The sequence below is a fragment of the Streptomyces populi genome, assembly GCF_002911015.1.
In the GTDB taxonomy this organism is placed as follows: Bacteria; Actinomycetota; Actinomycetes; order Streptomycetales; family Streptomycetaceae; genus Streptomyces; species Streptomyces populi.
In genome coordinates this window covers 1-49,977 of sequence record NZ_KZ626900.1, presented here as the reverse complement: position 1 = coordinate 49,977, position 49,977 = coordinate 1, and the positions used below count along the sequence as shown (strand labels likewise).

The 49,977-nt window shown below is 71.8% G+C and carries 42 protein-coding genes and 1 pseudogene; 15 read left to right on the top strand and 28 right to left on the bottom strand.

What is annotated here, in order from left to right; all coding sequences use genetic code 11:
- Positions 1-319: 319 nt before the first annotated feature.
- From CW362_RS27040 to CW362_RS27030, 3 genes and pseudogenes are all read left to right on the top strand, one after another.
- On the top strand, positions 320-664 hold the full coding sequence (locus tag CW362_RS27040) for a hypothetical protein (protein WP_162684244.1): 345 nt from the start codon (positions 320-322) through the stop codon (positions 662-664).
- A gap of 106 nt (positions 665-770) precedes the next feature.
- Positions 771-866: pseudogene (locus CW362_RS27035) on the top strand (IS5/IS1182 family transposase); the annotation flags it as partial.
- Positions 867-1,058: 192 nt separating this feature from the next.
- Positions 1,059-2,729, top strand: coding sequence for an alkaline phosphatase D family protein (locus CW362_RS27030; protein WP_103552157.1), 1,671 nt, complete (start codon positions 1,059-1,061; stop codon positions 2,727-2,729).
- A 9-nt stretch (positions 2,730-2,738) separates the two neighbouring features.
- Here the strand turns inward: CW362_RS27030 and CW362_RS27025 are convergent, their stop codons facing one another.
- Positions 2,739-3,308 (bottom strand): dienelactone hydrolase family protein, encoded by a 570-nt coding sequence (locus CW362_RS27025; protein WP_103552161.1) that lies wholly within the window; start codon positions 3,306-3,308, stop codon positions 2,739-2,741.
- Positions 3,309-3,407: 99 nt separating this feature from the next.
- On the opposite strand from CW362_RS27025, the gene CW362_RS27020 reads away from it, so the two are divergent.
- Complete coding sequence (locus CW362_RS27020) at positions 3,408-4,547, top strand: mechanosensitive ion channel family protein (protein WP_103552156.1); 1,140 nt, start codon at positions 3,408-3,410, stop codon at positions 4,545-4,547.
- Between the two features lie 226 nt (positions 4,548-4,773).
- On the opposite strand, the gene CW362_RS27015 is transcribed toward CW362_RS27020, so the two are convergent.
- The 5 genes from CW362_RS27015 to CW362_RS45510 all read right to left on the bottom strand — a co-directional run bounded on the left by CW362_RS27015 (position 4,774) and on the right by CW362_RS45510 (position 9,260).
- A complete protein-coding gene (locus tag CW362_RS27015; RefSeq protein WP_103552155.1) occupies positions 4,774-6,360 on the bottom strand; it encodes a Na+/H+ antiporter in 1,587 nt (528 codons plus the stop codon).
- 80 nt (positions 6,361-6,440) lie between these two features.
- Complete coding sequence (locus tag CW362_RS27010) at positions 6,441-6,944, bottom strand: GNAT family N-acetyltransferase (protein ID WP_103552154.1); 504 nt, start codon at positions 6,942-6,944, stop codon at positions 6,441-6,443.
- Positions 6,941-7,885, bottom strand: a complete 945-nt coding sequence (locus CW362_RS27005; protein WP_103552153.1) for an RluA family pseudouridine synthase — start codon at positions 7,883-7,885, stop codon at positions 6,941-6,943. Before CW362_RS27005 ends, CW362_RS27010 begins: the two co-directional genes overlap by 4 nt.
- A gap of 143 nt (positions 7,886-8,028) precedes the next feature.
- Entirely contained in the window at positions 8,029-8,652 is a 624-nt protein-coding gene (gene lspA, locus CW362_RS27000; RefSeq protein ID WP_103552152.1) for a signal peptidase II, read from the bottom strand.
- Between the two features lie 125 nt (positions 8,653-8,777).
- Positions 8,778-9,260: a TraR/DksA family transcriptional regulator gene (locus CW362_RS45510; protein ID WP_338069081.1), complete on the bottom strand. Its 483-nt coding sequence runs from the start codon at positions 9,258-9,260 to the stop codon at positions 8,778-8,780.
- Between the two features lie 4 nt (positions 9,261-9,264).
- Here CW362_RS45510 and CW362_RS45505 point away from each other — a divergent pair, with 4 nt between their 5' ends.
- Positions 9,265-9,723, top strand: a complete 459-nt coding sequence (locus CW362_RS45505; RefSeq protein WP_338069080.1) for a hypothetical protein — start codon at positions 9,265-9,267, stop codon at positions 9,721-9,723.
- Between the two features lie 494 nt (positions 9,724-10,217).
- On the top strand, positions 10,218-13,361 hold the full coding sequence (gene ileS, locus CW362_RS26990) for an isoleucine--tRNA ligase (protein ID WP_206301063.1): 3,144 nt from the start codon (positions 10,218-10,220) through the stop codon (positions 13,359-13,361).
- A 547-nt stretch (positions 13,362-13,908) separates the two neighbouring features.
- On the opposite strand, the gene CW362_RS26985 is transcribed toward ileS, so the two are convergent.
- From CW362_RS26985 to rsmH, 16 genes are all read right to left on the bottom strand, one after another.
- On the bottom strand, positions 13,909-15,231 hold the full coding sequence (locus tag CW362_RS26985; protein WP_103552150.1) for a DivIVA domain-containing protein: 1,323 nt from the start codon (positions 15,229-15,231) through the stop codon (positions 13,909-13,911).
- Positions 15,232-15,286: 55 nt separating this feature from the next.
- A complete protein-coding gene (locus CW362_RS26980) occupies positions 15,287-15,574 on the bottom strand; it encodes a YggT family protein (protein ID WP_103552149.1) in 288 nt (95 codons plus the stop codon).
- A 53-nt stretch (positions 15,575-15,627) separates the two neighbouring features.
- Positions 15,628-16,269, bottom strand: coding sequence for a cell division protein SepF (sepF, locus tag CW362_RS26975; RefSeq protein ID WP_103552159.1), 642 nt, complete (start codon positions 16,267-16,269; stop codon positions 15,628-15,630).
- Positions 16,270-16,398: 129 nt separating this feature from the next.
- Positions 16,399-17,118, bottom strand: coding sequence for a YggS family pyridoxal phosphate-dependent enzyme (locus CW362_RS26970; protein WP_103552148.1), 720 nt, complete (start codon positions 17,116-17,118; stop codon positions 16,399-16,401).
- Positions 17,119-17,124: 6 nt separating this feature from the next.
- Entirely contained in the window at positions 17,125-17,862 is a 738-nt protein-coding gene (gene pgeF, locus CW362_RS26965; protein ID WP_103552147.1) for a peptidoglycan editing factor PgeF, read from the bottom strand.
- Positions 17,859-19,052, bottom strand: a complete 1,194-nt coding sequence (ftsZ, locus tag CW362_RS26960) for a cell division protein FtsZ (protein ID WP_103552146.1) — start codon at positions 19,050-19,052, stop codon at positions 17,859-17,861. Before ftsZ ends, pgeF begins: the two co-directional genes overlap by 4 nt.
- Before the next feature lie 275 nt (positions 19,053-19,327).
- Positions 19,328-20,113 (bottom strand): cell division protein FtsQ/DivIB, encoded by a 786-nt coding sequence (locus CW362_RS26950; RefSeq protein WP_103552144.1) that lies wholly within the window; start codon positions 20,111-20,113, stop codon positions 19,328-19,330.
- A gap of 25 nt (positions 20,114-20,138) precedes the next feature.
- Positions 20,139-21,230 carry an undecaprenyldiphospho-muramoylpentapeptide beta-N-acetylglucosaminyltransferase gene (gene murG, locus CW362_RS26945; RefSeq protein ID WP_103552143.1) on the bottom strand — a complete coding sequence of 364 codons (1,092 nt, stop codon included), beginning with the start codon at positions 21,228-21,230 and terminating at the stop codon, positions 20,139-20,141.
- A gap of 6 nt (positions 21,231-21,236) precedes the next feature.
- Positions 21,237-22,595: a putative lipid II flippase FtsW gene (ftsW, locus tag CW362_RS26940; protein ID WP_103552142.1), complete on the bottom strand. Its 1,359-nt coding sequence runs from the start codon at positions 22,593-22,595 to the stop codon at positions 21,237-21,239.
- Between the two features lie 68 nt (positions 22,596-22,663).
- Positions 22,664-24,091: a UDP-N-acetylmuramoyl-L-alanine--D-glutamate ligase gene (murD, locus tag CW362_RS26935; protein ID WP_103552141.1), complete on the bottom strand. Its 1,428-nt coding sequence runs from the start codon at positions 24,089-24,091 to the stop codon at positions 22,664-22,666.
- Positions 24,073-25,143 carry a phospho-N-acetylmuramoyl-pentapeptide-transferase gene (gene mraY, locus CW362_RS26930; RefSeq protein WP_103552140.1) on the bottom strand — a complete coding sequence of 357 codons (1,071 nt, stop codon included), beginning with the start codon at positions 25,141-25,143 and terminating at the stop codon, positions 24,073-24,075. The genes murD and mraY overlap by 19 nt, the downstream gene beginning before the upstream one ends.
- Complete coding sequence (locus tag CW362_RS26925) at positions 25,143-26,549, bottom strand: UDP-N-acetylmuramoyl-tripeptide--D-alanyl-D-alanine ligase (protein ID WP_103552139.1); 1,407 nt, start codon at positions 26,547-26,549, stop codon at positions 25,143-25,145. Before CW362_RS26925 ends, mraY begins: the two co-directional genes overlap by 1 nt.
- A gap of 4 nt (positions 26,550-26,553) precedes the next feature.
- Complete coding sequence (locus tag CW362_RS26920; RefSeq protein ID WP_103552138.1) at positions 26,554-28,074, bottom strand: UDP-N-acetylmuramoyl-L-alanyl-D-glutamate--2,6-diaminopimelate ligase; 1,521 nt, start codon at positions 28,072-28,074, stop codon at positions 26,554-26,556.
- A 204-nt stretch (positions 28,075-28,278) separates the two neighbouring features.
- The gene (locus tag CW362_RS26915) at positions 28,279-30,231 is read right to left on the bottom strand and encodes a peptidoglycan D,D-transpeptidase FtsI family protein (RefSeq protein ID WP_276313700.1); all 1,953 of its coding nucleotides are present in this window, start codon (positions 30,229-30,231) and stop codon (positions 28,279-28,281) included.
- Positions 30,232-30,236: 5 nt separating this feature from the next.
- Positions 30,237-30,719, bottom strand: a complete 483-nt coding sequence (gene ftsL, locus CW362_RS26910) for a cell division protein FtsL (RefSeq protein WP_103552136.1) — start codon at positions 30,717-30,719, stop codon at positions 30,237-30,239.
- A gap of 216 nt (positions 30,720-30,935) precedes the next feature.
- A complete protein-coding gene (gene rsmH, locus CW362_RS26905; protein WP_103552135.1) occupies positions 30,936-31,943 on the bottom strand; it encodes a 16S rRNA (cytosine(1402)-N(4))-methyltransferase RsmH in 1,008 nt (335 codons plus the stop codon).
- Positions 31,944-32,367: 424 nt separating this feature from the next.
- On the opposite strand from rsmH, the gene CW362_RS26900 reads away from it, so the two are divergent.
- The 4 genes from CW362_RS26900 to CW362_RS26885 all read left to right on the top strand — a co-directional run bounded on the left by CW362_RS26900 (position 32,368) and on the right by CW362_RS26885 (position 37,958).
- Positions 32,368-32,916 (top strand): beta-class carbonic anhydrase, encoded by a 549-nt coding sequence (locus CW362_RS26900; protein WP_103552134.1) that lies wholly within the window; start codon positions 32,368-32,370, stop codon positions 32,914-32,916.
- A gap of 262 nt (positions 32,917-33,178) precedes the next feature.
- On the top strand, positions 33,179-34,213 hold the full coding sequence (locus tag CW362_RS26895; protein ID WP_103552133.1) for an AAA family ATPase: 1,035 nt from the start codon (positions 33,179-33,181) through the stop codon (positions 34,211-34,213).
- Positions 34,213-35,574 carry a DUF58 domain-containing protein gene (locus CW362_RS26890; RefSeq protein WP_103552132.1) on the top strand — a complete coding sequence of 454 codons (1,362 nt, stop codon included), beginning with the start codon at positions 34,213-34,215 and terminating at the stop codon, positions 35,572-35,574. Before CW362_RS26895 ends, CW362_RS26890 begins: the two co-directional genes overlap by 1 nt.
- Positions 35,571-37,958 carry a transglutaminase TgpA family protein gene (locus tag CW362_RS26885; protein WP_103552131.1) on the top strand — a complete coding sequence of 796 codons (2,388 nt, stop codon included), beginning with the start codon at positions 35,571-35,573 and terminating at the stop codon, positions 37,956-37,958. The genes CW362_RS26890 and CW362_RS26885 overlap by 4 nt, the downstream gene beginning before the upstream one ends.
- Before the next feature lie 326 nt (positions 37,959-38,284).
- On the opposite strand, the gene CW362_RS26880 is transcribed toward CW362_RS26885, so the two are convergent.
- The 3 genes from CW362_RS26880 to CW362_RS26870 all read right to left on the bottom strand — a co-directional run bounded on the left by CW362_RS26880 (position 38,285) and on the right by CW362_RS26870 (position 40,481).
- Positions 38,285-38,683, bottom strand: coding sequence for a DUF3040 domain-containing protein (locus CW362_RS26880; RefSeq protein WP_103552130.1), 399 nt, complete (start codon positions 38,681-38,683; stop codon positions 38,285-38,287).
- 273 nt (positions 38,684-38,956) lie between these two features.
- A complete protein-coding gene (locus CW362_RS26875; RefSeq protein ID WP_103552129.1) occupies positions 38,957-39,727 on the bottom strand; it encodes a class I SAM-dependent methyltransferase in 771 nt (256 codons plus the stop codon).
- A gap of 199 nt (positions 39,728-39,926) precedes the next feature.
- Entirely contained in the window at positions 39,927-40,481 is a 555-nt protein-coding gene (locus CW362_RS26870; protein ID WP_103552128.1) for an SAV_6107 family HEPN domain-containing protein, read from the bottom strand.
- Positions 40,482-40,656: 175 nt separating this feature from the next.
- Here CW362_RS26870 and CW362_RS26865 point away from each other — a divergent pair, with 175 nt between their 5' ends.
- From CW362_RS26865 to CW362_RS26845, 5 genes are all read left to right on the top strand, one after another.
- Entirely contained in the window at positions 40,657-41,556 is a 900-nt protein-coding gene (locus tag CW362_RS26865) for an ATP-binding cassette domain-containing protein (RefSeq protein WP_103552127.1), read from the top strand.
- Positions 41,543-43,627, top strand: a complete 2,085-nt coding sequence (locus CW362_RS26860; protein WP_103552126.1) for a YhgE/Pip family protein — start codon at positions 41,543-41,545, stop codon at positions 43,625-43,627. Before CW362_RS26865 ends, CW362_RS26860 begins: the two co-directional genes overlap by 14 nt.
- Positions 43,628-43,662: 35 nt before the next feature.
- A complete protein-coding gene (locus CW362_RS26855) occupies positions 43,663-44,292 on the top strand; it encodes a TetR/AcrR family transcriptional regulator (RefSeq protein ID WP_103552125.1) in 630 nt (209 codons plus the stop codon).
- A gap of 413 nt (positions 44,293-44,705) precedes the next feature.
- Positions 44,706-45,347: a DUF4126 domain-containing protein gene (locus tag CW362_RS26850; RefSeq protein ID WP_103552124.1), complete on the top strand. Its 642-nt coding sequence runs from the start codon at positions 44,706-44,708 to the stop codon at positions 45,345-45,347.
- A 35-nt stretch (positions 45,348-45,382) separates the two neighbouring features.
- Entirely contained in the window at positions 45,383-46,933 is a 1,551-nt protein-coding gene (locus CW362_RS26845; protein ID WP_103552123.1) for a phytoene desaturase family protein, read from the top strand.
- 133 nt (positions 46,934-47,066) lie between these two features.
- Here CW362_RS26845 and CW362_RS26840 read toward each other — a convergent pair whose 3' ends face one another.
- From CW362_RS26840 to thiE, 3 genes are all read right to left on the bottom strand, one after another.
- Positions 47,067-48,074 (bottom strand): SCO2102 family sporulation regulator, encoded by a 1,008-nt coding sequence (locus CW362_RS26840; protein ID WP_103552122.1) that lies wholly within the window; start codon positions 48,072-48,074, stop codon positions 47,067-47,069.
- Positions 48,075-48,130: 56 nt separating this feature from the next.
- A complete protein-coding gene (gene metF / locus CW362_RS26835; protein ID WP_103552121.1) occupies positions 48,131-49,054 on the bottom strand; it encodes a methylenetetrahydrofolate reductase [NAD(P)H] in 924 nt (307 codons plus the stop codon).
- A gap of 127 nt (positions 49,055-49,181) precedes the next feature.
- A complete protein-coding gene (gene thiE / locus CW362_RS26830; protein ID WP_103552120.1) occupies positions 49,182-49,841 on the bottom strand; it encodes a thiamine phosphate synthase in 660 nt (219 codons plus the stop codon).
- Between the last annotated feature and the right edge of the window lie 136 nt (positions 49,842-49,977).

Below are 49,977 nucleotides of genomic sequence, written 5' to 3'. Positions count from 1 at the left end.
GAACGACGAGAACGGCTTCGCCGCGCAGTCGGTGGAGTTCGCCCGCTCCTGCGGTGCCCGCGCCCGCTTCGACCACCAGATCTTCGTCGACTTCTTCCGCACCTCTTTCACAACGGCCGGATCCCGGGCTCCGACCGTCCCGGCCGTCCGCCCCGGGACGACGAAGTCGCTCCCCCGGCGGAAATCGCGACGCGGAAATCGCGCTCCCGCCAGGAAACATTTCGGCCAGATGTTTTCCAGAAACCCTGTGGTGGGCTCCATCGGCAGCCGATTGAATCAAGGTTCGCAAGACGATCTTGGTAAGAGAACGGGGATGCACATGGGATTCCACAAGAAGCTGGCGGGGGTACTGGGGGCGACCGCGCTGGCCGTGAGCGGCGTCGCGGCGAACGTGGCGACCGCGGGCACGGCGGCTGCCGCAGCCTGCGATCACGTGTCGGCGAGCAACATATCCAACGGGGTCGTCGTGGTCGTGGGCGGCGCGACGGCGTACAAGGAGCCCGCGTCGGACTGTACGGCGGTGATGAGCATGGCGCCGGGCCACAACCTGAACGCCTGGTGCTTCACCGTCAACAGCCACGGCAACCAGTGGGTCCGCGTGAACGAGGGATGGATCTACAACGGACACCTGGCTCTCAAGTCGGGCACGGTGAAGCACTGCTGACCGGCGTCCGGGTCGGCTGACATCGGCCGGTCCCGCGATCGTTCGAAACGCCCCCTCGGGATTCCTTCAACGGGTCCGAGAGGGCGCTTCGTCGTAATGGGGCCGGCGCATCGCCCGCAAAGGCATCGAGTCCGGCGAGCGGCCGGGCCGCCGCAGGTGGGTGATGGAGCGGACGATCTCGCGGCTGTCCGGCCACCGTCGGCCCCCCGGCCACGAGCCCCGTACGCCGTAGGGCGACTCTCATGACGCTGGTCAGTGCGCCATCGACCGTCCGGAACGGCACCTCGCGCAAGCTCCGCGTCGACCTGAAATTCTCAGGAACCCGAACCGAACAATGGGCACACTTGGGAGTTCACGCGCGCGCATGACGTACCGATCAGTAATCTGATGCGCCGTGACCAGTCGATACAGAGCCTCCACACCGTCCGAGGGTGTCCATTCCCTCTCCCCCCGCCGCCGTTCGGTCGTCAAGGCCGCGGCGGCGACCGCTGTCCTGGCCGGCCCCCTGGCCGCCGCCCTGCCCGCGCGGGCCGCCACGGGTACGCCGGCCTTCCTGCACGGCGTCGCCTCCGGTGACCCGCTGCCCGACGGCATCCTGTTGTGGACCCGGGTGACCCCGGTCCCGGAGGCGATACCGGGCTCCGGCCTCGGCCCGGACACCGAGGTCGGCTGGGTCGTCGCCCAGGACAAGGCGTTCACCAGCATCGTCGCCAAGGGCTCCACCACCGCCACGGCCGCCTCCGACCACACCGTCAAGGCGGACATCCGCGGTCTGGAACCCGCCACCGACTACTGGTTCCGCTTTTCCGCGGGCGGCACCGACTCCCCCGTCGCCCGCACCCGCACCACCCCGGCCGCCGACGCCTCCGTGGCCGGTCTGCGCTTCGGCGTGGTCTCCTGCGCCAACTGGGAGGCCGGCTACTTCTCGGCGTACCGCCACCTCGCGGCGCGCAACGACCTCGACGCCTGGCTGCACCTCGGCGACTACATCTACGAGTACAAGTCCGGCGAGTACGCGGCCCGCGGCACGGTCGTACGGCCGCACGCCCCCGCCAACGAGATCCTCACCCTCGCCGACTACCGCACCCGGCACGGCCGTTACAAGACCGACCCCGACCTCCAGGCCCTGCACCACAAGGCGCCGGTCGTCGCGATCTGGGACGACCACGAGTTCGCCGACAACTCCTGGTCAGGCGGCGCGACCAATCACACCGAGGGTGCCGAGGGGGCCTGGTCGGACCGTCAGGCGGCCGCGAAGCAGGCCTACTTCGAGTGGATGCCGGTCCGCCCGGCCATCGCGGGCACCACCTACCGCAGGCTGCGCTTCGGCAAGCTCGCCGACCTCGCGCTGCTCGACCTGCGCTCCTTCCGCTCCCAGCAGGCGTCCACCGCCAGCGGATCGGTCGACGACCCCAACCGCACGATCACCGGCCGCGCCCAGCTCGACTGGCTGAAGTCCGGGCTCAAGGCCTCGGACACCACCTGGCGTCTGGTCGGCAACTCGGTGATGATCTCGCCGTTCGCGGTGGGCTCCCTCTCCGCCGACCTGCTCAAGCCGCTCGCCAAGCTCCTCGGGCTGCCGCAGGAGGGCATCGCCGTCAACACCGACCAGTGGGACGGCTACACCGACGACCGCCGCGAACTGCTCGCGCACCTGCGCTCCAACGCCATCCGCAACACGGTCTTCCTGACCGGCGACATCCACATGGCCTGGGCCAACGACGTGCCGGTGGACGCCGGTACGTACCCGCTGTCCGCCTCCGCCGCCACGGAGTTCGTGGTCACCTCGATGACCTCCGACAACCTCGACGACATCGTCAAGGTCCCCGAGGGCGTCGTCTCGGCGGTCGCCTCCCCGGTCATCCGCGCGGCCAACCGCCATGTCCACTGGGTCGACACCGACCGCCACGGCTACGGCGTCCTGGACATCACCGCCGACCGCGCGCAGATGGACTACTACGTGACCTCCGACCGCACGGACCCGAACGCGACCTCGTCCTGGGCCCGTTCGTACCGCACGCGCAGCGGCACGCAGACGGTGGAGCGGACGTACGACCCGGTGTAGGTCCCGGGGCTACAGCGTGTCGAGGAAGCCGAGTGCCACCTTCCATGTGGCCTCGGCCGCCTCGGCGTCGTAGTCGGGAAGGTCCGGGTCGGTGTAGACGTGCCCCGCGCCCGGGTACCGGTAGATCTCCACGTCGGCTCCGGTCCTCTGCATCTGGAGATACCAGGCGCTCAGCCAGTCGTCCGTCTCGAACTGGTCGGGCTCGGCGACGTGCAGCTGGACCGGCAGTTCGTCCACCGACGCGCTCTCCGCGATGTCCGACGTGCCGTGCAGCAGGAGCAGTCCGCGGGCCTTCTCGTCGCCGAGGGCCAGGGTCTGCCCGATCGAGGCGCCGAGGGAGAAGCCCGCGTAGACCAGGCCTCGCTCGGAGTAGGGCGCGGCGGCGAGGACCGCCCGCTTGAGCAGCTCGTCCTTGCCGATCCCGTCACTGAAGGCCATGCCCTCCTCGACGGTCTCGAAGGTGTGCCCCTCGAAGAGGTCGGGGGTCCACACCTCGTGTCCCGCGGCCCGCAGCCGGTCCGCCGCCGCGCGCACCGCCGGCCGGAGACCGTAGGTCGAGTGAAAGAGCATGATGTTCATGGACTCCATGGTGCCAGCCCGGGAGCGGGTTCCTGGGATACCCCGTTCCGTCCCGAGAACACATGTTCATGACGTCGATGGCCGGTTAGCTTCTCAGGCATGGAGAACGTACTGCGCCCGGTGATCGTCGTCGGTGGCTCGGTCGTGCTCACCCTGCTCATCGGATGGTCCGTGGACCGTCTGTTGCGCCGGGCTGCCGACCGGCACAGCGAGACCTCCCTGTGGGGCCTGCTCCGCCGCGGCCGTGTCCCCTTCCAGCTGGTCCTGTTCGCGGCCCTGCTCAGAGGCTCCTACGACCAGGCGAAGCTACTGGTCGATCATCGGATCGGCATCGGCCGGACACTCACCCTGATCCTCATCGGCGCGGCCGCCTGGCTGGTGGTGGGCATCGCCACGGCGGTCGTCGAGACCTCGTACAACCGCTACGCGCACGCGCACCGCGATCCGGCCCGGATCCGCCGGGTCCGCACCCAGGTCACGCTGATCCAGCGGGTGGTCACCGCGGTCGTCGGCGTCGTCGCGGCCGCCGCGATGCTGCTCACCTTCCCCGCGATGCGCGCGGCCGGCGCCTCGCTGCTGGCCTCGGCAGGGATCCTCGGCATCGTCGCCGGTGTCGCCGCCCAGTCCACCCTCTCGAACCTGTTCGCCGGACTACAGATCGCCTTCGGCGACATGGTCCGGCTCGGCGACACCGTGGTGGTCGACGGCGAGTGGGGCACCGTCGAGGAGATCACCCTGACGTTCCTGACGGTGCGGACGTGGGACGAGCGCCGGATCACCATGCCGGTCTCGTACTTCACCTCCAAGCCGTTCGAGAACTGGTCGCGCGGCACGCCCCAGATGACCGGCATCGTCTTCCTGCACCTCGACCACTCCGCCCCGGTGGAGGCGATGCGCGGGAAGCTGCGCGACATCCTGCGCGAGTGCCCGGCCTGGGACGGCCGCGACTACGGCCTCGCCGTCACCGACTCGACGCCCAACACCATGCAGGTGCGCGCCCTGGTCACCGCGAAGGACGCGGACGACATCTGGACGGTACGGGTCACGGTCCGCGAGCAGATGATCCGCTGGCTGGCCGAACAGCACCCCTACGCGCTGCCCCGCGTCAACACCGCCGAGGCGGTGCCGCTCCCCGGGCAGGGTCCGCGCGCGGGCCGTCCGGAGCCGGACGCGGTGGCGGCCCGCCCCCACGCCCGCCACACCCACGAACCACCCCGCACGGGCCCGGGCCGCGGCTGAGCCCCGCGTCGAGGCCCCGGGCGGGCCGGAGCCGGCCGGTCGCCGGGACCCGGCCGGCCCCGGCCCGCCGTGCCCCGGGGCCTGTCCAGCCGCCCCTGGGCACGGCGGGGCGCGGGTGAGGCCCGGGCGACGCGCCCGGCGCAGGCGACGGAGGCGAGGCGGCGTGCCCGGCTCCGGGCACAGGGACGCCGGCGCGCACCGGTGCCGGTGGAAGCGCCGACGGGCGTCAGCGGAGGCTGCGGACGTCCAGGTGCCTGAGGACGCGGTCCACGATCTCCGGGTCGGCCCCGGGCTCGCTGCGCGCGGACAGCACCTCGTGCCGGGCCGCGCTCAGCATCTCCCCCTGGATCCGCCGCATCCGCTTCATCCGCCGGACCCGCTGCACATGCGCCTCGCGCCGTTCCTCGTCCCCCATGTCGGGGCTGATCCGCACCCCGATCTCGAAGGCCCGGCGCAGCAGCTGCTCGGACACCTCCTCCGGCAGCTCCTCCACCTCCTCGATCTCCCTGAGCCTGCGCCTCGCGGCCTTGGCGGCCCGTACCGCGAGTTCCTTCTCGAAGGCCTTCTCGACGTCCTCGTCGGCCCGCACCCCGAGCTTCCTGACCAGCCACGGCAGGGTGAGCCCCTGGAGTACGAGGGTCGCCATGATCACCCCGAAGGCGATGAACACGATCTCGTCCCGGTCGGGGAACGGCGACCCGTCGTCCATCTCCAGCGGGATCGCGAGCGCCAGGGCGACGGAGGCCACCCCGCGCATCCCCGCCCACCACATGACGACGGTCTCCCGCCACGAGGTCGGGATCTCCTCGTCGTAGTCCCGCTTGGCGTGCAGCCGCTTGGTCAGCCAGGTGGCGGGCAGCAGCCAGGCCAGGCGTACGAACACGACCACCACCACGATCGTGGCGGCCCAGCCGAGCATCTCGCCCCATCGTCCCGACGCCGTGCGGATCGCGTTGTGCAGTTCGAGGCCGATGAGCCCGAAGGCGACGCCGGTGACGAGCGTGTCCACGACCTCCCAGACGGTCGCCCCGGCGAGCCGGGTCATGACGTCGTCGGCGTCGATGGCGTACTCCGCGAGGAAGAGCGCGGTGACGAGGACGGCGAGCACACCCGATCCGTGCAGTTCCTCGGCGAGCACGTACGAGACGTACGGCACGAGCAGGGTCAGCCCGACCTGGAGGGAGGCCTCGCCGACCAGCGTCATCAGCTTGTTCGCGGCCCATCCGAGGGCCAGCCCGACGACGAGCGCGACCACGGCGGAGAGCACGAAGTCGAGCCCGGCCTTCCAGGGCGAGAACGTCCCGCTGACCGCGGCGGCGATCGCGACGTGGTACAGCACGATCGCCGTCACGTCGTTGAAGAGCCCCTCCCCCTCCAGGATCGACACCAGGCGGCGCGGCAGCCCGAGCTGCCCCGCGACGGCGGTCGCGGCGACCGGGTCGGGAGGTGCCACGAGGGCGCCCAGCGCGAAGGCCGCGGCGAGCGGCAGGCCCGGCACGATCGAGCTCGCGACGCACGCGACGGCCAGTGTGGTGACGAACACCAGGGCCACCGCGAGCAGGAAGATCGGGCGTCTGTTCGCGGCGAACTGTCTCCACGAGGTGCGGCGCACCGCGGCGTACAGCAGCGGCGGCAGCAGCGCGGGCAGGATCAGTTCCGGCGGGATGTCCACGTTCGGGACGAAGTCCAGCACGGCCAGCACCATGCCGAGCAGGGTCATGAGAACCGGCGAGGGGAGCCCCCACCGTTCTCCGACCGGGACGCTGACCACGGCCCCGAGCAGCAGCACGAACAGCAGGGCCAACTGATCCACGGTCAGCGCTCCGGCGGGGTCTAGACGATCAAAGGCGAACCAGACCCCAAGCCTGCCACGCGGTCACGGCGATCCCGGGCTCACAGCGCCTTGCGCATCGCGCGGTGCGGCATTCCCGCGTCCGCGAACTCCGGACCGTAGGCCACGTATCCGAGCCGCTCGTAGAACCCCAGCGCGTGGGTCTGCGCGTGCAGGTCCACGGCGGCCAGTCCCCGCGCGCGGGCGGCGGCCTCGATGGCCCGCACGAGCGCGGCGCCGACGCCGAGCCCCCGTGCCTCGCGGGTCACGGCGAGCCGCCCGAGCGAGCCGACGGCCGGATCGCCGCCGACCTTCGCCGCGGCCGCCTCGCCCTGGAGCAGACGCCCGGTGCCGAGCGGTACGCCGTCCTCGGTGACCGCCAGCACGTGCAGGGCTCCGGGGTCGTAGGCGTCGTACTCGATGTCCTCGGGCACGCCCTGCTCGCCGACGAAGACGTCCTTGCGCACCGCGAAGCAGGCCTCACGGTCTCCGGCGTGCTCGGCGACCCGCACCTCGTAGGCACCCGCCGGGGAGACGCCAGCCGCCCCGTCCGGACCGCCGCTCACGCCCAGCTCTCCTCACGGACCTTGTCCAGCGCCCGCTGGAGGTCCTCGGGGTAGTCGGTCTCGAACTCCACCCAGCGGCCGTCCGCGGGGTGCTCGAAGCCGAGCCGCACCGCGTGCAGCCACTGGCGCTTGATGCCGAGGCGCTTGGCGAGCGTGGGGTCCGCGCCGTAGGTCAGGTCGCCGACGCAGGGGTGGCGGTGGGCGGACATGTGGACGCGGATCTGGTGGGTGCGCCCGGTCTCCAGCTTGATGTCGAGCAGGGAGGCGGCGCGGAACGCCTCGATCAGGTCGTAGTGCGTGACCGAGGGCTTGCCCTCGGCCGTGACCGCCCACTTGTAGTCGTGGTTCGGATGGCGTCCGATGGGCGCGTCGATGGTGCCGCTGGTCGGGTCCGGGTGGCCCTGCACGAGCGCGTGGTAGCGCTTGTCGACCGTGCGCTCCTTGAACTGGCGCTTGAGCGACGTGTACGCGTACTCCGACTTGGCGACCGTCATCAGGCCCGAGGTGCCCACGTCCAGGCGGTGGACGATGCCCTGGCGCTCCGCGGCGCCGGAGGTCGAGATGCGGTACCCGGCGGCCGCGAGACCGCCGATGACGGTCGGACCGGACCAGCCGGGGCTGGGGTGCGCGGCCACGCCGACGGGCTTGACGATCACGAGCACGTCGTCGTCGTCGTGGACGATCTCCATGCCCTCGACGGGCTCGGCGACGATCTGCACGGGCGCGGGGGCTCCGGGCATCTCGACCTCGAGCCAGGAGCCGCCGCGCACGCGCTCGGACTTGCCGACCACCGAGCCGTCGACCGTGACCTTCCCCGCCGCGGCGAGTTCCGCGGCCTTGGTACGGGAGAAGCCCAGCATGCGGGAGATGGCGGCGTCGACGCGCTCGCCCTCCAGGCCGTCGGGCACGGGCAGGGTACGGATCTCGGGAATCGTGCTCACCCGTCGAGTATGCCGGACCGCTCGGACACCACCGGACCACCGTCCGAACGCCAGTACCCGGCCGGGGCCGCCCCGAGGCGCCGCACCGGCCGCCGTACGGGCCTCGGGACGGTCCGCACGGCGGGCGCCGGGCGGGCCCGGTGTCAGTCCTTGTGGACCGTGCCGTCCGGGTCCAGGCCCCGGAAGGACAGCAGTACGATCAGGATGCCGCCGCAGACGATCGCCGAGTCGGCGAGGTTGAAGACGGCGAAGTGCTTGGGTGCGATGAAGTCCACGACCGCGCCCTCGAAGACGCCGGGCGAGCGGAAGACCCGGTCGGTCAGGTTGCCGAGCGCGCCGCCCAGCAGCAGGCCCAGCGCGATGGCCCACGGCACGCTGTAGAGCTTGCGGGCGAGCCGGGCGATGACGACGATCACCGCCGCCGCGATCACCGTGAAGATCACCGTGAACGCCTGCCCGAAGCCGAAGGCGGCACCCGCGTTGCGGATCGCCTCGAGCCTCAGCCAGTCCCCGGCGATGTCGATCGGGTCGTGGTGCTCCAGCTTCGCCACCACGACCATCTTGCTGACGAGATCGAGGGCGTACGCCAGTACGGCCACCGTGAAGAGCACGGCGATCCTGCGCTTGCCCCGGGGCCGCTCGGCCGGGGCCGGCGCGTCGGCCCCGGACCGGTCGCCGGACACCGCGTTCCCGCCGGACTGTTCCGGTTCGGCCCCCGCCGCTCCTGGAATCTCCGGCGTACCGATGATGCGCTCCGCCTCTGCCACGTGAGTGAGTCCCTCGACCTAGGTTCCTGACTGAGGACGAGAGTACGGCACACGCTCACGGGCCAGGCTGTTCAGGAGCGCTCACGGCCGCGAGGCGGCGGCGCTCCCCCGCGGGGCCCGGGAGCTCAGTGCCTGCGTTCCTGCTTCTGCTTGCACTCGACGCACAGGGTGGCGCGCGGGAAGGCCTGCATACGGGCCTTCCCGATGGCGTTGCCGCAGTTCTCGCAGAGCCCGTAGGTGCCCGCGTCGAGACGCTCCAGGGCGCGCTCGGTCTGTTCCAGCATTTCGCGCGCGTTCGAGTTGAGCGCCATCTCGTGCTCGCGTGTGATGTTTTTCGTACCGGTGTCCGCCTGATCGTCGCCCGCGCCGTCACCGGAGTCCCGCATCAGGCCCGCGAGGGCCTCCTCCGAGGAGGAGATCTCGGCGCGCAGCCGCAGCACCTCCGACTGGAGCTCCGCGCGGGCCGCCCCGGCCTCCTCCGGTGTCCAGGGGGCCTCCCCCGGCCGCACCGCGAGCTCGCCGGGCTCCACCGCGGCGATCCTCGCCTTCGGCACCCCGGTGGCCTTCTTCGCGGCCGCGGCCGCGCCACGGGTCTTCTTCGCAACCACCGTCGTGGCTCCCGTCGTCTCCGCGGCCTCGGCCGCGCCCTGGGCCGCCGAGGCGGCCGCCTTCCTGGCCGTACCGGTGCTCTTCCTCGCCGTGCCCGTGCTCTTCCTCGCCGCGGAGCCCGCGGATTTCCCGGCCCCGGGCTTCCCCGCCGCCGTGGCCGCCTTCTTCGCGCCGGTCTTCCCGGCGGCCGTCTTCCTGCCCGCGGCCTTCGAGGACGCGGTCCTGGAGGACGCCGCTTCCGTCCCGGCCGTCCTCTCGGACGCCGTCGTCCCGGAGGCCGCCCGCGCGTTCTTCTTCCCACCCGCGTCCCTGGCCGCCGCACTCGTGGATCTGCCCGACGCCGACTGCTGTACGGCGGTCTTCTTCGCCACCATGGCCGCGGCCCCTTCACATATTGTGATCTTGCTCGCGAATCGTGCTGGGACGATAAATCGACTTCCGACCCGCGGCAACGGGGCCTGACCACGATTCGCCCGCCCCGCGAGCCCCGCGCGGCGAGTCTGCCTGCGTTGTGCCCAGCTCCCCGCCGGGTAATCCGCCGGGTCCCGCGTCCCGGGATCCGGACGCGTGCGCCTCGCCATTCGGGTCACCGGGCGGGCCGCGGCGGCACCCCGGGAAAACCGGTCGGCCGCCGTCTCCGGGGCGCCGTACACTGGGCGCAGCGAGAAGCGTGGATGGGGACGAGTAGCGGCGTACGCGGCCAGGAGCGACCCGGGGACGGTGGAAGCCCGGGGGCGAGCGCGACGTGAAGATCACCCCGGAGCCGTCGGCAGAACGCCCCCTGGGGCCAGTAGACCCGGCATCGCGACCCCAATGAGGGGGCTCACCGGCGCGAACGGCGCATCGGGGGGCCAAGGAGGGTGGTACCGCGGGAGCGCGCCGCACACGGCGTCCGTAGCAACACGGCTCTCGTCCCTCCGACGGAAGGCAGAAAGTCCGTTGGAGGAAGCTCGCCGATGACAGCGCCGACGTACCGCCAGGTGCCCGCCCAGGTCGACCTGCCCGCCCTCGAGCACGCCGTGCTCGACTTCTGGCGTGAGCAGAAGATCTTCGCCAAGAGCCTCGAGCAGTCCGAGGGCCGGCCGGAGTGGGTGTTCTACGAGGGCCCGCCCACCGCCAACGGCATGCCGGGCGCCCACCACATCGAAGCGCGCGTCTTCAAGGACGTCTTCCCGCGCTTCCGGACCATGCGCGGCTACCACGTGGCCCGCAAGGCCGGCTGGGACTGCCACGGCCTCCCGGTGGAGCTGGCGGTCGAGAAGGAGCTCGGCTTCACCGGCAAGCAGGACATCGAGGCGTTCGGCATCGCCGAGTTCAACGACCGGTGCCGCGAGTCCGTGACCCGCCACACCGACGCGTTCACCGAGCTGACCAACCGCATGGGCTACTGGGTCGACCTCGAGGACGCCTACCGCACCATGGACCCCGAGTACATCGAATCCGTGTGGTGGTCGCTCAAGGAGATCTTCAACAAGGGCCTGCTGGTCCAGGACTACCGCGTGGCGCCCTGGTGCCCGCGCGACGAGACGGGCCTGTCGGACCACGAGCTGGCCCAGGGCTACGAGACGATCGTCGACCCCTCCGTGTACGTCCGTTTCCCGCTCACCTCCGGTCCGCTGGCCGGCCGCGCCTCGCTCCTGGTGTGGACGACCACGCCGTGGACGCTGGTGTCCAACACCGCGGTCGCCGCCCACCCGGGCGTCACCTACGTCGTCGTGACGAACGGCGAGGAGCGGCTCGTCGTCGCGCAGCCGCTCGTGGAGAAGGCGCTCGGCGAGGGCTGGGAGACCACGGGCGAGTCCTTCACGGGTGCCGAGATGGAGCGCTGGACGTACCAGCGCCCGTTCGAGCTCGTCGAGTTCCCCGAGCCCGCCCACTTCGTGGTCAACGCCGAGTACGTGACGACCGAGGACGGTACGGGCCTGGTCCACCAGTCCCCCGCCTTCGGTGAGGACGACCTCAAGGTCTGCCGCTCGTACGGCCTGCCGGTCGTGAACCCGATCCGCCCGAACGGCACCTTCGAGGAGAGCGTTCCCCTCGTGGGCGGTGTCTTCTTCAAGAAGGCGGACGAACAGCTCACCGAGGACCTCCAGAACCGCGGCCTGCTCTTCAAGCACGTGCCGTACGAGCACAGTTACCCGCACTGCTGGCGCTGCCACACCGCGCTCCTGTACTACGCGCAGCCCTCCTGGTACATCCGCACCACGGCCGTCAAGGACCGTCTGCTGGAGGAGAACGAGGGCACCAACTGGTTCCCGGAGTCGGTCAAGCACGGCCGCTTCGGCGACTGGCTGAACAACAACATCGACTGGGCGCTCTCGCGCAGCCGCTACTGGGGCACCCCGCTGCCGCTGTGGACCTGCGAGGAGGGCCACCTCACCTGTGTCGGCTCGCGCGCGGAGCTGTCCGAGCTGACCGGCACCGACCAGTCGGAGCTCGACCCGCACCGCCCGTACATCGACGCGGTGACCTTCCCGTGCCCCGAGGGCGGCTGCGGTCTGACGGCGACCCGGGTGCCCGAGGTCATCGACGCCTGGTACGACTCGGGCTCGATGCCGTTCGCGCAGTGGGGCTACCCGTACAAGAACAAGGAGATCTTCGAGAGCCGCTACCCGGCCCAGTTCATCTCCGAGGCCATCGACCAGACGCGCGGCTGGTTCTACACGCTGATGGCCGTCGGCACCCTGGTCTTCGACAAGTCCTCGTACGAGAACGTCGTGTGCCTCGGCCACATCCTCGCCGAGGACGGCCGCAAGATGTCCAAGCACCTGGGCAACATCCTGCAGCCGATCCCGCTGATGGACCAGCACGGCGCCGACGCGGTGCGCTGGTTCATGGCGGCCGGCGGCTCCCCGTGGGCGGCCCGGCGCGTGGGCCACGGCACCATCCAGGAGGTCGTCCGCAAGACGCTCCTCACCTACTGGAACACCGTCGCCTTCCAGGCGCTGTACGCCCGCACCAGCGACTGGGCGCCCAGCGCGGCCGACCCGGCCCCGGCGGACCGCCCCGTCCTCGACCGCTGGCTGCTCTCCGAACTCCACGCGCTCACCGACCAGGTGACGCAGGCTCTGGAGGCCTACGACACCCAGCGCGCCGGAAAGCTCCTGTCGGCCTTCGTCGACGACCTCTCCAACTGGTACGTGCGCCGCTCCCGCCGCCGCTTCTGGCAGGGCGACAAGGCCGCGTTGCGCACGCTGCACGAGGTCGTGGAGACCGTCACGCGGCTGATGGCCCCGCTGACCCCGTTCATCACCGAGCGGGTCTGGCAGGACCTGGTCGTCCCGGTCTCCCCGGACGCCCCCGAGTCCGTGCACCTGTCGACCTGGCCCGAGGCGGACCTGTCCGCCATCGACCCGGAGCTGTCGCGCCAGATGGTGCTGGTGCGCCGTCTCGTCGAGCTCGGCCGGGCCACGCGCGCGGAGTCCGGCGTCAAGACCCGTCAGCCGCTGTCGCGCGCGCTGATCGCGGCGAACGGCTTCGCGACGCTCGACCCCGAGCTGCACGCGCAGATCACCGAGGAACTGAACGTGAGTTCCCTCGCATCGCTCTCCGAGGTCGGCGGTTCACTGGTCGACACCACCGCGAAGGCGAACTTCCGCGCGCTGGGCAAGCGCTTCGGCAAGGGCGTCCAGGATGTGGCGAAGGCCATCGCCCGGGCCGACGCCGCCGCCCTGTCCCTCGCCCTGCGCGAGGGCACCGCGTCGGTCGAGGTCGGCGGCGAGAAGGTGACCCTGGCCCCGGACGAGGTCATCATCACGGAGACCCCCCGCGAGGGCTGGTCGGTGGCCTCCGACTCCGGCGCGACGGTCGCGCTCGACCTGGAGATCACCGAGGAGCTGCGGCAGGCGGGCCTCGCCCGTGACGCGATCCGGCTGATCCAGGAGGCCCGCAAGAACAGCGGCCTCGACGTCGCCGACCGCATCGCGCTCCGCTGGACCTCCACGGACCCGGCGGTCGTCGCGGCGCTCGGCGAGCACGCCGGTCTCATCGCCGACGAGGTCCTCGCCACGGACTTCGCCCAGGAAGAGGCCGACGGCACGTACGGCGAGCCGTTCTCCGACGAGGGCCTGTCCCTGGTGTTCCGCCTCCGCAAGGCGTGACGAGGGACTCCCACCCGCGCTGAAGGCCCGGGGCCGCCAGGAGATCCTGGCGGCCCCGGGCCTTCGCCCGTCCCGCCACCCCTGCCCTTCCCGTCCCGCACCGCGGCCTGGCGTGGCCTGGCTCCCCGACCGTGCCGGCCGGCCCTGCCCGGCGGAGCCGCTCGGACTCCGCCGTGGTTCCGCCCGCCGCTTCTCGCCCCCTCCGCCCCCGCCCTTCCCGTCCCGGGGTCCGGGGCCCCGGACCCCGCGCCTCGAACGCCGGAGGGGCCGAGGACCGCCCCGCACCCGCCAAGCGGGCCGGAGGGCTGTGGCTCTCCCGGCCGGGAAGGGACCGCGGCTTTCCGCGCACCGTCGCAGCGCTCGGCGCCACAGGCCGGCCGTACGGGGCGTCCGGGTGCGCGGACCGAGAGAAAGGCCCGCGTGCCCGTGCCGACGTCTTCTGGACCCCGTACAGGCCCTTGGCGCGCGCGCAAAAGGGCGGGGCCCCCGGATCTCTCCGGGGGCCCCGCCCTGAATGCTGCCGACGCCTATGGCGTGCGGGCCGCCGTCAGTTGTCGTCCTCGTCGATGAGGAACCCGCGCATCGGCGAGGGCGCCTGCTGCATCGGCGACGGGCCCTGGGGCCGCACCGGAGCCATCGGCTGGGTCATCGCGGGCGACATCTGCTGCTGACCGCCGTAGGACGGTCCCGCCTGCGACGGCGCGCCCATGCCCGGGTTGCCGCCGTAGGACGGCGCACCGGCTCCCGCGGGAGCCATCGAGGGCGCGGAGGCCGCCGGCAGGGAGGCCGCGGCCGGGGTGCGCGGCGGGGCGAGCGAGTCGTCCGCCTGCGTCTCCAGCTGGCGCAGCTGCGACTCCAGGTAGGACTTCAGACGCGTGCGGTACTCGCGCTCGAAGCCGCGCAGGTCCTCGACCTTGCGCTCCAGCGTGGCGCGGGCGGACTCCAGGGAGCCCATCGCGACGCGGTGCTTCTCCTGCGCGTCCCGCTCCAGGGCGTCCGCCTTGGCACGGGCGTCCCGCTCCAGACCCTCGGCGCGGCTACGGGCCTCACCGACGATCTTGTTGGCCTCGGAGCGCGCCTCGGCGATGGCCTGGTCGGCGGTCTGCTGAGCCAGCGAGAGGACACGGGCGGCGCTGTCGCCACCGGGGCCCTGCTGCGGCATCTGCTGACCGGGGCCGCCCATGGGGCCACCCATCGGACCGCCCATGGGACCGCCCATCGGGCCACCCATCGGACCACCCATGGGGCCACCCATCGGGCCGCCCATCTGCTGCATCTGACCGGGACCCTGACCCATCGGGCCACCCTGACCCATCGGACCCTGACCCATCGGGCCACCCTGACCCATCGGACCCTGACCCATCGGGCCACCCTGACCCATCGGGCCCTGACCCATGGGACCGCCCTGACCCATCGGGCCACCCTGACCCATCGGACCCTGGCCGCCCATCGGGCCACCCTGACCCATGGGACCACCCTGACCCTGCTGACCACCCTGGCCGCTGGGGCCCGCGGGCAGCGCGGGAGCACCACTCGGCAGCTGAGGCGGGCCGCCCATGGGGCCGCCCATGCCCTGCGGCGGGCCTGATATCCCGGCGGGCACAGGAGCGCCGGGCCCTCGCATACCCTGCGGCGGGCCCTGCTGGTCCTGCTCGGGCGGTTTACGCATACCCTGCTGCTGCTGGTTCTGCGCGGCAGCGCGCGTGGCGGCGGCCAGCTTGGCGCGCAGGTCCTCGTTCTCGCGGAGCAGGCGAGTCAGTTCGGCTTCGACCTCGTCGAGGAAGGCATCGACCTCGTCCTCGTCATAGCCTTCTCGGAGGCGGACGGTCGTGAACTGCTTGTTCCGCACGTCCTCGGGGGTCAACGGCATCTCTTCACCTCAACGTAGTCGTCGGCATTCGGCAAGACCGTATCGTTCACATCGCTCACATCATGTTCTGCGTAAGTCTGATCAAGATGAAGACGATGATCATCAGCACGAAGAAGGACAGGTCAAGCGCCACGCCCCCGAGACGCAGCGGCGGAATGAACCGCCGCAGAAGCTTGAGCGGTGGATCGGTGACAGTGTAGGTGGCCTCCAGAACGACCACCATCGCCTTGCCGGGTTGCCATGAGCGGGCGAACTGGAAGACGTAGTCCATGACCAGCCGGAAGAACAGCACGATGAGGAAGCACGTCAGCGCGATGTAGAAGACCTGCCCGACCACGCTCATGATCCGCGCTTCCCTCTCCCCTGTTTTCCATACGATGTTCCCGGTCCTGCGTCTCAGCTCTGGTTGAAGAACCCGCCCTCTGCGATGCGGGCCTTGTCCTCCGCCGTGACATCGACGTTAGCAGGCGACAACAGGAACACCTTCTGCGTCACCCGCTCGATGCTGCCGTGGAGACCGAACACCAAACCGGCGGCGAAGTCGACAAGTCGCTTCGCGTCAGTGTCGTCCATCTCCGTCAGGTTCATGATCACCGGGGTGCCCTCACGGAAGTGTTCCCCGATGGTACGGGCCTCGTTGTAGGTCCGGGGGTGCAGCGTGGTGATCCGGTACGGCTCTCGTTCCGACACGACCTTGGGCATGATCACCGGGGCGTTCTTCTCCAGGCTCTGACGTTCTTGTGTGATGGACGCCACGGGGGCGATGCGTGCCGGACGCCCGGACTCCACGGCGAGCGAGGCGGAATGCGGCACCGGATCGCGCGGCGCCGAGGGCTGCACCACTCGTACCGGTTCGTCCCTTTGGGACGAGTGCGCCTGATGTGACTGGTGCGGCGGTTCGTGCCGCCGCCGGTCTCGCTCGGGCTCCGGGTCGAGCTCGGGCTCGAAGTCGTCGTCGGGGTCGAATCCTCTGCCGTCGTACCCATCGTCCTCCACGAGGCCGAGGTAGACCGCCATCTTGCGCATCGCGCCGGCCATGCTCTGAGTCCTCCGCTCTGTGGTGGATCGGCTGACGAATTGCCAAGTGCCTGCGATCCACGAGGTCGTTATGCCCGCATTTGGCGGTAATGACCATATTTTCTGCTGTGGTCCGACTTCTTGGCGACGTTACCGGAGGCCGGTTCGGACTCCGAGTACCGCAGTACCGACGCGTACATGTGTCGCTCCGGCCGCCACGGCCTGTTCGAGATCCGAGCTCATCCCTGCCGAGACCATGTTCGCAGCCGGATGGGCCCGGCGCACGACAGTCGACAAATCCATCAGCCGCTCGAAGGCGTCCTGTTGACGCCCCGCGTATTCGCCGGCGAGCGGGGCGACGGTCATCAGTCCGTCGAGCCGCAGCCCCGGGGACTCCGCGACCAGGTCGGCCAACTCCTCGACCCCGCCGACCCCCACGCCTCCCCGGTCGCCGCGGCCACCCTCCTGCGCGTCCAGCGCGACCTGGACGAGGCATCCCACCTCGCGCCCCGCCCGCACCGCCTCCTTCGAGAGGGCCGCGACGAGCCGGGAGCGGTCCACGGACTGCACGAAATCCGCGTAATCGACCACGGAGCGCACCTTATTGGTCTGCAATTGACCGACAAAATGCCACGACAAGGGCAGATCCGAGCACTCCGCGGCCTTGGGCGCGGCGTCCTGGTCCCGGTTCTCGGCCACATGACGCACACCGAGCCCCGACAGGATCCGCACATCGCTCGCGGGGTAGGTCTTGGTGACCACGATCAGGGTCACCTCTTCACGTTCGCGCCCGGCGGCCTTGCACGCCGCCGCGATGCGCTCTTCCACTTTCGCCAGGTTCGCGGCGAGTTGAGCCTTACGTTCCGTCATGTCCCATCAGTCCAGCCAGACATAACCCGCGAGCCGCCCGGTGGTGCGGTCCCGCCGGTACGAGAAGTGGTCCCCGGATTCGAGCGTGCACACCGGCGACCGCTCCCGGTCGCGCACTCCGAGCCGCTCGAGCTGCGCGTGCACCCCGGCGGTCACGTCGACCGCGGGCGTCCCCCACGCCGTCTCGGCGTACGCCGCGGGCTCCACGGCGGCGACCTCGGCGCGCATCGCGTCCGGCACCTCGTAGCACCGTCCGCAGACGGCGGGGCCGGTGCGGGCGACGATCCGGGCCGGATCGGCGCCGAGTTCCACCATGGCCCGCACGGCCGCGGGAACCACGCCGGCGACCATGCCGGGCCGTCCCGCGTGCGCGGCGGCCGCCACCCCGGCGACCGGGTCGGCCAGCAGGACGGGCGTGCAGTCGGCGGTGAGGACGGCGAGCGCGAGTCCCCGCCGTGCCGTGACGACCGCGTCGACCGCGGGGATCTCCGAGACACCCCAGGGTTCCTCCACGACCGCCACGTCCGGCCCGTGCACCTGGTTCATCCAGACGACCCGCCCGGGATCGATCCCGAGCGCCTCGGCGGCCAGTTCCCGGTTGGCGCGTACGGCGTCGGGGGCGTCGCCGACCGCTCCGCCGAGGTTGAGCTCCTCGTACGGAACGGCGCTCACCCCGCCCCACCTGTCGGTGAAGGCGAAGTGGGCGCCGCCCACGGTGCTCTCCGCGGAGCGCTGTCCTATCACTTCAGGAAGTCCGGCACGTCCAGTTCCTCGGCCGCGCTGTCCGAGTAGGAGCGGGACGGCGGAACCGGCGGGGACACCGGCAGCTCGCTGACCGGCTCCGGAGCAGGCTCCGGGGCCGGCTCCTTGGGCGTGACGCTGCCGAGCGTCCCGAAGGACGGGCGGCTCTCGGCGGGACGGGACGGAGCGGGCTCCTCGCGCCGGGCCGTGGCCGAGCCGAGGACGTTCTCCCGCTTGGCCGGCGGCTGCCCGCCGTCGAAGCCGGCGGCGATGACGGTGACCCGGACCTCGTCGCCGAGGGCGTCGTCGATGACCGCGCCGAAGATGATGTTGGCCTCGGGGTGCGCCGCCTCGCTGACCAGCTGGGCCGCCTCGTTGATCTCGAACAGGCCGAGGTCGGAGCCGCCGGAGATGGAGAGCAGGACACCGCGGGCGCCGTCGATGGACGCCTCCAGCAGCGGCGAGGAGATGGCCATCTCGGCCGCCGCCACCGCGCGGTCGTCGCCGCGGGCGGAGCCGATGCCCATGAGCGCCGAACCGGCCTCGGACATGACGGACTTGACGTCGGCGAAGTCGAGGTTGATCAGACCGGGCGTGGTGATCAGGTCGGTGATGCCCTGGACACCGGAGAGCAGGACCTGGTCGGCCGACTTGAAGGCGTCGAGGACGGAGACCTGGCGGTCCGAGATGGACAGCAGCCGGTCGTTCGGGATGACGATGAGGGTGTCGACCTCTTCGCGGAGCTCCGCGATGCCGTCCTCGGCCTGGTTGGCGCGACGCCGGCCCTCGAAGGTGAACGGGCGGGTGACCACGCCGATGGTGAGGGCGCCCAGCGAGCGGGCGATGTTGGCCACGACGGGCGCGCCGCCGGTGCCGGTGCCGCCGCCCTCCCCGGCCGTCACGAAGACCATGTCGGCCCCCTTGAGGACCTCCTCGATCTCCTCGCGGTGGTCCTCGGCGGCCTTGCGGCCGACTGCCGGGTTCGCTCCGGCCCCGAGGCCGCGCGTGAGTTCCCGGCCGACGTCGAGCTTGACGTCGGCGTCGCTCATCAACAGCGCCTGCGCGTCGGTGTTGATGGCGATGAACTCGACGCCCTTGAGACCGACCTCGATCATCCGGTTGATGGCATTGACACCACCGCCGCCGACACCGATGACTTTGATGACTGCGAGGTAGTTCTGCGGTGCTGCCACGTCGAAGGCCTCTCGCCTCGAGTTACGTGTCGCCGCCTCGCACGCTCGCGATCCGACGACTGATGCCGAACGGGACGGTCCGAACACCGACCCGAACCCTAACGCTGAAGTTTAGGGTTACCAGTGTGTCTGTTCCTTGGACTCTTCCGAACAGGACACTAAGTCGACAAGCGGCGCGCGTTCAACGAACACGCCGAACCTCCCGTTTTTCTTTTCACCCTATGTGATCAGGCACAGCACTGCCCAACCAGGGTGCTGGCCTGCACCGATGCAAGTCAACTGCCTGACGAGGCGGGGGCTGTGGGGGCACTCACGTCGAAGTGCCGGGCCCCGGGATCGGCTTTCATGAGAGCAAGGAGCGTCCTGGCCTTCGCCCGGCCCCTCTCGGCGCTGCCCCACTCGACGGTCCGGCCACCCCGCAGTTCCAGCGAGACGGCGTCGTAGGAACGGACCTTGACGGTACGGGTGTCACGGGCGACTTCGTCCGGGATGTCCCCGGCGATCCGCACCGCCTCGCGCACCAGGCGGTCGGCGGGGAAGCGGCTCGGCGCGGCACGCCCGGACAGCGCCAACTCCAGTACGGGCACGCCCTTCGGGGCGTCGGGAACGGTGGCGAACCGGACGCCCCCGGCGTCCACTTCGGTGAACTTCGCACCCTTTTCTACCAGCAGGACCGGAGTCCGTTCGGTCACTTCCAGACCGATCGCGTGCGGCCAGGAGCGGACGACCTCGACCGAGTCGATCCGGGGCAACTCCCTGAGCAGCCGCGCCTCGATCGCGTCCGTGTCGACGGAGATCAGCGGGGACCCGACCGGCACACCGGCCGCCTCCCGCACCTGCGCGGCGGTCAGCACCCGCACCCCGGAGACCGGCACGTCCTCCGTGCGCAGCCAGGGGGAGCCGTAGAGGATCCACACCGCGGCGGCCCCGGCCAACACCACGGCGGACAAAAGGATGATGAGCCTACGAAAGCGGCGGAGCCGCCCGACGAGGGGCGGCCGGGGCGGGCCGGACTCCAGCTTCTGCCGTTCACCGCGCTCGGCGGTCGTCGGTCCGGCCACGCTCCCTGCCTTCCCTCATGCGGTCCTAGTGGTGGCGCGAGGCGATCGCCTCGTACACCATGCCGACGAGCAGGTCGTCGGCGTCCCGGCGGCCGAACTCACCGGCCGCACGCGACATCTCGTACAGCCTGTGCGGGTCGGCGAGCACGGGCAGCACGTTCTGCTGCACCCACTGCGGGGTGAGTTCCGCGTCGTCGACCAGCAGTCCGCCGCCGGCCTTGACCACCGGCTGGGCGTTCAGCCGCTGTTCGCCGTTGCCGATGGGCAGCGGGACGTAGGCGGCGGGCAGTCCGACGGCGGAGAGTTCGGCGACGGTCATCGCGCCGGCGCGGCAGAGCATCATGTCGGCCGCGGCGTACGCGAGATCCATCCGGTCCACGTACGGTACCGGGATGTACGGGGGCATCCCCGGCATCTGGTGCACCTGCGGCAGTTCGTTCTTCGGACCGACCGCGTGCAGGATCTGGATCCCGGCCTGCTGGAGGTACGGAGCCGCCTGCTGGACCACCTCGTTGAGGCGGCGGGCGCCCTGCGAGCCGCCCGACACGAGGAGCGTCGGCAGGTTCGGGTCGAGCCCGAACGCGGCGCGCGCCTCGGGCCGTACGGCGGCCCGGTCGAGGGTGGCGATGGAGCGGCGCAGCGGGATGCCGATGTAACGCGCCCCGCGGAGCTTGCTGTCGGGCGTGGAGACGGCGACCTGGGCCGCGTACCGCGAGCCGATCTTGTTGGCCAGTCCGGGCCGGGCGTTGGCCTCGTGGATGACGATCGGCACACCGAGGCGCTTGGCCGCCAGATAGCCGGGCAGGGCCACGTAGCCGCCGAAGCCGACGACCGCGTCCGCCTTGGTCCGTTCCAGGATCTGCTCGACGGCCTTGATCGTGCCGCGCAGCCGTCCGGGGACGGTGATCAGCTCCGGGGTGGGCTTGCGCGGCAGCGGCACGGCCGGGATGAGCGCGAGTTCGTACCCGCGCTCGGGTACGAGCCGGGTCTCGAGTCCCCGCTCCGTGCCCAGGGCCGTGATCCCCACGGTCGGGTCCTGCCTGCGCAGGGCATCCGCGAGGGCGAGCGCGGGCTCGATGTGGCCGGCGGTCCCCCCGCCGGCGAGTACGACATGCACCGAAATTCACCGCTCTCCGGACGAACGCGCCGCAGAGGCACGCCGTCGCATCGTGTTCCATCTCCGGGGCCCCGCGGCCCTTGCGGACTCTCTCACCGCACCCCTCTTTCTGCCAAAGCGGGGGTGCCGCATCGCGAGAGCCGCCCGCGCAGCGGGATCTTCACGCGCGAAGGCGATCAGCAGCCCGATGGCGAACATGGTCGGCAGCAGGGCGGACCCTCCGTAGGAGAACAGCGGGAGCGGGACACCGGCGATCGGCAGCAGACCGAGCACCGCACCGATGTTGATCACGGCCTGGGCCGTGATCCAGGTGGTCACGCCTCCCGCGGCATACCTCACGAAGGGGTCCTCCGTGCGTCCGGCCACGCGGATACCCGCATAGCCTAGAGCCGCGAAGAGGGCGAGCACCGACAGCGTCCCCGCGAGGCCCAGTTCCTCCCCAGTGATGGCGAAGATGAAGTCGGTGTGCGCTTCGGGCAGTTGGCCCCATTTCTCCACGCTGGCACCGAGGCCGGAACCGAAGAGTCCGCCGGAGGCGAGGGCGTAGATGCCGTGCACGGCCTGCCAGCAGGTGTCGTTCGGCCCCGGCTCCGTCGCGCCGATGCAGGCCAGTCTGGACATCCGGTTGGGGCTCGTCTTGATGAGGACGAAGCCGATCGCCAGGGCGACGGACAGCACGCCCACGAACAGCCGGGTGGGCGCTCCGGCCAGCCACAGCAGCCCGAACAGGATGGCCGTGAGGATGATCGCGGTGCCCATGTCGCCGCCGAGCATGATCAGGCCGAGCAGCATGAAGGCGGCGGGCACGAGCGGGACCAGCATGTGCTTCCACTGGGTCAGCAGCCGCCGCTCCTGCTTGCGGGCGAGCAGATCGGCTCCCCAGAGCACGAGCGCGAGCTTGCCGAACTCGCTGGGCTGGATCTGGAAGGAGCCGCCCAGCGAGATCCAGTTCTGGTTGCCGTTGACCGAGAGCCCTATCCCGGGCACCTGCACCAGGACCATCATGAAGACGGCGCCCGCCAGGATCGGGTAGGCCAGGGCCCGGTGCAGTTTCACCGGCATCCGCGAGGCGGCGAACAGCAGCGCACCGCCGATCAGCGCGGCCAGGAACTGCTTGCGGAAGAAGTACGACCCGGGCAACGACAGCTGGAGCGCCGTGATCTGCGAGGCCGAGTAGACCATCACGAGCCCCAGCACGGTGATCAGCAGGCTGCCGCCGAGGATCAGGTAGTACGCGGTCAGCGGCCGGTCCCAGGCCTTGCGGGCGCGCAGGTACAGACGGCGTACGGGATGGTCGCGCGGCGCCCGTGCGGCGGGTCGGCCGGCCTTCCGCACGGGCGGGCGGCCGGTCCTGCTAGTCGGCATCGGAGTCTCCGGGCCACAACGATGTCACGCGTCCGTCCCTCCCAGGTCCGCCCGGCCAGGCAACCGGGTCAGGCGCCGAGTTCGCGGACCGCCTCCGCGAACGCGTCACCGCGCTTGTTGTAGTTGGCGAACATGTCCATGGACGCACAGGCCGGGGCCAACAGCACCGTGTCCCCGGGCTCGGCGAGCCTCCTGGCCTCCTGGACAGCCGCGAGCATCGCCCCAGTGTCGGTCCGGTCGAGGTCGACGACCGGTACCTCCGGGGCGTGTCGCGCCAGGGCTTCACGGATCAGCGCGCGGTCCGCGCCGATCAGGACGACGCCCCGCAGCCGCTTCGCGGACCGGGCGACCAGTTCGTCGAAGGTCGCGCCCTTGGCGAGCCCGCCGGCGATCCACACGATCGACTCGTAGGCCGCCAAGGAGGCTTCCGCGGCATGCGTGTTGGTGGCCTTGGAGTCGTCGACGTAGGCGACCTCGTCCACGTCGGCGACGTGCGCGATGCGGTGCGCGTCCGGGGTGAAGTCCCGCAGTCCGTCCCGCACGGCCCTCGGAGGCACCCCGAAGGCGCGTGCGAGGGCCGCCGCGGCGAGGGCGTTGGCGATGTTGTGCGGGGCGGGCGGAGTGACGTCGGAGACCTCCGCCAGCTCCTGGGCGTTCTTCTGCCGGTTCTCGACGAAGGCGCGGTCGACCAGGATGCCGTCCACGACGCCGAGTTGGGAGGGCCCCGGGGCGCCGAGGGTGAAGCCGACGGCGCGGCAGCCCTCCTCGACGTCCGCGGCGCGCACCAGGTCCTCGGTGGCCCTGTCCGCCACGTTGTAGACGCAGGCGACCCGATTGCCCTCGTAGATACGCCCCTTGTCGGCGGCGTACGCCTCCATGGAGCCGTGCCAGTCCAGGTGGTCGGGCGCGAGGTTCAGCACGGCCCCGGAGTGGGCGCGCAGCGAGGGCGCCCAGTGGAGCTGGTAGCTGGAGAGTTCGACCGCGAGGACGTCGTACTCCTCCTCGCCGAGGACGGCGTCGAGGAGGGAGACGCCGATGTTCCCGACCGCCGCCGTGCGCAGGCCCGCCGCCTTCAGGATGGAGGCGAGCATCTGGACGGTGGTGGTCTTGCCGTTGGTGCCGGTGACCGCGAGCCAGGGGGCCGGCTTCCGGCCGTCCAGTTCCCGCAGCCGCCAGGCGAGTTCGACGTCGCCCCAGACCGGGACGCCCGCCGCGGCGGCCGCGGTGAACAGCGGCTTGTCCGGCTGCCAGCCGGGCGCGGTCACGATGAGCTCGGTGCCCTCCGGCAGGGTCGCGCCGTCACCGAGGCGCACGGTGACGCCGAGTGTCTCCAGCTCCGCGGCTTGCGCCCGGGCCCGTTCGTCATCGCCGTCGTTGACGACGGTGACGATCGCGCCGAGGCCGTGCAGGACCTTGGCCGCCGGGATCCCGGAGACGCCGAGGCCGGCGACGGTGACGTGCTTTCCCTGCCAGTCGGTCACTTCTTGGCTGCCCATCCTGCGTAGAAGAGGCCGAGTCCGACGATCACGCAGATGCCCTGGATGATCCAGAAACGGACCACCACGAGGACCTCGGACCAGCCTTTGAGTTCGAAGTGGTGCTGGAGCGGTGCCATCCGGAAGACGCGCTTCCCGGTGAGCCGGAACGAGCCGACCTGGATGACGACCGACATGGTGATGAGGACGAACAGGCCGCCCATGATGGCCACCAGCAGCTCGGTGCGGGAGAGGATGGCCAGGCCGGTGAGGACACCGCCGAGGGCGAGCGAACCGGTGTCGCCCATGAAGATCTTGGCGGGTGACGTGTTCCACCACAGGAAGCCCAGGCAGGCGCCCATCAGCGCGGAGGCCACCACGGCCAGGTCGAGCGGGTCACGCACCTCGTAGCAGGCGCCCGGGTTGGTCAGGGTCGTCGCGTTGGCGCAGGACTCCTGGAACTGCCAGACGCCGATGAACGTGTAGGCGCCGAAGACGAGCACGGAGGCGCCGGTGGCGAGACCGTCCAGACCGTCGGTGAGGTTCACACCGTTCGACATCGCGAGGATCATGAACAGCGCCCAGAGCACGAACAGCACCGGGCCGATCTTCCAGCCGAAGTCGGTGATGAACGACAGCTTGTCCGAGGCCGGGGTGTTGCCGCGGTTGTCGGGGAACATCAGGGCCAGCACCGCGAAGCCGATGCCGACGATCAGCTGCCCGGCCATCTTCGCCTTGGCCCGCAGACCGAGCGAACGCCGCTTGACGATCTTGATGTAGTCGTCGAGGAAGCCGACCAGGCCCATGCCGAACATCAGGCCGAGGACCAGCAGACCCGAGTAGGTCGGCGCGTAACCGGTGATGAGCTTGCTCAGGAAGTACGCGGCGATCGTCGCCAGGATGAAGGCGATACCGCCCATGGTCGGCGTACCGCGCTTGCTGGCGTGCTCGCGCGGGCCGTCGTCGCGGATGTACTGGCCGTAGCCCTTGCGGGCCAGCAGCTTGATCAGCAGCGGAGTGCCGGCCAGGGTCAGGAACAGACCGAGGACTCCCGCGAACAGGATCTGCTTCATCATCGGGCGGAAACCTCACCCTCGGTACCGTCGGCGAGCAGCGCGAGCGCCACCCGTTCCAGCCCGACGGACCTGGACGCCTTCACGAGCACGACGTCCCCTGGGCGCAGCTCGCTGCGCAACAGGTCGACAGCCGCCTGTGCGTCGGACACGTGCACCGACTCCTCACCCCACGAACCCTCGTTATATGCGCCCAGTTGCAGCCAGGACGCTTCCCTGCCCCCGACCGCGACGAGCTTGCCGACATTGAGCCGGACGGCAAGCCGTCCGACCGCGTCGTGCTCGGCGAGCGCCTCGTCCCCGAGCTCGGCCATCTGACCGAGCACCGCCCACGTACGACGTCCCTTGCCCATCGCCGCGAGCGCGCGCAGGGCGGCTCGCATGGACTCGGGGTTCGCGTTGTAGGCGTCGTTGACGACCGTCACGCCGTCCGGACGCTCGGTGACCTCCATCCGCCAGCGGGAGAGGGAGCCCGCCTCGGAGAGCGCGCGGGCGATCTCGTCTGCGGACATGCCCAGCTCATGGGCGACGGCGGCCGCGGCGAGCGCGTTCGACACGTGGTGCTCACCGTACAGGCGCATGGTCACATCACTGCACCCGGAGGGTGTGCGAAGGCTGAAGGAAGGCTGTCCGCTCTCCGTGAGCCGGACGTTCTCGGCCCGTACGTCCGCTTCGTCGGACTCTCCGAAGAGGATCACGCGCGCCTTCGTGCGCGACGCCATGGCGCGTACGAGGGGATCGTCCGCGTTGAGGATCGCGGCGCCGTCCTCGGGGAGGCTCTCGACGAGCTCGCCCTTTGCTTGCGCGATCTGCTCGCGGCCGCCGAACTCGCCGATGTGGGCGGTGCCGACGTTGAGGACCAGACCGATCCTCGGCGGGGTGAGCTCCGTCAGGTAGCGGATGTGGCCGATGCCCCGGGCGCCCATCTCCAGCACGAGGAACTTCGTCTCCTCGGTGGCGCTGAGCGCGGTGAGCGGCAGTCCGATCTCGTTGTTGAGGGAGCCGGGCGTGAAGACGGTCGGCGCCTTGCTCCGCAGGACCTGGGCGATCAGGTCCTTGGTGCTGGTCTTGCCCGCGGATCCGGTGAGGGCCACGAGGGTCGCGCCGAGCCGTTCGACGACGTGGCGGGCGAGGGCGCCGAGGGCCGTCTGCACGTCGTCGACGACGATGGCGGGCACGCCGACGGGGCGGGACGCCAGGACGGCGGCCGCGCCGGCCTCGATCACCGCCTCGGCGTAGTCGTGGCCGTCCACGCGTTCGCCGACGAAGGCGACGAAGAGGCTGCCGGACTCCACCTCACGGGAGTCCCTGACGACCGGTCCGGTGACCTGGAGCTCCGGATCCGGTATGTCGTACGTCTGCCCGCCGACGACTGCTGCGATCTCGGCGAGGGAGAGGGCGATCACAAGTTCATCCCTGGGTCTGCTGGATAGCTTCGCGAAGTACCTGGCGGTCGTCGAAGGGACGCACCACCCCGGCGATGTCCTGGCCCTGCTCGTGTCCCTTGCCGGCGATCAGCACGGTGTCCCCCGGCTTTGCGCGCGCGACGGCCGAGGCGATGGCGGCGGCCCGGTCCTCGAAGACCTGGACCTCGCCGCGCTCGTGGGCCGGCACCTCGGCGGCTCCCGCGAGCATCGTGGCGAGGATCGCCAGCGGGTCCTCGGAGCGGGGGTTGTCGGAGGTGAGGACGGCGGTGTCGGCGAGCCGGGCCACGGCCGCGCCCATCGGTTTCCGCTTGGTCCTGTCCCGGTCGCCGCCGCAGCCGAGCACCACGTGCAGTCTGCCCTCGGTCACCTTGCGCAGGGCGCGCAGGACCGATTCGACGGCGTCCGTCTTGTGGGCGTAGTCGACGACGGCGAGGTACGGCTGGCCCTCGTCCACGCGCTCCAGCCGGCCCGGGACCCCCGGGACGGCGGCGATGCCGTCCGCGGCGGTCTGCGCGTCGATCCCGGCGGCCGTGAGGGCGACGATCGCGGCGAGGGTGTTCGCCACGTTGAAGGGACCCGCGAGCGGCGAGCGGGCGCTGACCCGCTCGCCCTTGGGGCCGACCGCGGTGAACGTGGAGTCCATCGGACCGACTTCGACCTCCTCGGCGCGCCAGTCGGCGTCCGGGTGGCCCTCGGCGGAGAAGGTGACGACCGGGACGGTGGCCTCCCCGGCGAGCCTGCGGCCGTACTCGTCGTCGAGGTTGACGACGCCGAGCCGGCTGCGCCGGGCCGTGAACAGCTGGGCCTTGGCCTGGAAGTAGTCCTCCATGCCCGTGTGGAACTCCATGTGTTCCGGGCTGAGGTTGTTGAAGACGGCCACGTCGAAGACACAGCCGTCGACGCGGCCGAGGACCAGCGCGTGGCTGGAGACCTCCATCGCGACCGAGTCGACGCCGCGCTCGCGCATGACGGCGAACAGGGCCTGGAGGTCGGTGGCCTCGGGCGTGGTGCGCTCCGACTTGATGCGCTCGTCGCCGATGCGCATCTCGACGGTGCCGATCAGGCCGGTGGAGCGGACCGTCTTCAGGCCGCCCTCGACGAGGTAGGCCGTCGTGGTCTTGCCGGAGGTGCCCGTGATGCCGATCTGGAGGAGATCGCGTCCCGGGTGGCCGTAGATGGTGGCCGCCAGCTCGCCCATCGATCCGCGCGGGTCCTCGACGACGAGGACCGGCAGACCGGTGGCCGCGGCGCGCTCGGCGCCGGTCGGGTCGGTGAGCACGGCGGCGGCGCCGAGGCCGGCGGCCTGGGTCACGAAGTCGGCGCCGTGCAGACGGGCACCGGGCAGGGCGGCGTACACGTCGCCGGGGCGCACCGCCCGGGAGTCATGGGTGATACCCGTGATCCCGACGTCGCTCTCCGGCTTCTCGGCACCCAGCTGATCGGCCAGCTCCGCGACGGGGGTGGCGGAGACGTGAACCGGACGCGGCGGCCCCGGATATGTCACAGGAGCGCCCTTCTGGGTGGTTTGGGACTGATCAGCTTGTGGCACGGCGGTGAGCGTACCGGGCTCACCCCCGCCTGGGCGAAGCGAGGGCGCGGACGGGGTGTGCGGGGCGGGCTGGTTCCCGGGGTCCGGGGTGATCGATGTCACGAGTGGTTCCTGGTCCGTTGTGCGGGGGTGCTGATCACAGGGTGCGGTCGGGGGCGGTCACGGCGTGAAGTCGACGGGCAGCCGGGCCGCCTTGGCTCCGGTGGGCGGGACCTGAAGGGTCTTGAGGGCGAACTCCATCACCTGCTTGAACACGGGCCCGCAGATCTGGCCGCCGAAGTAGAGGCCCTTCGTGGCGTTCTGGATCGCGCAGTAGACGGTGATCCGGGGCTTGTCCGCCGGGGCGAAACCGGCGAAGGAGGAGGTGTAGCCGTGGTACTTGCCGGTGGCCGGATCCACGCGGTTGGCCGTACCCGTCTTGCCCGCGACCCGGTATCCGGGGATGCGCGCCTTGATGCCGGTGCCCTGCTTGTCGTCCACCACGGACTCCAGCATCTGTGCGAGCGACTTCGCCGTCCTCTCGCTCACGACCCGGTTCTTCTTCGGCGCGGGCGCGGGGGTGAAGCGGCCGTCGGGCCCCTTCGTGCCGCGCACCAGGGTCGGCTCGATGCGCACACCGCCGTTGGCGATCGTCGAGTAGACGGAGGCCGCCTGCATCGCGTTGATCGACATGCCCTGGCCGAAAGGGATCGTGTACTGCTGCGAGGTCGACCACTTGCCGGCGGGCGCGAGGATGCCCGCCGTCTCGCCGGGGAATCCGAGCCCGGTGGGGCTGCCGATGCCGAACTTGCGCAGATACGAGTAGAGGACCTGGTTGGCCTGTTTCTGGGTCTTGCCGAGCTGGCCGGTCGCCAGGATGGTGCCGATGTTGCTGGACATGGCGAGCACGCCGTTGAGCGTGAGGTTCCAGGTCTTGTGGTCGACGTCGTCCTGGAAGAGCCGGTCGCCGCGGTGCAGCCGGTTGGGCACGACGACGTGGGTCCCGGGCGTCGCCACGTTCTCCTGGAGGACGGCGGCCATCGACATCACCTTGGCGGTGGAGCCGGGCTCGTAGGCGTCCTGGAGGGCCGCGTTGCCCATGGCCGCGGAGTCGGCCCGGGTGAGGTCGTTGGGGTCGAAGCCGGGCGCGTTGGCCATGGCGAGGACCTGGCCGGTCCTGGTGTCCTGCACTATCACGTAGCCGCGGTCCGCCCTGGACTTCTTCACCTGCTGGGTGATGGCGTCCTGCGCGGCCCACTGGATGTCCCGGTCGATGGTGAGCTCGACGTCGGAACCGGCCACGGCCGGTGTCTCGGTGGAGCCCACGGTCGGCACCTGGCGGCCCCCGGACTGGGCGTAGCGGATCTTGCCGTCCTTGCCGGTGAGCTCCTTGTCCAGCTGCTGCTCGATGCCGCCGCCGCCCTTGCCTTCGGCGTTGACCCAGCCCAGTATCCCGGCGGCGAGATCGCCGTTCGGGTACACGCGCTTGCTGGCCGGGACCGCGAGGACGCCCGCGAGGACGTTGGCCGTGCCCTTGTCGGTCTCGGCCTTGGTCCCGAGCGTGCTCTTCAGGTCCTTGATCTGCTGCCAGACCTGGGGGGTGCGGCGGTGCGCGAGCAGCGTGTAGCGGGTGTTCTTCGTCCGCAGCTTCCTGGCGACGGTGTCCACGTCCTGGTCGATGATCGGGCCGAGGAGGGCCGCGGCCTGTTCGGGGGCGTCCCCCACCCCGGTGGCCTCGCGCGTGAACATCGTCGGGTCCGCGGTGATGTCGTACGCGTCCACGCTCGTCGCCAGCTCGACGCCGTCGCGGTCGGTGATCCCGCCGCGCTCGGCGGCCAGGGTGCGCCCGACGTACCGGTTCTGTTCGGCCTTGGCGGCGTAGGTGCTCGCGTCGACGGCCTGCACCTGGAGCAGCCGCACCACGAACGCGATCATCACCAGTGTCAGCGCGAGGCTGACCATGCGCAGCCGCGGGCGGGGGCTGCCGAGCCGGATGACGCGCGGACCGTCGGAGCGGGCCGCGGCCGGGCGGCGCACGGGGCGGCCGCCCGGGCCCGGACGGCTCCGTCCGGCGGGGCGCGCGGGCCGGGCGGGGCCGGGCACCCGGCGGCGCGGCGGTTGCCTGTCGGACACTTCCGTCACCTGCCGGGGATCGTGGAGGGCTGTGCGGACGACTGCCGCGACGAGGCGGACGGTGACCCGGGCCGGGCCGGGGCGAGGACCTCGGGCGGGGGGACCACCGGGGACCGCGCGGCGGAGCCGGCGGCCCCGGGAACGCCCTTGACCGTGCCGTCGGGGCCGAGGAAGGCCGGGTCGCCGCCGGGGACCATGCCGAGTTCGCGGGCACGGCGCTGGAGCGCGTCGGGGGCGGAGTAGGCGTCCACGTCCCGCTGGAGGGCCTGTTCCTCGTCGGTGAGGCTCTTGGTGTCCTTCTGGAGGTCGTCGAGGCGGAACGCGCCTTCGCTGAGCGCCGAGTTCAGCACGAGGAGCCCGATGAGGCCGCCGCCGAGGAGGAGGACGACCAGGAGGACGAAGGGGGTGCGGGCGGCCTGCCCGGCCCCGGCCGGGAGGAGCCGCGCGAGCCGGGCGGCCCGCCCCTTGAGTTCGGGTCTGCCGCTCACGCGCCCTCCCTGTGGCTCTGGTGTGCCGGCTTCACGGCCGCTCCATGGGTCCGGTTCCCCATACTCACGAGACCACCGCGGGTTCGGTTCCCGGACCCGCCGGACCACGAGGGTCCCGGACGCCCGGCCCCCGCCGTCCGGCGGGTCCGGGGAGCGGGCCCACGGTGCCGCGCGAGTCCGGGTTCCCGCCTCACGGCCTCTCCTTCTCCCCGCGCCTCACTCGGCGGACTCCTCGCGGATGCGCTCCGCCCCCCGCAGCCGGGCGGGGGCCGCTCGCCGGTTCTCGGCGACCTCTTCCTCGGTGGGAAGTTCGGCACCGCGGGTGAGGAGCTTGAGCCGGGGCTGGTAGCGCTCGGGGACGACCGGCAGTCCGGGCGGCGCGGTGTTGGCGGCACCGGCCGCGAACACCTGCTTGACCAGCCGGTCCTCCAGCGAGTGGTACGACAGGACGGCGATGCGGCCGCCGACGGCGAGCGCCTTCACGGCCGCGGGGATCGCCCTCTCCAGGACGCTCAGTTCGCCGTTGACCTCGATGCGCAGCGCCTGGAAGGTGCGCTTGGCGGGATTGCCGCCGGTGCGCTTGGCCGCCTGGGGCAGCGCGTCCCGGATCAGCTCGACGAGCCGCGCGCTGTTGGTGAAGGGCTCCTTCTCGCGCTCGCGCACGACCGCGGAGACGATCCGCTTGGCCTGCTTCTCCTCGCCGTAGGCCCGCAGGATCCGGACCAGTTCGCCCGGCGGGTAGGTGTTGAGCACCTCGGCGGCGCTCACGCCGGTCGTCTGGTCCATGCGCATGTCGAGCGGGGCGTCCTGCGCGTACGCGAAGCCCCGGTCCGCCTCGTCGAGTTGCATGGAGGAGACACCGAGGTCGAACAGGACGCCCTGGACGCGGGGGACGTCCAGACGGTCGAGCACGTCGGGGAGTTCGTCGTAGACGGCGTGCACCAGGGCGGCACGGTCGCCGTAGGGGGCGAGCCGCTCTCCGGAGAGGCGCAGCGCCTCCTTGTCGCGGTCCAGGGCGACGAGCCGCACTCCGGGGAACCGGGTGAGCAGTGCCTCGCTGTGACCGCCGAGCCCGAGCGTGCAGTCGACGACCACGGCTCCCGGCTCGGCGAGGGCCGGGGCCAGCATGTCCAGGCACCGCTCGAGCATGACCGGGACGTGACGGCTCTGCCCCTCCGGTCGCCCGCCGTCAGCCTCGTCGGGAAGCGCTTCGCGCCCTTTCATTCCGGGCCCTCTCAGGTCCGGCGCGGCCATACGCACTGCCGGGTCCCCACCCGCTCGGGAAGGGGAGGCCGCCGGCGCCGGATGAGTGGCGTCGGCCGACCGGGAGCGGGAGGAGGCCGAGCCGTACGTACGCGCCGCGCACGCGGGGAGAGCCCGGAAAGTCGCCGGGTCTCCAGGGAAAACAGTCGAGCGGGGAGAGCCTCGCCTCCCGCTTCGCGCCACTTTAGTCCACGGTGTCTCGCGGTCAATCAACCGGCTTGCGCGTCGTGGACGGCACCCGGACCGAAGCCGCGGATCCGGAAGAGTCACCCGAACGGGCAAGTCGTCACCGCCCGTGTGGATTACCTCACAACAAGCTTCGATGACGTTCTTTGTCCACTCTCACAACAGGCTCGGCCCTCACGTGACCAGTAACGTCATAGGTATGACGACTTCCGCATCTGTTCCCACCGGGCCCGAAGACGCCATAGACGCAGGGCACTCGGTCACCGACCGCCTCGTCGAGGCGAACGGGAAATACGCCTCCGCCTTCACCGACCCGGGGATGGACGCCCGCCCCGTACAGCGGGTCGCCGTGGTCGCGTGCATGGACGCCCGCCTCGACCTGCACGCCGCGCTCGGCCTGAAACTCGGCGACTGCCACACCATCCGCAACGCGGGCGGCGTGGTCACCGACGACGTGATCCGTTCCCTCACCATCAGCCAGCGGGCCCTCGGCACCCGCAGCGTGGCCCTCATCCACCACACCGGCTGCGGCCTCGAGTCCCTCACCGAGGAGTTCCGGCACGACCTGGAGATGGAGGTCGGCCAGCGCCCCGCGTGGGCGGTCGAGGCCTTCCGGGACGTCGACCAGGACGTACGGCAGTCGATGCAGCGCGTGCGCACCTCGCCGTTCCTGGTGCACACCGACGACGTGCGCGGCTTCGTCTTCGACGTCACGACCGGTCTGCTGCGGGAGATCGACCCCTCCTGACCTGCCCCGTCGGCCTCCCGGTCGCCGGCCCTCCGCAGCTCGTGGGACCCTCTTCTCCACAAAAACCCCGGCCGCCAGGTGCCCAAAGAGCCGTAAGAACTGACATATCGCGGCCACTTGTCCACAGGCGGATGACACGAACCGGTAACGGCAACAAGAATGCGGGTGTGGCGTCACGCGGAACCTTTCGCGCGTGGTGCCCGTGTTTCGGGGTGGGCCGGTCCGCACAGGGCGTCGGCCCGAACGGGCCGAGGAGGGCCGGGTGACGACCTATGACGATCGAGCGAGCCTCACTGATCTGACCGCCACTGCGGAGCGTGTCCGCAGTTCGGTGGAAGGAGTGATCGAAGGCAAGCCTGAGGTCGTACGGCTTTCGCTGACCGTGCTGCTCGCCGAGGGACATCTTCTGATCGAGGATGTCCCCGGCGTCGGCAAGACCATGCTCGCCAAGGCGCTGGCGCGCTCCATCGACTGCTCGGTGCGGCGCATCCAGTTCACGCCCGACCTGCTGCCCTCGGACATCACGGGCGTGTCCATCTGGGACCAGCAGCGCCGGGACTTCGAGTTCAAGCCGGGTGCGATCTTCGCGCAGATCGTGATCGGCGACGAGATCAACCGCGCCTCGCCCAAGACGCAGTCCGCGCTCCTGGAGTCGCTGGAGGAGCGGCAGGTCACCATCGACGGACAGACCTACGAGCTGCCCAGCCCGTTCATGGTGGTGGCCACCCAGAACCCGGTCGAGATGGAGGGCACCTACCCGCTGCCGGAGGCCCAGCGCGACCGCTTCATGGCCCGTGTCTCCATCGGCTACCCCAGCGCGGAGGCCGAACTGCAGATGCTGGACGTCCACGGCAGCGTGAACCCGCTGGACGACCTCCAGCCGGTCGCCCACGCGCACGACATCGTGAAGCTGATCGACGCGGTCCGCACGGTCTACGTCGCCGACGCGATACGCCGCTACGCGGTGGACCTGGTGGCGGCCACGCGCACCCACCCCGACCTCAGACTCGGCGCATCGCCGCGCGCCACACTGCATCTGCTGCGCGCGGCGAAGGCGGCCGCCGCTCTCGGCGGCCGGGACTACGCGCTGCCGGACGACGTGCAGGCGCTCGCCGTCGCGGTCCTGGCCCACCGCCTGCTGCCCACGGCCCAGGCGCAGTTGAACCGGCGCACGGCCGAGCAGGTCGTCGAGGAGATCCTGCAGCGCACCCCGGTGCCGGCCGGTCACCAGCAGTCCGGTCTCTCGACGGGCCGGGGCGCGCCCGCCTACGACCAGCAGCCGCCCCGGAGGCTGTGATGGCGCAGGCGAGCACGGGGCACGCCGCCGAGGACAAGGGCGGGCTGCGCACCGCGCTCGCCGGCCTCACCACACGCGGCCGCTCGTTCCTGGCCGCCGGAGTGGCCGCCGCGATCTGCGCGTACGTCCTGGGGCAGAGCGAACTGCTCCGGGTCGGCCTGCTCCTCGCGGTGCTGCCGCTGATCTGCGCGACCGTGCTGTACCGCACCCGCTACCGGGTGGCGGGCAGCCGCAGGCTCTCCCCCGGACGCGTGCCCGCCGGTTCCGAGGCCCGCGTGCATCTGCGCATGGACAACGTCTCGCGGCTGCCCACCGGTCTGCTGATGCTCCAGGACAAGGTGCCGTACGTCCTCGGCCCTCGCCCCCGTTTCGTGCTGGACCGGGTGGAGGCGGGCGGCCGTCGCGAGGTGTCCTACCGCGTGCGCTCGGACCTGCGCGGCCGCTACCCGCTGGGCCCGCTCCAGCTGCGGCTGACCGACCCGTTCGGCATGTGCGAGCTGACCCGCTCCTTCTCGGCGTACGACACCCTGACCGTCATCCCGCGCGTGGAGGCGCTGCCGCCGGTGCGGCTGACCGGCGAGGCGAAGGGGTACGGCGACGGGCGGCAGCGCACCCTCGCCCTGGCCGGCGAGGACGACATCAGTCCGCGCGGGTACCGCTACGGCGACGACCTGCGCCGCGTGCACTGGCGGCTGACCGCCCGCTACGGCGAGCTGATGGTCCGCCGCGAGGAACAGCCCCAGCGCTCCCGCTGCACCGTGCTGCTGGACACCCGGGGCGCCGCCTTCCAGGGCGCGGGTCCCGACTCGGCCTTCGAATGGGCCGTCTCGGGAACGGCGTCCACGCTGGTGCACATGCTCGAACGGGGCTTCTCGGTGCGCCTCCTGACGGACACCGGCAGCTCGGTGCCCGGCGAGGGCGCCGACGGGTTCGCGGGCTCCGGCCAGGAGTCGGCGGACGCCGCCGGGATGATGATGGACACGCTCGCCGTCGTCGACCACTCGGACGGCACGGGCCTCTCCCGGGCGTACGAGGTGGTGCGCGGCGGCAACGAAGGACTGCTGATCGCCTTCCTCGGCGATCTCGACGAGGAGCAGGCGACCGTGCTCGGCAAGATGCGCCGGCGCAGCGGCGGGGCCGTGGCGTTCGTGCTGGACAGTGACTCCTGGGTGCGGGAACCCACCGATGTGCCCGGCCCGTCGGACAGGGGCGCGGACCCGTTGCGCATGCTGCGCGAGGCGGGCTGGACCGCCGTGCCGGTGCCGCGGGGGGCGTCGCTCGCCGACCTGTGGCGCGAGGCGGACCGTCAGCGCACGCACGCGCCGACGGCAGGGACTGTCGTGGGGGGTGGGGGCGCATGAGCGGGCGAGCCCGGCTGGCGCTGTACGCGGCGGCGGCCACGCTGATGACGTCCTGTGCGCTGCTGCCGCTGGTGAGTCCGGCGACGTGGATCTTCCAGGCCGCGTTCCTGCTGGCCGTGCAGACCGGTGTCGGCGCGCTGGCCCGGAGGGTCCCGCTGGCCCGGCCGCTGACCGTGGCGGCGCAGGCGCTGGTGACGCTGGTGCTGCTGACCCTGGTCTTCGCCCGGCATCAGGCCCTCGCCGGGGTCGTGCCCGGACCCGAAGCCTTCCAGCACTTCGCGGAGCTGTTCCGGGCGGGCGCCGACGACGTCGGCAGGTACTCGATCCCGGCCCCGCTGTCGGACGGGATCCGGCTGATGGTGGTCGGCGGTGTCCTGGTGATCGGACTCGCGGTGGACGCCTTCTCGGTGACCTACCGCAGCGCCGCGCCCGCCGGCCTTCCGCTGCTCGCCCTGTACGCGGTCGCCGCGGGCCTCTCCGGCGGCGGCGCGGCCTGGCTGTGGTTCCTGCTCGCGGCCGCCGGCTATCTGATGCTGCTGCTGGCCGAGGGCCGGGACCGGCTCTCGCAGTGGGGCCGTGTCTTCGGCGGTGCGGCCCGCGCTCCCGGCCCGTCGCCCGCGAGCGGTGCCGTCGCGCCCGTGCGCACCGGGCGTCGGATCGGCGCGGTCGCGCTGGGTGTCGCCCTGTTCGTGCCGCTCGCCCTGCCCTCGCTCGACGGCGGTCTGCTGGACAGCACGGGACGGGGCATCGGCAACGGCCCCGGGGTCGGCGGCGGGTTCTCCTCGGTGAACACGCTGGTCGCGCTCCAGGACAGTCTGAACGCGGACGAGGACCGCACGGTCATGACGTACCGCACCAATGCCGCCGACACCCAGAGCCTGTATCTGCGGATCGGCTCGATGGACGACTTCGACGGCACCCGGTGGAAGTCGACGGAGCGCCCCACCGTGGCCGTGCCCGCGACGTTCCCGGCGCCGGTCGGACTGTCCGGCGAGGTCAAGCGGGCGACGGTCCGGACCCGGATCGAGGCGACCGACGGGTACGCGCAGAACTGGCTGCCGATGCCGTATCCGGCCAGCGAAGTGGACATCAGCGGCAACTGGCGCTACGAACCCGTGGGACGCACCCTCATCGGCGACCACGGACAGAACACGAGCGGCGTGCGGTACGAGGTCTCGAGCCTGATGGTGGAGCCGACGGCACAGCAGCTGGCGGGCGCCCCGGAACCCCCACCCGCGATGAAGCGCGAGTACACCAAGGTTCCGCGGTCGTTGCCCGCGGTGGTGGCGAGGACGGCCCGCGAGGTCACCGAGGGCTCGGCCAACCACTACGAGCAGGCGGTCAAGCTCCAGGACTACTTCGCCGTCAGCGGTGACTTCCGGTACGACACCGATGTCCATGTGGGCACCGGCTCCGCCGCGATCGCGAGCTTCCTGAAGAAGAAGGAGGGCTTCTGCGTCCACTTCTCCTTCGCGATGGCCTCGATGGCACGGACGCTCGGGATCCCGGCCCGCGTGGCGGTGGGCTTCACTCCGGGGACCCCGCAGGCGGACGGCTGGACGACGGTGGGACTGCGGGACGCGCACGCCTGGCCCGAGCTGTACTTCGAGGGCGTGGGCTGGACCCGCTTCGAGCCGACCCCGAGCCGGGGCTCGGCGCCGTCCTACACCCAGACGAACACGCCTGGCACCGCCGAGTCCGCCGCCCCCAAGCCGACGTTCTCGGCGTCCGCGGAGCCCTCGGCCGAACCGTCGGCGAGCGAGAGCTGCTCGGCCCAGCTGCGGAAGCTGGCGGCCTGCCCCGGTCAGTCCTCGGCGGTGATCGGTCCCCAGGACGACGACTGGCCCTGGAGCAGGATCCTCGGGCTGACGCTGGCCGGGCTCCTGGTCCTGGGAGTGCCGCTGCTGCCCATGCTGTGGCGGATGCGGGTGCGGGCGGTCCGGCTCGGCGGCCACGGCCGCACCGAGGCGGACGTGGCGGCGTACACGCTGGGGGTCTGGTCGGAGGTGACCGACACGGCGTGGGACCACGGGATCGCGCCGGAGGGGTCGCAGACGCCGAGGAAGGCCGCCGAGCGGATCGCCGGGCTCGGGAGCCTGGATCCGGAGGCCGAGGCCGCGGTGCACCGGCTGGCCACGGCCGTGGAGCAGGTCCTCTACGCTCCGCGTCCCCGGCCGGTGGCGGGCCTCGCGGACGAGGCGCGCCGGGTCGAGAGGTCCTTCAGGGCCTCCGCGAGCCGTCCGGCCCGTCTGCGCGCCCTCCTCCTGCCCCGTTCGGCCGTCCGGGTGATGTGGAGGGTCTCGGCCGTCCGGACGACTCTGGGAACCCGTCTGTCCGCCCGCCGACGGGCGCTGTTCCACCGCCCGTCGAACCAGAACGGCTGACCCGCACCGCCTCGGCCCGGGTCCCGGCTCCGGTCCTCGACAGGCCGCCCTCCACGGCCTGTCGAGGGCCCGCTGGCGACAACCGGCCCGGCGAAGAGCCGGGCCTGGGCAGGGACTCGGAACGACGCGGCGTCCGACCCGACAGGGGGTCGGACTCGGCGGGAAGCCGGGGCCGACGGGAAGCCGGGGCCGGCGGAGGACGGTCCGACAGGCGTCGGCACCACGGAGGTTCCGACCGCACATACGCGTGAGGGGGCGTCCACCCTGTTCCGGGTGGACGCCCCCTCACGCGTATGTCTGCTGTCTGCGGCGACGACGCCGGAGGCTCAGTTGCCGCCCTGCTCGTCGCGACGACGCTGCCAGCGCTGTTCGATCCGGTCCATCATGGAACGGTGCTGCCGGCCCTGCCTGCGCGCTGCGGGCGAGCCCGGCACGGTCGGCTGCTCGCCCGGCTTGGGGGCTTTGCGCCAACCGGTGACGGCGAGCACCGCACAGCCCAGCATGACGAGGAAGCCCACCACGCTCAGCCAGATCTGGACCGCGACCATTCCGGCCATGAGGAGCGCGATACCCACCAGGAAGCCCACGACTGCCTGGTAGACCCGTCGCCGGGTGTACGTACGCAGCCCGCTTCCCTCAAGCGCTGTCGCGAACTTGGGATCTTCGGCGTACAGCGCTCGCTCCATCTGCTCGAGCATTCGCTGCTCGTGCTCCGAGAGCGGCACGGAGTCCTCCTCATCGTGCAGTCGCCGGGGCGACCGGGGGTCCCCTTCAGGATAGGCAGGGAATCGGCCCCGTGAAACCCGCCCTCTACGCCAATTCACCGACCGGAACCCAACACGGCGCCCCGGTGCGCTGAGGCGTGCATTCCCCAGCGACCGGCCCGTCATGCCGGACGGTCTCCCCCGATCATACGGCGCCGAGCACTCGATCGGGTGGTCTGTGGCGTACTCCATCTGCCGCCGAGCCCCTGATCAGCGGCGCACCGCGGGAGCCGCTCAGCCCTCCGCGGCCCCTCGGGCCTCACCGAGCACATGGAGCTGCGTGGCCACCGAGTGGAACGCGGCGAGCTCGGCCGCCGCCGCCTCCAGCTTCAGCAGGGCGTCCAGGGCACCCGGCTCGGTGTCCACCAGGACCCCCGGCACCAGGTCCGCGAAGACCCGTACGCCGTGCACGGCGGCGACGTGCAGGCCGGCGCCCGCGACCAGGGAGGTGAGCTGGTCGGCCGTGAACCGGTGCGGAACGGGATCACTCTCGCCCCAGCGTCCGTCCGGGTCGTCGAGCGCGTGCCGGGCCTCCTTGAAGTGCCCGGCGAGGGCGCGGGCCAGCACGGCTCCGCCCAGACCCGCGGCCAGGAGACTGAGCACGCCCTCGGGGCGCAGCGCGTCCACCACGTTGCGGACGCCCTCGGCCGGGTCGTCGACGTACTCCAGGACGCCATGGCACAGCACGGCGTCGTAGCGGCCGCGCTCGACCACGTCGAAGAGGCCGTGCGCGTCGCCCTGGACGCCCTGCACCCGGTCGGCGACGCCGGCCTCGGCGGCACGCCGCTCCAGCGCGAACAGCGCGTTCGGACTGGGGTCGACGACGGTGACACGGTGGCCGAGGCGGGCCACGGGCACGGCGAAGTTGCCGCTGCCGCCGCCCGTGTCGAGTACGTCGAGCGACTCCCGCCCGGCGGCCTTGACCTGACGGTCCAGGGCGTCCTTGAGGACCTCCCAGACCACGGCGGTACGGAGAGAAGCGCGGGGGCGCATCGGGTCCGACACGGCAGTTGACTCCTCGGCGTGGCACCGCGCGTTGAACGGCGGAGCGATGTTCGGGCCTCCCGGCGGGGAGGCAGCAGGCGCCTCCACCCTATTGCCTCCGCCACCGTGACCGTTCGTCCGTCTCACGCGCGCCGGACCACGCGGGGAGCGCGCGCCGGGACGCCGTCGCCCCCGCCCTCCGGCCCGGGCCCCTCGCCGGTCAGCCCGCGTCCGGAACCCCCTCGCCCGCCCGGCCCCGGTCCCCGTCCTGGCGGGACTGGGGCAGCACGGGTTGCAGCACCAGCATCCGCTCGACCAGGCGCAGGAACATGGCCACGTCGCGTATCAGGTCGTCGGCGTCGCGGGTGGTGGCCGCTCCCTGGATGCCGGCCTCGGCGCGGGCACGGCGGGTGGCTCCCGAGGCGAACAGCGCGCTCCACTCGGTCAGTTCGGGCGCGATCTCCGGGAGTACCTCCCAGGCGCTGCGGATCCGGGCCCTGCGCCGGGACGCGGGCTCCGGGCGGGCACGGGCGGCGAGAACGGCCGCCGCGGTGCGCAGTGCGGCCAAGTGGGCTGTCGCGTAACGCTCGTTGGACGTCTCCAGCGCCGCCGCCTCGTCGAGTCCGGCGCGGGCCTGGGAGAGCAGGTCGAGGGCGGCGGGCGGGGCCGTGGCCCGGCGGAGCACGGGATGGACGTCGGCCGCCGGTCCGGTCAGTGAGGGGGCAGGGCCGGTGGCGCGGCGCCGACGGGCGGCGGCTGCGGAAGAGCTGGCCATGACGAACCTCCTGTCGTCGTGTGACGGCACTGTGGCCGTATGTGCACATCGTGCGGTATGCCACTGACAATCCGTTCTGACCTGCGCTTTTGCTTCGAGCGCAAGTTCGGGTTAGTTTTTGCACTGACCAGTCAGTTCAAAAGTAGTTCGATGTGTTCCAGAGGATGGGGGAGCTGTGGACGGTCCGCACGGACTGCGTGTCACGGCCGAGGACTTCGGACTCGACGGACCCCGCGGACGGGTTTTCCGCGGGGTCCGTCTCGACGCGGAGCCCGGATCGCTCATCGCGGTCGAGGGACCGTCGGGCTCCGGGCGCACCTGCCTGCTGCTCGCCCTCACGGGCCGGATGAAGGCCACCGAGGGGACGGCGGCCGTGGGTCCGGCGAGGCTGCCGAAGCAGATGGCGGCGGTGCGCCGCGTGAGCGCGCTCGCGCACGTACCCGGGGTCACGGACCTCGACCCCGCACTGACCGTCGGGGAACACCTTCGGGAACGGGCCCTGCTGCAAAGGCGGTTCGGGGGCTCGCTGCGCGCCCTGCTGCGGCCTCGCGGCGAGCGGGCGGGCGAGGCCCGGTCGCGGATCGGCGCCGCGCTGACCGCCGCCGGACTCGACCTGGACGCGCTGCCCAAGGGGCCGAGGACCGCCGTACGCGATCTGGAACGGCTCGAGACACTGCGGCTTTCCCTCGCCCTGGCCCTGATCGGCCGCCCGAGGCTGCTCGGCGTCGACGACACCGACCTCAAGCTCTCGGACGCCGAACGGTCCGAGGTCTGGGCCCTGTTGAGGTCCGTCGCCGAGTCCGGCACGACGGTCGTGGCGGTGTGCAGCGAGGCTCCCGAGGGCGCCGTCGTCGTGTCCACCGCACCGGCCGGCACGGCGAGGGCCACCGCCGGGGAAGACACCGGAACGGAAGCGGCCACGGACGCGGACGCGGAAACAGAAACGGAAACGGCCGCGAGCACAGACACAGACACCACAACCGCAACCACAACCGCCACCGCCACCGCCAGCGACAGCGACAGCGACAGCGACAGCGGGAACCACGACAGGGAGACGGCCGATGCGCTCGCCTGAACTGGCCTTCCTCGAACTCCGCCGCTTCGGCCGGGGCAAGCTCCCGCGCGCCGCCCTGGTCGCGCTCCTGCTGCTGCCCCTGCTGTACGGCGCCCTCTACCTGTGGTCGTTCTGGGACCCGTACGGCCGTCTCGACCGCATCCCCGTGGCGCTGGTGAACGACGACGAGGGGGCGACGGCCGGCGGTCGCAGGATCGCCGTCGGGGACACCATCACCGAGAAGCTGCGCGACAGCGACACCTTCGAGTGGCACGAGGTGAGCTCGGCCGAGGCCCGGCGGGGCGTGGAGGACGGCACGTACTACCTGTCGCTGACCATGCCGGACGACTTCAGCAGGAGGATCGCGTCCAGTTCCGGGACCTCTCCCGAGACGAGCGCGCTCCAGGTGCGGACCAACGACGCGAACAACTACATCGTCGGGCAGATCTCCCGCACGGTGTTCAGCGAGGTGCGGACGGCCGCCTCCACGAAGGCCTCGCGTTCGTTCCTCGACAAGATCTTCATCTCGTTCTCGGACATCCACGGGAAGACCGTGAAGGCGGCCGAGGGCGCCGACCGGCTCAGCGGCGGCCTCGGCAGGGCGAAGAAGGGGTCCAAGGATCTCGCGGACGGCCTGAAGGAGGCCAAGGCGGGCAGCGGGAAGCTCTCCGGGGGCCTCAGGAGGCTCACCACGGGCGCGGGCGACCTGGAGGACGGTTCGCGACAGGTCGCGGACGGCACACAGGCGCTGGCGGACAAGGTCGACGGGGTCGCGGACAAGGTGGGCCCCTTCCTGGAGGACAACGAGAAGTCGATCGGCGACACGGCCGAGCTGGTCGCCGACTCCGCCGTGGGGATCCGGCACAACCTCGGCACCCTGGTGAAGACGGCCCCGGCCGCGGCCAAGGGCGCGCGCACCGCCTCCGAGGCGCTGAACACCGTGCACCACGCGCGGTGCGAGGCCCTGCCGGTCCCCGACCCGGCGTGTCCCGAGCTGACGAAGGCCAAGGAGGCCGCCGGGGACGTCGTCGCGATCACCGAGGACGTCAACACGCTGATCGGCGACCAGGACGGCGACCTCACCGAGCTGGACAAGAACCTGGCCACCCTGGAGAAGCAGGCCCGCGCCCTCGCCGCCCGCGCGCCGCACCTCTCCGAGGACCTCGACGACACCGTCTCCAAGATCGACGACCTGAACGACGGCGCCGCAGCGGTCGCCAGGGGCGCGAAGCGGCTGCACTCCGGGCTCGGCACCGCCAGGACCGGCGCGGCCGACCTCGACAAGGGCGTCGGCCGGCTGAAGACCGGCGCGAGCGCCCTCGACGGCGGCCTGTACAAGCTCGTCGACGGCTCCGGGAAGCTGGCGGGCGGCCTGCACGACGGCGCCGGGCGGATCCCCGACTACGACAAGCCCGACCGCGATCTGCGGACCGAGGTCATGGCCGACCCGGTGCGCATGGCCTCCCGGGACCTGCACAAGGCGCCCAACTACGGCACCGGTTTCGCCCCGTACTTCATCCCGCTGTCCCTGTGGGTCGGCGCGATGGTGGCGTACATGCTGATCCAGCCGCTGAACCGGCGCGCGCTCGCGGCGGGCGCCTCGGCGTGGCGCATCGCGCTGGCGGGCTGGCTGCCGGTCGCCGTCGTCGGCGTGCTCCAGACGAGCGCCCTGATGGCGGTGCTGCACTGGGCGATCGGTCTGCAAATGGCTCGGGCGGCGGGGACGGTCGGTTTCCTGTTCCTGGTGACGGCCTGCTTCGCGGCGATCGTGCAGTGGCTCAACGCCCGTTTCGGAGCGGCGGGCCGGATCCTCGTCCTGGCCTTCCTGATGCTCCAGCTGACGTCGGCGGGCGGCACGTACCCCGTCCAGACCAGTCCGGGCTTCTTCAACGCGATCCACCCCTTCCTGCCGATGAGTTACGTCGTCGAGGCCCTCCGCAGGCTCATCACCGGCGGCGGCCTGGAGCCGGTGCGGACGGCGTGCGCCGTGCTGGCGGCCTTCACGGTGGGCGCGCTCGCGCTCACCGCCCTGACGGCGCGCCGCAAGCAGGTGTGGACCCTCGACCGGCTGCATCCGGAGCTGAGCCTGTGACGGCGCGCGCGGACGCTCCTGTGACAATCGGAGCCATGGAAAGCAGCAGCACCACGGCGGGCGGTGGCAGCCGCCGCGAGGCGACCCGGCAGAAGCTCTACGAGGCGGCCGTCACCCTGATCGCCGAACAGGGCTTCTCCGCCACCACGGTGGACGAGATCGCCGAGCGGGCCGGGGTCGCGAAGGGCACGGTCTACTACAACTTCGCGAGCAAATCGGTCCTCTTCGAAGAGCTGCTGCGCCATGGCGTGGGGCTCCTCACCGCCTCGCTGCGGGAGGCGGCGGAGAAGACCGAGCGGGACGGCGGCAGCAAGGTCGACGCGCTGGACGCGATGATCCGGGCGGGGCTCGTCTTCATCAACCGCTACCCGGCGTTCACCCAGCTGTACGTGGCGGAGCTCTGGCGCACCAACCGGGCCTGGCAGTCCACCCTGATGGTGGTGCGTCAGCAGGCGGTGGCGGTCGTCGAGGGCGTGCTGCTCGACGCGGTGGCGGGCGGGGAACTCAGCGACGAGATCGACATCCCGCTGACGGCGGCGGCGCTGGTCGGGATGGTCCTGGTGGCCGCCCTGGACTGGCAGGCCTTCCAGCCGGAACGTTCCTTGGACGACGTCCACGCGGCACTGTCCCGGCTCCTGCAAGGACGCGTGAGCGGTCACCGCTGAGGCCGTCGGCGCTCCGGAGCGGCACCCGTTTCCGGAGCGCCTCACGCCGTGCGCACGAAAGCGCCGGTCCGGACGGCCGCGTCCCCCGCGGGCCGTCCGTACCGGCGCTCCGTCGTGCTCCCCCGTGCCCCCCGTGCCCCCGTCGGGCCCCCGTTCGGTCGTCCCCCCGGGTTCCCCCGTGCCTCGCTCCCGCCGAGCGGGTCGGCGGAAGGAGCGGCCAAGGGCGCGGGTTCCGTTCCGCCGCCCCGTGTCGGCGGTGCCGGAGCCGCGCCCCTCTCCGTGCCTCCACTCTCCCGTTCTCGCAGGTCGGGCCCATCCGTGCGCCTACTCATCTCACCCCGTAGGTACGGATACTCAGACGTACGTGCTCAGACCCAGGACACCCCGGCCGCCCCCTGGTTACGATCCCCTCCGTGTCCGTACTCCCCCTGGTCTTCACCAGCGGCTGGGCCAGCGGCGTCAACGCGTACGCGGTGGTGCTGCTCCTCGGCCTCTTCGGCGCCACCGGACTGAGCGACGAGGTCCCGGCGGCCCTGCAACGCCCTGAGATCCTGGTCACAGTCGGCGTCCTCTTCCTGTGCGAGGCGGTCGCCGACAAGATCCCGTACGTCGACTCGGTGTGGGACTCCGTGCACACCGTGATCCGGCCCGCCACGGGGGCCTGGGTCGGGGCGATGCTCGCCGGGCAGGGCGGCTCGGTCTCGGACCTGGTGGCGGCCGTGATCGGCGGTTCGACGGCGCTGGCCAGTCACGCGGTCAAGGCCGGGACGCGGATGGCGGTCAACTCCTCGCCGGAGCCCTTCAGCAACATCGTGCTGAGCACCGCCGAGGATCTCGGGGTGGCGGGCGTCGTCACACTGGCGATCTTCCATCCCTGGGCCGCGGCGAGCATCGCCGGCGTGCTGCTGTTCACCGGGCTCGCGGTGCTCTGCTTCCTCGTCTCGCGGATCAGACGGTTCCTGCGCCGCCGGGCGCAGCGCCGGGAGGAGCGGCGGACGGCCGCGGCGGTGCCCCGCCGGGTCGCCGGAGCGCCGCCCTGGGCGGACCGCGACTGACGGGAGTGCCGGCGGGGGCCGATAAAGTCGCCGGCATGGGACGGATCGCGGTGATCGGCGCCGGGATGGGCGCGATGGCGACCGCCGCCCGGCTGGCCGTCGCGGGCCACCGGGTGGTGGTGTACGAACGCACGGAGACGTACGGCGGTGCGGTGCGCCGCTTCGAGCGGGACGGCTTCGCCTTCGACACGGGGCCGGGGCTGCTGCCGGTGCCCGCGGTCTACCGCGACCTGTTCGTCAAGACCGGGAAGCGGCCCCTGGAGGAGTGCGTCGAACTGGTGCAGGTCGACCCGTCGGCCGGCCACGTCTTCGCCGACGGCACCCGGGTCTCCCTGCCGAACGCCTCGCGCGCGGGTGTGGTCACCGCACTGGACGAAGCGCTCGGCGACGGCGCGGGCGCCCGGTGGGGCGACTTCCTGGTGCGGGCCCGGGAGGCGTGGGACCGTGCGCGCCGTCCGCTCCTGGAGGAGCCGCTGTGGCCCAACTGGGAGGTGCTGGCCGAACGCGAGCCCTACCCCTCGGTGCCGCACCGGAAGCTGCTGCGCACCCGCCGGGCCGGCACCCTCGCCGAGGTGGCCGCCTGGGAGCTGCGCGACCCCCGGCTGACCGCCCTCCTGGAGAGCCACGCCCTGGCGTACGGGCTGGACCCGCGCACCGCCCCGGCGAGCGCCGCCGTACTGCCGTACGTGGACCACGCCTTCGGCACCTGGTACGTGCGCGGCGGCATCCGGGAACTGGCGCGCGCCGTGTACGAGCGGTGTCTGGAGCGCAGGGTCGAGTTCCGTTTCGGCACCTCCGTCGAGCGGATCGTCGAGAGGGACGGCCGGGCCGCCGGTGTGGAGCTCTCCCGGGACGGCGCCGCGGCTGCCGGCACCGAGGGCGGCCCGGAGTCCTCGGGATCCGGGGGAGGCACGTTCGAGGAGGCGGACCTCGTGGTCGCGGGCGTGGCGCCGGGCGCCCTGGACGGCCTTCTCGCCGGGGCGGCACTCCGGGACGGTGGCGAGGTGCCTCCGCAGCCCGGCGCGCCCAGCCGGCTGACGCTGCTGCTCGCGCTGCGCGGCGCGCGGCCCGCCGGGACGGCCCACCGGACGGTGGTCCACTCGGCCGACCGCGACGGCGAGCTGGACCGGCTCTTCGGCGAGCGCCCCGGGGTGCCCGCGGCGCCGACCGTCGTGGTGGCGCGTCCCGACGACCCGGCGCTCGTGCCGGACGCGGAGCACGAGGCGGTCACCCTGACCGTCACGGTGCCGTCCGGGGCCCAGGTGTCCGGGGAGGACGTGGAGCGGGTCCTGGACACCGCCGAGCGGGCCCTGCCCGGTCTGCGCGGCCGGCTCCTGTGGCACGAGGTCCGCACCCCGGCCGACATCGCGGCGGTGACCGGGGCGGAGGGCGGCGCGGTTCCCGCCCCGGCGCTCGCCGCGGCGGGCGGGCGGCTGCTGCACCCGTCGAACACCACGCGGATCCCGGGGCTCTTCGCGGCCGGGGGCTGGGCGCACCCCGGCGGCGGTCTGCCGCACGCGGGCATGTCGGGCGCGCTGGTGGCCGGGCTGATCGTGGAAGGGCCGGACTTCCAGGGCTCGCAGTGAACGGCCCGGCGGGCGCGGACGGCGGCCGGGACGCGGAAGGACGGCGCGGAGCGCCGCGGGGGCGAGCGGGGAGAGCCGGGACGCCGTTCCCGCGGGCGGCGGCCCGGGGGATCCCGCACCGCCGCCCGGCCGGTCAGTAGCGGTACTGCTCGTCGTACCCGGCGTTGCCGTTGCCGTTGCCCTGGTACGGGTACTGCTGCTGCTCGGGCGGGAGTTCGCCGCCGTACTCGTCGGTGCGCTGCTGCGGCACCCAGACGCCGCCGGCCGGGGTCTCGCCGCCGTAGGTGCCGGTGGCGTACTGGTCCTGGCCGTAGTTCTGCTGTTGCTGCGCGTACTGCTGCTCGCCGCCGTTGTAGGCGGTGTTGTCGTACGCGGCGCCCGTGTACGTCTGCTGGCCGGTGTACGGGTCCGTGTAGCCGGCGTACTGCTGCTGGCCGGTGCCGTAGCCGTACTGCTGCTGGTCGTAGCCCGTGTAGCCGTCGTACGCGTAGGCCTGCTGGTTCTGACCCGTCGCGTAGGCCTGCTCGTTCTGGCCGGTCGCGTAGGCCTGCTGGTCCTGGGACTGGGCGGCGCCGGCGTAGGACTGGCCGGTGGCGGCGGCGTACGCGTCGGAGTCGTAGACGCCGTAGGAACCGGTGTCCTCGGGCAGGGGCTGCGGCTCGTACACCGAGGTCGACTCGGCGGCCGTGGGCTCGGCCGGCTCCGGGGTCGCGTTCCGGTCGGACGAGGCGGGCGTGAACACGTCGTCCTCGTCGGCGTAGGGGTCCTCACGCCGGTAGGCGGCCACCTCGACCTCGTCCAGGTCGGGGCTCTCCTCCGGCTCCTCCGCCTCCTCCGGCTCACCGCGGCGGCGCTTGCTGAGCTTGCCGACCTTGCCCTCCACACCGGGACCGTTGATGGCCCAGCCCTGTGCGAAACCCTGGCGGAACGACAGCGTCACGTACGTCTGGCCGACCGTGAAGGCGGCCGCGCCCAGCCCGATGACCACGACCGAGTGCATCAGGACGCCGAGGACCACGCCGAGGAAGCCGACGAAGGCGAGCAGCCTGAAGCGCAGCCGCGCCTTGTACTGCAACAGCACCTCGCCGAGCAGCCACAGCGCGACGATGCCGAATGCCAGATAGAGGACCGTCAAGCCCATGTACGCCCCTCTCCCAGTGGCCGCTACGCAGTGTGTCGTACGCGGGTGCGACCGGTCTAGGCCTGCTGCGGGTGATGCAGGCCCAGATTCTCGTAGATTTCCAGCGTCGCTGTGGAGTTGTTGAGCGTGATGAAGTGCAGTCCGGGGACTCCCTCGGCCAGCAGCCTCGCGCAGAACTCCGTCGCGAACTCGATCCCGATCGAGCGTACAGCCGCCGGATCGTCTTTGACTGTGAGGATCCGCTCTTTCAGGACGTCCGGGAACGAAGCGTTCGAGAGTTTGGGCAGCCGTTCCAACATCTTCACACTTGTCACGGGCATGACTTCAGGAATGACCGGCGTCCCGCAACCCGCCGCGTCCACCCGGTCACGCAGACGGAGGTAGGACTCCGGCTGGAAGAACATCTGCGTGATCGCGTAGTCGGCGCCGGCGCGGCACTTGTCGACGAAGTGGGAGACGTCCAGGTCCCACTCCGTGGAACGGGGGTGCATCTCCGGGAAGGCCGCCACCCCGACGCAGAAGTCGCCGGATTCCTTGATGAGGCGCACCAGTTCGGCCGCGTAGGTCAGCCCCTGGGGGTGGGGGACCCACTCGCCCATGGGGTCGCCGGGCGGGTCGCCGCGCACGGCGAGCATGTTGCGGATGCCCGCGTCCGCGTACTGCCCGATGATGTTGCGCAGTTCCGCGATGGAGTGATCGACCGCGGTGAGGTGCGCGACCGGGGTGAGCGTCGTGTCGAGGACGATCTGCTCGGTCTCCTTGACCGTGCCGGCCCGTGTGGAACCGCCGGCCCCGTAGGTCACGGAGACGAAGTCGGGGGCCACGGCCTCGACCCGCCGCAGGGCGTTCCACAGGTTCCGCTCCCCCTTGGGGGTCTTCGGCGCCGAGAACTCGAAGGAAAAGGTCTGTTTGCCGGTCGCGAGCATGTCGCGCACGGTGCGCGCGCGGTCAGTCCTGGTGGAAGCGGATCCGAGGGCCATACTCGCAGGTTAGCCAGAGGGCGTCGGTCACCCAACCGAACCGCTGACATTTGTCCGATCTGTCGAGTTCTTGTCCACCCCTCGGACAGCGACCCCGCCGGGACGCTCCCGCGGACGGTCCACGGGGCTACGCCGTGCGCAGTCGCTTCGCGAATTCCGCCGCCGCCGCGCCCGGGTCGTCCGCCTCGGTGATCGCCCGTACGACGACGACGCGGCGGGCGCCCGCCTCGAGCACCTCGTCCAGCCGGCCGAGGTCGATGCCGCCGATCGCGAACCAGGGGCGGGCGGTGCCGAGGGCCGCCGTGCTGCGGACGAGGCCGAGGCCGGGTGCGTGGCGGCCGGGCTTGGTGGGGGTGGGCCAGCAGGGGCCGGTGCAGAAGTAGTCCACGCCCTCCTGGACGGCGGCGGCCCGGGCCTCGGCCTCGGCGTGCGTGGAACGGCCGATGATCACCTCGTCGCCGAGGATCGCGCGGGCCGCGGGAACCGGGAGGTCCCCCTGGCCCAGGTGCAGGACGTCGGCACGGGCGGCGTGGGCCACGTCGGCCCGGTCGTTGACCGCGAGGAGCTTGCCGTGCCGGGCGCAGGCGTCCGCGAAGACCTGGAGGTGCTCCAGCTCCTCCCCCGCCTCCATGCCCTTGTCGCGCAGCTGCACGATGTCGACTCCGCCCGCGAGCACCGCGTCGAGGAACTCGGGGAGGTCGCCCTGGCGTCTGCGGGCGTCCGTGCAGAGGTAGACACGGGCGTCGGCGAGGCGGCCCCGCGCGGTCGTGGCGGCGGTCTCGGGCATGCGTGGGTCCCCCGTTGTCGGTGCGCGGGGAGCGCGGCGGCCGGGATCGTCCCGCCGCCGTGCTCCCCGTGCCGGACGGTCTCGAACAGGTCAGACGGCGAGCGCCTGGGCGCGGCGCTTCACCTCCGTGCCGCGA

What these genes read in the sequence shown, in the direction of transcription:
- CW362_RS27040 (WP_162684244.1), top strand. Translation starts at nt 320, where the DNA reads ATGGGATTCCACAAGAAGCTGGCGGGGGTACTGGGGGCGACCGCGCTG.
- CW362_RS27025 (WP_103552161.1), bottom strand. Translation starts at nt 3,308, where the DNA reads ATGAACATCATGCTCTTTCACTCGACCTACGGTCTCCGGCCGGCGGTG.
- CW362_RS27020 (WP_103552156.1), top strand. Translation starts at nt 3,408, where the DNA reads ATGGAGAACGTACTGCGCCCGGTGATCGTCGTCGGTGGCTCGGTCGTG.
- ileS (WP_206301063.1), top strand. Translation starts at nt 10,218, where the DNA reads ATGACAGCGCCGACGTACCGCCAGGTGCCCGCCCAGGTCGACCTGCCC.
- CW362_RS26985 (WP_103552150.1), bottom strand. Translation starts at nt 15,231, where the DNA reads ATGCCGTTGACCCCCGAGGACGTGCGGAACAAGCAGTTCACGACCGTC.
- CW362_RS26980 (WP_103552149.1), bottom strand. Translation starts at nt 15,574, where the DNA reads ATGAGCGTGGTCGGGCAGGTCTTCTACATCGCGCTGACGTGCTTCCTC.
- sepF (WP_103552159.1), bottom strand. Translation starts at nt 16,269, where the DNA reads ATGGCCGGCGCGATGCGCAAGATGGCGGTCTACCTCGGCCTCGTGGAG.
- CW362_RS26970 (WP_103552148.1), bottom strand. Translation starts at nt 17,118, where the DNA reads ATGACGGAACGTAAGGCTCAACTCGCCGCGAACCTGGCGAAAGTGGAA.
- ftsW (WP_103552142.1), bottom strand. Translation starts at nt 22,595, where the DNA reads ATGCCGACTAGCAGGACCGGCCGCCCGCCCGTGCGGAAGGCCGGCCGA.
- murD (WP_103552141.1), bottom strand. Translation starts at nt 24,091, where the DNA reads ATGGGCAGCCAAGAAGTGACCGACTGGCAGGGAAAGCACGTCACCGTC.
- mraY (WP_103552140.1), bottom strand. Translation starts at nt 25,143, where the DNA reads ATGAAGCAGATCCTGTTCGCGGGAGTCCTCGGTCTGTTCCTGACCCTG.
- rsmH (WP_103552135.1), bottom strand. Translation starts at nt 31,943, where the DNA reads ATGAAAGGGCGCGAAGCGCTTCCCGACGAGGCTGACGGCGGGCGACCG.
- CW362_RS26900 (WP_103552134.1), top strand. Translation starts at nt 32,368, where the DNA reads ATGACGACTTCCGCATCTGTTCCCACCGGGCCCGAAGACGCCATAGAC.
- CW362_RS26890 (WP_103552132.1), top strand. Translation starts at nt 34,213, where the DNA reads ATGGCGCAGGCGAGCACGGGGCACGCCGCCGAGGACAAGGGCGGGCTG.
- CW362_RS26885 (WP_103552131.1), top strand. Translation starts at nt 35,571, where the DNA reads ATGAGCGGGCGAGCCCGGCTGGCGCTGTACGCGGCGGCGGCCACGCTG.
- CW362_RS26870 (WP_103552128.1), bottom strand. Translation starts at nt 40,481, where the DNA reads ATGGCCAGCTCTTCCGCAGCCGCCGCCCGTCGGCGCCGCGCCACCGGC.
- CW362_RS26860 (WP_103552126.1), top strand. Translation starts at nt 41,543, where the DNA reads ATGCGCTCGCCTGAACTGGCCTTCCTCGAACTCCGCCGCTTCGGCCGG.
- CW362_RS26855 (WP_103552125.1), top strand. Translation starts at nt 43,663, where the DNA reads ATGGAAAGCAGCAGCACCACGGCGGGCGGTGGCAGCCGCCGCGAGGCG.
- CW362_RS26845 (WP_103552123.1), top strand. Translation starts at nt 45,383, where the DNA reads ATGGGACGGATCGCGGTGATCGGCGCCGGGATGGGCGCGATGGCGACC.
- CW362_RS26840 (WP_103552122.1), bottom strand. Translation starts at nt 48,074, where the DNA reads ATGGGCTTGACGGTCCTCTATCTGGCATTCGGCATCGTCGCGCTGTGG.
- metF (WP_103552121.1), bottom strand. Translation starts at nt 49,054, where the DNA reads ATGGCCCTCGGATCCGCTTCCACCAGGACTGACCGCGCGCGCACCGTG.
- thiE (WP_103552120.1), bottom strand. Translation starts at nt 49,841, where the DNA reads ATGCCCGAGACCGCCGCCACGACCGCGCGGGGCCGCCTCGCCGACGCC.